This window comes from Staphylococcus sp. HMSC62D11 (genome assembly GCF_001839145.1).
Classification (GTDB): Bacteria; Bacillota; Bacilli; order Staphylococcales; family Staphylococcaceae; genus Staphylococcus; species Staphylococcus lugdunensis.
This window is the reverse complement of sequence record NZ_KV840181.1, coordinates 1-57671: the sequence shown is the minus strand read 5'-3', so window position 1 is coordinate 57671 and position 57671 is coordinate 1. Positions and strand designations below refer to the sequence as shown.

Genomic DNA, 57671 nt, shown 5'->3' with positions numbered 1-57671 from the left:
CTTTTAGGTCGACAAATTCAGCGAGAACAAATATTTAAATTAAATAAAAACAACAAAATTGGTCTTGAAATGATTGTTGGTGAACAGATGAGAGCTTTAGAATCAGACAACTTTTCTAAAGGGAATCATCAAATTGTTAAATATAAAGATATGGTGCGTATGTTGTTGTATAATAATGCTGCCTTTCTAACTACTGACAACACTATTAAAATATTTACAGATGGCAAAACAAAATTCGATTCGCTCATTGATGATATCAATCATGCGAAAGATTATATACATATTCAATATTACATTTTTAAAAGTGATGACTTGGGTCATAAGATATTGACAGCTCTCGAACATAAGTTGGATGAAGGATTAGAAATTAAAATGCTATACGATGATATGGGTTCACGTGGGCTTAGAAAGAAAGATTTAAAGCATTTTCGAAACAAAGGTGGCAAAGCTGAAGCCTTCTTCCCTTCTAAATTACCATTGATTAACTTGCGTATGAATAACCGTAACCACCGTAAAATTGTCGTTATAGATGGCAAAATTGGTTATGTTGGTGGTTTTAATGTTGGCGATGAATATATTGGAAAATATAAAAAATTCGGTTACTGGAGAGATACACATCTACGCTTAGAAGGAGATTCTGTAAACGCCTTACAATTAAGGTTTATACTTGATTGGAATTCTCAAGCTGCGCGTGACAATATTGAGTACAGTGATCGTTATTTCCCAGATGTAAATTCAGGAGGCCAAAAAGGTGTACAAATTGCTTCTAGTGGACCAGATGAAGATTGGGAACAAATTAAATATGGTTATTTAAAAATGATTTCATCTGCGAAAAAATCAATCTACATACAATCACCATATTTCATTCCTGACCAAGCCTTTTTAGACTCTATTAAAATCGCAGCACTGGGGGGTGTTGAAGTTAATATAATGATACCAAGTATGCCAGATCATCCATTCGTTTATTGGGCTACATTAAAAAATGTCGCCTCTCTATTAGAAGCTGGCGTAAACATTTATCAGTATGACAATGGTTTCTTACATTCCAAAACTGTTGTTATCGATGATGAAATTGCTAGTGTTGGAACAACAAATATGGATCATCGAAGCTTCACACTTAACTTTGAAGTAAATGCCTTTATTTACGATGTGGATGTTGCACATCAATTGAAAACAGCCTTTATAGAAGATATGAAAGTTTCTTATAAATTGACACAAGAACTTTATAATCAACGTGGCTTAATCATTAAATTTAAAGAGGGTATTTCTCAATTATTATCCCCAATATTATGACACAAGTCACATCATTTTAATGATAAGCTTGCCTGTTGAATGTAGCTTACATTTAGCTTTAATCAGTACTATATGAGCTAATATATTTAATTATATCTGAAGAGATTTGAAGGAGTATATAATGAATTTAAAAGCGCAACTTGATTTATGTAGACAATATATGTTGGATTTTCATGCTCATGATTATAGCGGCCATGATATTGCACATGTTGAAAGAGTAACTTCCTTAGCATTAAAAATCGCTAAAGCAGAGCAATGTCAACGTATAGATATTGTTGAAATAGCTAGTCTATTGCATGATACAGTTGATAGTAAACTAACGACTAGTGATGCTGCAACAATAAAACTAGAAAATTTTTTATACTCTATTGATCTCGATACATTAACAATTAATGAAATTATTTTTATTATTAAACATTTAAGCTATCGCAACGGAGAAAATAATCAAATTCCCCTTTCTTTAGAAGGACAAATTGTTAGAGATGCTGACAGACTTGATGCAATTGGTGCTATAGGTATCGCTAGAGCATTCCAATTCGCCGGGCACTTTAATGAACCGATGTGGACAGAGTTACCAACTTCATCAATACCTTCAGCAGATGAAATAACAACCTTTGAACCATCAGCGATACGTCATTTTTACGATAAATTGCTAAAATTAAAGGATTTAATGCATACTGAAACAGCACGTAATATTGCCATACAACGCCATGATTTCATGAAACAGTTCATCAACCAATTTTTTGATGATTGGTATCAATAATAATGCAGTCGAGATAAACGTATTTTGGGTTTGAGCAGAATAGACAACTTACACTATACACTACCAATGGAAACTTCAATTCTTATTCCTACAAATAATATTTCTCGATATGTATAAACAATCCCAGATAATGAGTTCAATCATCATCGTGGTGCAACATCATATCATCCAAAAATGATAACGAGCTGTACATTATCTAATACATAAGGGAAAAGACAATTTCTATCAAATAATTTTAATAGAAATTGTCTTTTTACATTGTTTAAGAACTTAATGTCCTAGCCCCCTAAGTAAACACACCGATAATACGTATTTTTGTAAATAAAGAAGCCAGTAAATGAATTTACAAAACTCATTTACTGACTTCTTTTTCTATGAATTCTTATTTTTTCTTTTTATTATTTTTTGAGACTACTTGTGTGTTTTTACCTTTTTTTGTTCCTTGATTTTTTTCTTTTTCATATTGTTTAATCATTGGTGCTACTTCTTCTTTAGCACGTTTTGAATAATACATGTTAGCGAAGTATGTTTGAACAATCAAGAAAGCGGCGCTGACTGACCAATATAAGCCAAGTGCTGCGGCTGATTGATATGAAATCCATATAATCATGATAGGTGACACAATCATCATCATATATGCCATTTGACGTTGCTCATCTGGCATCGTTTTCGTTGAAATGTAAGATTGAATAAAATATAGTACCCCGGCAATAGCTGTAATCCAAATATCTGGTTTAACTAAATTAAACCATAAAAAATGTGGGTGGTGTGTAATTCCACCGCCAATTTGATATCTAAGTACAAAATATAATCCCATGACGATTGGCATTTGAATTAAAACTGGTAAACAGCCTAACATACTTGCCATTGGATTGATATCATATTTTTTATAAACCTGCATCATTTCTTGATTAGCTGCCATTTTTTCTTCTTGAGTTCTTGCACGTTTAACTTTTTCTTGTACTTCACTTACTTCAGGTTTGGCCACTTTCATTTTTTCACGCATCATATGACTATTTTTATAGTTTGATAACATGAACGGTAATAAAACAATCCGAATAACTAAAACTAATACAATGATAGCTAAACCATAATCATTATTAAAAATGCCTGAACCTAACCAATGTAGTATCTTTTCCATTGGATCTACGAATGTATTATAGAAGAAACCCGTGCGATTTCCTTGCTTAGAGTAGTCACACCCTGCTAAAAAGACCATTATCCCTAGAAACAAAGGTAGTAGTGCTTTTTTCTTCATTTTTCCACCTCTATTATGTTATTTCACATAGATGTTATTTTATCATACTAATACTACAGTAGAAAACAATATGTGGAAAAATTTCTTTGTTAATTATAATAACTTAAGAATTTATTAACAGTGCTGTCAATATTTTGACTTCTAGCGATAGCTGATATAACTGAAATTCCATCCGCACCTGCATCAACTACTGCTTGTGCATTATTTTCGGTCACACCACCAATAGCCACGATTGGAAAGTCACCTATTTCTTTTCGTAACGTTAGAATCATTTCAGGACCTACTGGTGTACTAGCATCAGACTTTGATGGTGTCTGGTATATAGGGCCAACCCCAATATAGTCGACATGTGTTAAGTCAGAACGTTTCAGCTCATCTAGATTGCTCACGCTTAAACCAATAATTTTATCATGAAATTGTTCAAAAAAGTCTTCAACTTTGGCGTCATCTTGACCTACATGTATACCATCAGCTTGTACTTTTAAAGCAAGTGCAACATTGTCGTTAACAATAAATGGCACCTGATAGTTATGGCAAAGTTCCTTTAATTTTAATGCCAGTTGTTCTATCTCTTTGTCTTGAGATACTTTTGATCCTTTTTCTCTAAATTGAAACATTGTAACTCCAGACTCTAAAGCTTGTGTTACTACCTGTTCTAAACTTTTCCCTTCAGGTATATCTTGTGTGCCGCATATAAAATATACTTTTAAATCTGTACTTTTAAACATTTCTATACCTCTAATCTTCTAACATTTTGTTGATATAATTCATAGGTCATTTGGTACATATGATCTAATAATTCTGTTTGAAAACTTCCTGGTCCCTGACAATGTGGACTTTGTTCAGCAAGTTCAGCGGCGATATTATAGAAACTTATTGCCTCTTCAAGCTGTTGTAATGATGGGTGTATGTTGCCGAATAAAAAGCTGGCAATAATGCCTCCTAATAAACATCCTGCGCCAGTCACTTTGGCTAATAATGGTGAGCCATTAGATAATTGAACGATTTGATTATCTTGAACAATAATATCGTCTTTTCCGGTTATCACAATGGCAGTTTGATATTTTTGGTATGCTTTTTTAGCAATTGCTATGGTGTCAAGATTGCTTGCTCCATCTGTACCTTTCATTGTTGTATTCATATCAACAAGCGTCAACACTTCAGAAGCATTTCCCTTAATAACAGAAACTTCTACTTCAGCTAAAAAACGTTCACAAAAGGTTTTGCGATATGTTGATGCCCCTACAGCTACTGGATCAAAAACAATTGGCGTTCCTTGTTTATTGGCAATTTTCCCAATCTTAATAATATCCTCTTCATTCGCTTTTGTGAGTGTACCAATATTGATTAACAGTGCTTGAGCAACTCTATAAAACGCTTCTGCCTCTTCAGGTGCTTCACTCATTGCCGGACTTGCACCCATACTTAACAATCCATTAGCAGTGAAATTTTTCACAACATCATTCGTATAACAAACAATTAAAGGATTATCTTCACGTAATTTTTCTAAATTATTCATCATCTAGTCCTACTTTCTTTAAGTATGCAAAATGGTTTACTGGCCCTCTACCTTGACCTATTTCAGGTGTATATTCAATGCTTAAAGATATGAATTTCTTTGCCTTTTTCACAGCTTCATAAATTGAGCGACCTTTAGCTAATTCTGCAGCGATAACAGCAGAAAATGTACAGCCCGTACCATGCGTATGCGGAGTGTTAAAACGTTGATTTTCAAATGTATAAACATCATCTTTTGTAAACAAATAATCTTTAGCAATATTTGGGTCTTCGGAATGACCACCTTTAATTACAACACCTTTACTACCAATATCATTGATGAATATATTACCTGCCTTATAAATATTCGCTTCACTATCAATTTTAATACCTGTAATTTCTTCAGCTTCCGGAATATTCGGTGTAACAACATCAGCTAAGGGTAACAATGTTGACTGTAAATGTCTTTTAGTATCATCATCCATAAGTGAATCGCCACTTTTAGCTAACATCACTGGATCGATGACATATGGAATGTCTGCATATTTTGTAAGGTAGTCACGTACTAGTTCCATCGTGTCTTTAGTTGCAATCATGCCTGTTTTAATTGCTTGAGGTAACTCATCATCAAATACGCTATCCAATTGTTCTTTAACCCATGATGTTTCCAGATTATGAATGTGTTGAACACCTTTCGTATTTTGAGCAACGATGCTTGTAATGGCAGCCATACCATAAACACCACAAGAATGAAATGATTTTAAATCTGCCATAACGCCAGCACCACCTGAGGGATCAGTACCTGCAATTGTAAGCGCAATTTTCGGTTTATTCATGCTTTTAACCTCCAAAGTTCCATTGTTCATTCGTATATGCCATATTAAAGAAATGTCTCTCATGAATCGTACTTTGTAAAAAGCTTTCTTTAATTTGTTGTTTTTCTACGTCTGAGCTGTTTTCTGTTAATTGATCTAGCAGCTGATCAAAAACATTTATAAGTTCTCTCATTTCTGTGCTATAAAATTCAAACCATTTAGATAAATTTGTAGCTTTGTTTAATTCAGGGTCTTCTATTGCTCTTAATGCAATCACTTCATAAACATATGGACAAGGTGCCATAGCTGCAATTGCATAGGCCGCATTTTCATGCGTATAAGCATGATAATACATATGTTTAATATAATGATCTCCACTTGGCGGCCAAACCTTTTCTTTAATAATTTCTTCATACGGCTCGTTTATATAATCCGCCAATATTTCATGTGCTTCAACTTCCCCTTCAGTTAAAAACTCAATTTGTTCAACAAGAAATTTAATACTTTCAATATCAGTAACTTTAGGAATAAGTAATGCGTATATATTCATAAATTCTTTTAAATAGGATGCGTCAGCTCTTAAATACTGTCTGATTGCTTCTTTAGAAATTGTTCCCTTTAATAAGTCTTGTATGAAACCATCTTGATAAATTTCATCAATAATTGGTTGTGATGCTTGTTTAATTTCATCTGAAAATTTCACTTGTATTGCCTCCCAGTATAAGTCTTTAAAAAATAAAAACTACATTTCAACGTAGAAATGTAGTTCATCCCAAACAATATAATGGCAGATTATTGTTGCTACTTTCCTACGTTGGTTCTAACCAAATCAGGTTATAAGGGTCTGACTAATTTCGTCATCTCAGCCAATAAAGGCTCCCCTAGTAGTTTCCTATTACATTTAACATATCAAAGCCAAACTCATTAATCAAATGTAAAGCAACCATGTCATACCTCTAGATACATATCATCATATTCATTTTTAAATGTGTTAACTCCAAATACAAAATTCAATTATTGAAGACAGTCAAAATAATAGCTGATATATCTTTTTATATAAATAGAACCCACCTCATGATTATGAAGTGAGTTCAGAATTTAATTTAGGTTGGGCCCTAAGCTGTTGTCCAGTGGCCTGCACCTTCTGTATCATATAATTTTTGTGCTGCAGCATCTTGAACATGTTCTGGAGCATTAGCTGGTGACACACCTTTATATTCAGATGGCGCTACATGATCCCATGTTGACTGCATAAATTGATATTTACCTGCTGCACCAGATGATGGATTAACTGCATGAATATCTCCACCAGATTCACGTTGTGCTATTGCTTTCAAGTGACTGTTAACATTAACTGATGAATGACTTGAAGCTTGGCTTGCTGAACTTGACTGACTATGAGATGTTGCTTGTGTTTGTGGTTGTTGTGTTGATTCGCTTTGAGGTGCTTGCTCAGTTTGAGCTGGCTGAGCTGATGTTGATTGTTGAGTTGCAGCACCTTGAGATGATGACATTGTTCCTTGTTGAGCTTGTGAATTCATTGTTGTATCATCAGCTGCACCATTTGATGGATAGTATTGCCATTCAAAATAAGTACCATCAGAAGCAAAGTGATAAGTATTCCCTTCATAATTGAATGTAAAATCATACGCTCCTGATTGTACAGGCTTTTCATTTAATGATTGATCATTTGATTGTGCTAATTGTGCTAACTCAGCTTTAGTATTGACATTTAATTCACTCGCATCTGCATCATGACCTGCATTTCCTGCTACTAAACCTAAGCCTACTGCTAGAGATGATGCAATAATTGTTTTTTTCATAATTATATATCCTCCTAAATTTGAGTTCATTTCATATTTAAATTTACAATTCATAATGTAACATCCATAAAAAATAAGCAGGTTACAGTGAAATAAAAATAACTGGTAAAAATTTACAAAGACATTACAAAAACAAAGAAATAATTATACATACCAAATACGTAAAAAATACTTTGATGCAGGACTAAAAAATCTATAAATTCCAATTACCTGTGTAATATTTTGAAATTTGTCAGATTATTGTGTGAGTTTAACAGATATTCTCATATAGAATATGATTGTAATATATGTATATTATTTAATACTTCTTCAATAAACAGCTAGGAAAATATAGCAAAATTTAGCACAATTCACCATATTTCCCATCACTGTTAAGCATAATTGAAAGGATTTATATTAAAGAAGATTATTGGGAGTATGAATAACTAGTCGGATATAATTTATGGATAAAATTTGAGTTTTAATATTGAAAAAGCAATTATTCGATATTTAAGAGTTTCATTTCATCAACTGAAAAAGGTTGAATATTAGTAGTTGGATGTTCTTCGAGGATTTCGTGTGTTTTGCCTTTAGAGGACATGAATTTAATAGTTTCTACGTATAATTCTGTAACAAAATGTGTTTGTTGGTCTTTAGTATACTTTCTTGAGCGCATTTGACCTGTAATACCAACCAATGATCCCTGACTGGTATACTTTTCAATGTTGGTAGCAGTCCTACCATATGCTTTACATAGAATATAATCTACGATTTGCTCGTTGTTATCATCTTTATAATTTCTTTCCGTAGCCACACAAAATGTAGCAATTTTAACCTCCTCTTTCTCGTATATTTGGGCATCTTTAGTTAATCGTCCAACGATTACGATTTTATTTAACATGTGTCACCTCCTTTGATTAGTTATAGTTTATGTATTTCTAATGCTAAAGTCAAAACGGTATAATTTTAATTTTACTTACGTTTTACCGCTAAAATTTGTTATATTTAAAGAAAATAATGTATTTTAGAACACGTACAACTTAAAAATATTATTTTTTATAAAATTGAGAGCAAAAGGGATGATGGGATATGAAGACATTTAAAGCTGTGCGCTTTCAAATAGTAAATCAAAACGGCGGTATCACTGAGTATGAATTAGAAGATGGTGTAATCATTAATAAAGAAAATAGCGGTACTGGATGGTTGCTAGAAATCGTTATTTCAAATGATCATTATGAACAGATGAAGCAATATCAAGAAGAACAAACTTTATTAGACATTCGTGTAGTTATCACAAGACCGGCTAATGATCCAGCATTATTTGATGCTACAATTAAGCATATTGTTAACTTTGAAACAAAAATGTCAATTGTATTAGAGTGTCACATATACACTTTGAGACAAGTTTATGCAGAAAGTTTATTAGAACAATTAATAGATGATGGTTTATCAGGAGAAGAATTAAAAACAACATTCAAACGTATGATGCAATCTAAACCTAAACTAAAAGATGAAAAATTTGAACGTGATAATACATTATAAAAGACATTTTAATATAAATTCACATATATAAACTTCGACGAGACACTAGAGTAAATAGACAAGCTGAGGAGACCCCGACAGAGAGAATTTCGAAAAGAAATTCACCAAGCAAAGCAAGTTGGGGCGGGACCACAACAAAGAGAAATGCGCTTCGCATTTCAACAAACAAAGCAAGCTATAGTGACTGAAGCTGTCTCCTAAGCAAGCGAGCCAATTATATGAATTATTGTAAATAAAGAAAAAAACCTAAGACATAATCATTATGTCTTAGGAACTTAACTATATATTGGTAACTAGGATTAAAAATATACTTATTCTAAGCTTTTTCAACCCTAATCAACCTTGCCAGGACGATATTACGAATTCATAATGGATTCTGTCCTGACTCTTTTTATATTATTTTGCGTCTTGAATCGCAAATGTTAATTCACAGCTACATGCAAGTTGCCCATCAACAGTCGCTTTTGCTGTACCTTTACCAATAGGACCTTTTATTTTAGTAATTTCAACTTCTAACATTAAAGTATCCCCTGGTGTTACTTGCTTTTTAAAACGACATTTATCTATACCTGCAAACAATGCGATTTTGCCTTTGTTTGCTTCACTGTTTAACATAGCAACTGCACCTGTTTGAGCTAGTGCTTCAGTTATTAGAACACCCGGCATCACTGCATAATCAGGAAAATGACCTTGGAAAAAAGGTTCATTACCTGAAACTTGTTTTAATCCTACACATCTTTTGCCTTCCTCATATTCAACTACTCTATCAATTAATAAAAAGGGTTGTCTATGGGGAATAATTTTTTTAATGTCATTATAATCGAATATTGTTTCCATAATTGAGCATCCTCCTAATAACTTATAGCTCTATTATTAAGCATTTATACGTTGTATATCTGCTCCTAATTCTTTTAATTTACCATGGAAGTTCACATAACCACGGTCTAAATGTTTAAGTTCAGTAACTTGTGTTGTACCATCTGCTACTAAACCAGCTAAAATAAGTGCTGCTGCAGCTCTTAAATCAGTTGCTTTAACCTGTGCACCTTGTAATTCACTTTTGCCTTCAATTTTAGCGTTACGACCTTCTACAGTAATATTGGCATTCATTCTTCTAAATTCTGCAACATGCATAAAACGATTTTCAAATACCGTTTCTGTAATAACTTTATGGCCCTCAGCTGTCAACAATAAAGCCATCATTTGTGATTGCATATCTGTAGGAAAACCTGGATGAGGTAACGTTTTCACATCAACAGGCTGTAATGTATCTGGCGCTGTTACACGTACACCTTCTTCGTCAAAGGCTAGTTGTACACCCATTTCTTCAAGTTTGTACACTAAGCTTGTCATATGTTCTTTAATAGCACCTCTTACATAAACGTCTCCTCGCGTTATTGCACCTGCAATAATCATTGTTCCAGCTTCAATGCGGTCTGGAATAATAGAATGAACAACTCCGGTTAATTTATTCACACCGTGAATTGTAATCGTATCAGTACCTGCGCCAGTAATTCTACCGCCCATTTCATTTATATAATTCGCTAAATCAACAATTTCTGGTTCTTTAGCTGCATTTTCAATCACAGATTTGCCATTAGCTAAAGATGCAGCCATTATAATATTTTGTGTAGCTCCTACGCTTGGAAAATCTAAATGAATATTAGCTCCTTGCAAGCCATTTTTTGCATTGGCATAAATATTTCCATTTTCCAAATGAATATCGGCACCTAAGGCTTCAAACCCTTTAATATGTTGCTCAATCGGTCTACTTCCAATAGCACAACCACCTGGTAAAGCTACAATTGCATGACCTAAACGCGCTAGCAGAGGTCCTATAACTAAGATACTTGCACGCATTTTACTTACATATTCATAAGGCGCCTCTTCATTTAATGTCGCAGTTGCATCAACAGTCACAGCATTTCCTGCAATATCATATGAAACATCAGCATTCAGTGTTGATAACACATTATTTATTGTTTCAACATCACTCAATTTGGGAACATTAATCAGTTTGCTAGTACCTTCTGTTGCCAATAATGATGCTGTTAGCACTGGTAATACTGCATTCTTAGCACCTTCTACTTGAACTTCTCCTGATAGGCGATGCCCACCTTTTATAACTATTCTATCCATACATATCCTCCACTTAAGACTACAATATACTTACTTTCATTTCCCTATATTTTATTATTCATTCATTAATTATAGCTATTTTTTCAAAAAAAATACAATTATCTACAAGACAGTCATCATTACTTTAATGACAGAATTTATAATAAAGAATTATAAGAATACTTTATTTTAACAAATATTTTACCTGTGTTGAATATTGCATTAAATCAATAATAAAATTGCTAACACTTGTACCTAACAAAATAGCAAAAAATATCATACAAATTTGAATTTGTCTTATATGCCCTTTTTTAAATAATTGTTCAAGTCTTAAAGCATTAAGTGCCCAATAAGCCACACAAATGCAGATGACGTGTAAAACCAAATGTACAACTGCAAATTGTCCTAAATAATTCATAGTTAACCTCTCTAATAATTATTCTGTAGTACATTGTACCTGAATTTGTTTAATAATGATACTATTCATTATTAAACAAATTAAAACACAAATTAAAAAGGTTTGGAAATACAGTTACTCTGTACTTCCAAACCTTTTTATTTTAAGTTAGCTACTCGTAATCTATTTTCTGCTCTAGCAAGTGCGCGTTGTGCGCGATAAATATCACTATTATCTTCATCATTCAAGTGAGATTGGGCACGTTGCTTAGCCAATTTAGCTCTTTCTACGTCTATTTCTTCAGCTGTTTCAGCCGTTTGTACAATAACAGAAAGTTTATGTTGTCTAACTTCAACAAAGCCACCACTAACAGCTAAGTATTCAGAACCATTGTGAAATCTAACTTTGATATGGCCTGTTTTTAATGCGGCTACTGTCGGAATATGTCCACTCATGATACCCATTTCACCTGCTGTGGTTTGTAACACAACAAGTTCAACATCTTCTCTTTTGTAGACTGAACCATTAGGAGTGACAATATCTAGATTTAATGTATTCATTATCCATTCCTCCTAATTTGATTAGACTTCAACACCCATATCTTTAGCTTTTGCAAGTACATCTTCCATACTTCCAACTAAACGGAATGCATCTTCAGGAATATGATCATATTTACCATCAAGAATGCCTTTAAAATCCTGAACAGTTGTTTTAACTGGTACATAAGAGCCTTTTTGACCTGTAAATTGTTCAGCTACATGGAAGTTTTGAGATAAGAAGAACTGAATACGTCTTGCACGTTCAACCGTTTGTTTATCTTCTTCAGATAATTCATCCATACCTAAAATAGCAATAATATCTTGTAATTCTCTATATTTTTGTAACGTTGATTGCACTTGACGTGCTACATCATAGTGCTCTTGACCAACGATTGAAGGTTCTAATGCTCTTGATGTTGAAGCAAGTGGATCAACTGCTGGATAGATACCCATTTCGGTTAATTTACGTTCTAAGTTAGTCGTTGAGTCTAAGTGAGCAAATGCTGTCGCTGGCGCTGGGTCAGTATAGTCATCGGCTGGAACGAATACAGCTTGAATAGATGTTACAGAACCTTTATTTGTAGATGTAATTCTTTCTTGCAATTGTCCCATTTCTGTAGCCAATGTTGGTTGATAACCAACGGCAGATGGCATACGTCCAAGTAATGCAGATACTTCTGAACCTGCTTGTGTAAAACGGAATATATTATCGATAAACAGCAATACGTCTTGTCCTTGCTCGTCACGGAAATATTCAGCCATTGTTAAGGCAGATAACGCAACTCTCATACGTGCACCAGGTGGTTCATTCATTTGGCCAAATACCATCGCTGTTTTCTTAATTACGCCACTATCGCTCATTTCATAATATAAGTCATTACCTTCACGTGTACGTTCACCTACTCCGGCAAACACAGAAATACCACCATGTTCTTGAGCAATATTGTTGATTAATTCTTGAATTAATACCGTTTTACCTACTCCGGCACCACCAAACAATCCAACTTTACCACCTTTAATATATGGTGCTAATAAATCAACAACTTTAATACCAGTTTCAAGAATTTCTACTTCTGTAGATAATTCATCAAATTTAGGTGCTAGTCTATGAATTGGATCTCTACGCACAGAGTCATCTAGCTTTTCTTCTAAATCAATAGATTCTCCTAAAACGTTAAATACTCTTCCTAATGTTTCATCTCCAACAGGTACACTGATGTCTTTACCTGTGTTTTGAACTTCCATACCACGTTGAACACCATCAGTTGAATCCATTGCAATAGTACGTACAACATCGTCACCTAATTGCAAAGCAACTTCAAGTGTTAAACTGATTGTTGTATCACTTTTAGGAATTTCAACAATGAGCGCATTATTTATTTCAGGCACTTCATTATGTTCAAAACGGACATCAATTACAGGACCCATAACTTGAGTTACACGGCCAATTCCCATGTTGTTTCCTCCTTTAAATAATTATTCTAATGCAGCAGAACCACTTACGATTTCTGTAATTTGTTGCGTGATTTCAGCTTGTCTTGCTCTGTTATATTCTAATGATAAGTCGTCAATAAGTTCAGTAGCATTATCAGATGCATTTTTCATAGCAGTCATACGTGCCGCATGTTCACTTGCTTTGGCATCTAATATCGTGCCATATATTAAGCTTTCTACATATTGAGGTAAAATAACGCTTAATATTGCTTCTTTATCAGGTTCAAATTCGTATGATGACATTTGACCTTGGCCTTGACTAGAATCTTCTTGAGATAAAGGTAGAACTTGTTTAACCGTTGGCTTATTCTCAAGAACACTGACATAATGGCTATGATAAATTTTAAGTTCGTCGATATGTCCTTCCGTATACAAATCAATTGCATGTTTTGCAATGGATTGTATCGATTTAAAAGAAGGTTGGTCTGGAACATCTACAAGTGAATCTTCAATGTCATAATTCCGTGTTTTAAGAAAGTCTACACCTATTTGACCTAAAGCCACAATTGAATATTCACTGGCATCCGCGTGCTTGCTAGTAATATCGTTAACTAATTTTTTTAGTACGTTAGCACTATAGGCACCGGCTAAGCCTTTATCACTAGTTATAACTAGATAGCCTGTACGGTGTACTTCGCGAGGTCGCAACATAGGATGACTTGAATTTGAATTAGCACCTGCAATCGCAGTTATAGCATCTTGCATTTTTTCCATATAAGGTTGAAACTGTTTCGTATTCTTTTCCGCTCTACGCAATTTAGAACTTGAAACCATGTTCATTGCCTTAGTAATTTGTTTCATTTTCTTAGTCGATTTAATTCGACCATCAATTTCCTTTAGAGAAGCCATTATCTCACCACCTTTTCGAACTTAACTTTAATTATTCTGATTTACTGAAACTTTTCTTGAATTCATTAATCGCTTGTTCAAATTTTTCACCGTCAGGTAATGATTTTGTTTCTCTAATTTCACTTAACAATTCAGCCGCATTCGATTTAGCCCATTGATTTAATTCATCTTCAAAACGAATAATATCTTCAACAGGAATATCATCTAAATATCCTTTAGTAAGTGCATAAATAATCAAAACTTGATTCTCTACTGGAAGCGGCTTGTTTTGGTCTTGTTTTAATACTTCTACCGTACGTTTACCACGTTCTAATTTGCGTGCTGTAAATTCATCTAAGTCAGAACCAAATTGAGCAAATGATTCTAATTCTCTATATGAAGCTAAATCAAGACGTAACGTTCCGGCAACTTTCTTCATTGCTTTGATTTGAGCAGAACCACCTACACGAGATACGGATTGTCCTGCATTAATCGCTGGTCGCACACCTGAGAAGAATAAATCTGATTGTAAAAAGATTTGTCCATCTGTAATTGAAATTACGTTAGTTGGTACATATGCTGAAATATCCCCAGCTTGTGTTTCGATAATTGGTAAAGCCGTAATTGAACCGCCACCCAATGTATCATTTAATTTAGCTGCACGTTCTAATAATCTACTATGTAGATAGAAAACGTCACCTGGATAAGCTTCACGACCTGGCGGACGACGTAATAATAATGATAATTCACGATATGCAGCGGCTTGTTTTGTTAAATCATCATATACAATTAAGACGTCTTTACCATTAAACATAAACTCTTCACCCATGGCTACGCCAGAATAAGGTGCAATATATAATAATGGTGCTGGTTCAGCTGCAGAAGCTGAGACGATAATTGTATAATCTAAAGCACCAGCTTGTCTTAATTTTTCAACGTTCGCTCTCACTGTAGAATCTTTTTGACCAATAGCTACGTAAATACAAATAGTATCTTGGCCTTTTTGATTCAAGATTGTATCTATTGCAATTGTCGTTTTACCAGTTTGACGGTCACCAATGATTAATTCACGTTGACCTTTACCAATAGGAACTAGCGCATCAATCGCTTTAATTCCTGTTTGTAATGGTTCATCAACTGATTTACGGTCCATTACACCTGTTGCTTTTTGTTCTACTGGACGTGTTTTATCCGTATTTACTGGACCTTGCCCATCAATAGGTTGACCCAATGGATTTACGACACGACCAATTAATTCGTCACCAACTGGAACTTCCATGATACGTCCTGTACGTTTAACCTCATCACCTTCAGTGATATCAGTATATGGTCCTAAAATTACAACCCCTACATTTGATTCTTCAAGGTTTTGTGCTAAACCAAGTACGCCATTTTGGAATTCTACTAACTCACCAGCCATAACATCGTTTAGTCCGTGAATTAATGCAATACCGTCACCGATTTGAAGAACGGTACCAACATCAGTTACTGAGACTTCAGACTCATAATTTTCGATTTGTGAGCGAAGTAATGCACTGATTTCTTCAGCTTTAATGGCCATCTATGTCACTCCTCTTTTATTAATTCGATCTTTTAAATTTCGTTGTTAATTGTTGAAGGTCATTTTTAACACTGCCATCAATAACAGTTGTTCCAACCTTCACGCGTATACCACCAATTAATTCCGGATTAATTTTAGTAGTAAGTATAACGTGAGATAAATTCATTTGTTGTGTAATCACTTTCTCAATTTGAGCAAGTTCCTCTTCATCAAGTTCATATACTGATTCTACTTCTGCAAAATCTTGATTATATTTCTTGTTGTATAGTTTTTGAAATGAACTAAAAATATCATTTATTAAAGCTAAATGACGATTATTCGCTAACACAAACATCATATTTTTCAAATAGTCATTTACTTCACCAAAAACATTAACTGCAAACGTATGTCTGTCCCTTGCAGAGCGTGTAGGATTTTCATCGAAAGCTTTTAATTCATCAATTTGTGTGCTAGCCACATTACTGACAGTTTTAAATTCATTAAATATATCATCTAAGATATCTTGGTCAACTGATACATCAAATAGGGCTTTGGCGTATTTTTGTGCTACATTTGCCATTATTTATCGCCTGCCTCTTTTATATACTTATCAACTAACGCTTTTTGATCTTGTTCTGAGATTTCTTTTTGGAGTACTTTAGAAGCAATTAATACTGATAGTTCAGATACTTGATTGTTGATATCAGCTAATGCACGTTCTTTTTGACTGTTGATTTCGCTTTGTGCGGTTTCAATCATGCCATTCGCTCGTACGTTGGCTTCATGAATAATCTCTTCTTGTTGCTTACGCGCTTGAACTTTCGCGTCTTCAAGAATACGTTGTACTTCTTCTTGTGTCTCTTTTAATGTTTTTTGATTTTCTTCTTCAAGTTTTTGAGCATTTTCTTTTGCTTGTTCAGCGTCATCAATATCTTTATTAATGTCTCGCTCACGTTTATCCATTACTTCTTTTAATGGACCCCAAGCAAATTTTTTCAAAAGTGCTAATAAAATGGCGAAAGTAGCTAATGTTACAATAATTGTTCCCCATTCCACATCTTTGATTGCTGCACCAAAAACGAATGTGTGAGTTAAAGCAGTCACGGCATATGACACTCCTTTCGTTAATAATCATCACTTGGTCATCAAATAAAATGAATGGCGAAGGTCAAAGAGACTTCGCCTTTAGTGTTTCTTATCTAAGTAATGTCATGAATGCAATAACTACACCAATGATTGGCAAAGCTTCAACTAAGCCGATACCAATAAACATAATACTCATCAATTGGCCACGTGCTTCTGGTTGACGTGCTACACCTTCAACTGTTCTAGAAACGATAAGTCCGTTACCAATACCTGCACCTAGTGCTGATAGACCGATTGCAATTGCTGCTGCGATTAAACCCATATTAATAATTCCTCCTAAAATTTGTTAGTTATTAGTGTGCGTCCGATACTTTATGGGACATATAAACCATTGAAAGCATAATGAAAATATATGCTTGGATAGTTCCAACAAAGATTGAGAATCCTTGCCAGATGATTAAGCCAGGTAAGCTAATGATCCAACCCCAATATGGTTGTTGGAATACAAGCCCTGCTAATAATGATAACAGTAACTCCCCAGCAAAAATGTTACCGTACAAACGAAGACCAAGTGTTAACGTAGATGAAAACTCTTCAAAAACGTTTATAATTACAATTGGCCAGAACGGCTTAAAATAATTGCCAACATAAGCTTTACCACCGCGCATCTTAACACCATAGTAATGTGTGAGTAAAATCATCATGGTAGACAACGTCAGTGTTACAGTCGCGTCTGCTGTTGGTGATTTCCACCACAAGTAATGCTCATGTGTCACGATAGAGAATGGTAATCCTAACATGTTGGCAACAAAGATGAATAATATCAATGTGACTGCTAAGAAGTGGAATTGACCACCTTTTTTCCACGCTAAATTACTTTCTATAATACCTCTGACAAAATCAAAAACCCATTCAATAAAATTTTGTTTACCTGTAGGTCTCTTTTGTAGATTACGCGTACAGATGATAGCTATAAGGAACACAATTGCAGCGGTAATCACTAACATTAAAATGCTAGACAAGTTAAAAACAATATCGAAACCGAATACGTCCCAACTTACCTTTGGTGATTTATGATCCATAATCTCACCTCTTTCACTTTTAAATTTTACTCCCTTACAAGTAGAGGGCGAAGTATGATTAAAACATAAGAAATCATAAGACCTACTACAACACCAAGAATATTCATTTCATCCTTAAATAAATACCAGAAGGCACAAACGACAAGTGCAACTAAATAACGCCAAACGCTGCCCGTTGAAATATGTATTGTATCCGGTTGTTTCGCTCGCGCTAAGTAAATTTCAAAGATGAAGGTATTTATTAAAGAACCTATTAAACCAAGAATCATACCTAGAATATATGGTGAAGACCATATTAGATACAAAATATACAATATTATCAATGAATAAAGATAATATTGTATAAATTGTTTAAAAATGAAGCTAAAACGCAACATTAAAGTGTGCCTCCAAACAACTTATATCAACCATGTAAACCGTTCCACTCATACAATCTCAATAATAATATAGTAAACAATTGTGTGTCAATTCTATTCATAGAGATGTTACAAATGACATCGTTTACGACACAAAACCGACACATTTAATCATCTTTTTTAGCAAATTCTAAGGCTGTTTGGTCAATATTGCTAAAAGTCATGTGGCAACCCTTTTAGTTAACACTAGTTCACTTGCTAACGACACGTATTAACATCAGTCATAACTAACTACCAGTTACTATTTTGTACCAAACAATCTATCTCCAGCATCGCCTAAACCTGGTGTAATATAAGCTTTGTCATTTAGTTTTTCATCTAAAGCTGCAATGTAAATATCCACATCATCGTGTGCTTCTTTCATTTTTTCTACACCTTCTGGCGCAGCAATCAAGCACATAAATCTAATATTTTTGGCTCCGCGTTTTTTCAATGAAGTAATTGCTTCAATAGCAGATGCACCTGTAGCTAACATTGGATCTACAACGATTATTTGACGTTCATCGATATCTTGTGGCAGTTTAACAAAATATTCTACTGCTTTTAATGTTTGTGGATCTCTATATAGTCCAATATGTCCCACTCTTGCAGCTGGAACTAAAGATAAAACACCATCCGTCATACCTAGGCCTGCGCGCAAAATAGGTACAACAGCTAGCTTTTTCCCAGCTAAACGTTTAGCGGTCATTTTTGTAACTGGCGTTTCTATTTCTACATCTTGTAACTCTAAGTCTCTTGTTACTTCATACGCCATGAGCATACCTACTTCATCCACAAGCTCTCTAAATTCTTTTGTTCCGGTATTTACATCACGAATATAACTCAATTTATGTTGAATTAACGGATGATCAAATACGTGTACTTTACTCATTTACATTTCCTCCAGTTAAACTTATTCGTACAACGGGTGTTTAGCAGTTAATGCACTCACACGTTTTGTTGCTTCTTTTATTTTCTCTGCATCATTGGGATTTTTTAGTACAAGACTTATGATTAGTGCAACTTCCTTGATAGCGTCGGTATCAAATCCTCGAGTCGTCACTGCTGGTGTACCTAATCTGATTCCACTTGTTACAAATGCTTTCTCTTGATCAAATGGGATTGTGTTTTTATTACAAGTAATACCAACGGAATCGAGTAATGATTCGGCTTCCTTACCAGTAATGTTGACCGAGCCCTTAACATCTACTGCAACTAAATGATTATCCGTGCCTCCTGACACAATTCTAAAACCTTCTTGTTGTAATGTTTCTGCCAAAACACGCGCGTTATCAATCACTTGTTGTTGATATGCTTTAAAATTCTGATTCAATGCTTCACCAAACGCTACGGCTTTTGCCGCAATGACATGTTGTAATGGGCCACCTTGAATACCAGGAAAGATTACTTTGTCTATGTCTTTTTTATATTCTTCCTTACACAATATTAAGCCACCACGAGGTCCTCTTAATGTTTTATGAGTAGTTGTTGTTACAAAATCTGCATATGGTACAGGATTGGGATGCAAACCAACAGCTACCAGACCTGCAATATGTGCCATATCAACCATTAATTTTGCACCAACTTCATCAGCAATTTCTTTGAACTTTTTAAAATCAATTGTTCTTGAATAAGCTGATGTACCGGCAACGATTAATTTGGGTTGATGTTGCACTGCGAGTTGTCGAATCGCTTCATAATCAAGCAATTCTGTTTCCTCATTCACACCATATTCAACAAAATTGTAAAATTGACCACTAAAATTGACGGGAGACCCATGTGTTAAGTGACCACCGTGACTCAAATTCATTCCTAAAACTGTATCTCCCATGTTTAAAGCTACAAGATATACTGCCATATTGGCTTGTGAACCTGAATGCGGCTGTACATTAACATGTTCGGCTCCAAACAATGCTTTAGCACGTTCAATTGCTATCGTTTCAGTTACATCCACATATTCACAACCACCATAATAACGTCGCCCTGGATAACCTTCAGCATACTTGTTCGTCAACACTGAACCTTGAGCTTCCATAACAGCTTCTGAAACAAAATTTTCAGAGGCAATTAATTCAATGTTATTATTTTGACGATTATATTCACTTTGTATGGCATCAAAAATGGCTTTATCTTGCTTTTCGATATAAGACATAGCACTACCCTTCTTTCATCAACTATTCATATTTCGCTCTTTCTCCACCAATCTTTTTAGGACGTGAAGTTGCAATCGTTACAACTGCTTCACCAATTTTGTCAACAGTTGTACGCACTGGCACACACACATGTTTCAAATGCATACCAATAAGTGTTTGACCAATATCAATACCCTTAGGCACTGTAATGTGTTCAACAACGATAGGATCTTGCATGTGACGATAGGCATATGTTGCAAGGCTACCTCCAGCATGGACATCCGGCACCACTGTCACTTCTTCCATTGTAAGTGGATTGAAATTTTTGCGTTCAATGGTAATAGCTCTATTGATGTGTTCACAGCCTTGAAAGGCAAATGATACACCCGTTTCTTCTTGAACTTGCTGCAATTGAGTAAATATTTCTTGCGCTACTTCCATTGAGCCAACTGAACCTATTTTCTCACCTAACACTTCCGATGTTGAACAACCAATAACAACGATTTCCCCCTTTTTGAAAAAGGATTGGGATTTTAATTCGCTTAATAATGTTGTTAACTCTTGCATTTTAAAAACACCCACCTTTTGCATAAAATAAAAAGGAACATAGCAATTTGCTATACTCCTTTATTATAACTTATTTCTTTACCAACATATACTAATTGTAAAAGATTTTTACACAAGCTTATCCTTAACTATCTTGTTAATTTTACGCGCTAATTGTTGGTATGTTTCTTCATAAACATCTAACGATAAACCATATGGATCCTTGATATCTCCTGTTTCTTGTACAAAATGAGATAATGTATCCATTTGAGGATACGAGCCAAACGATTGGATTAATAATCCAAGATGTTCCTGTGTCATAGTTAATATAAGGTCTGCAGTTAAATCATCTTTAGTAAAAGGCTGCGCATTTGTAGGCAATTCCAAATGATGTTTTTCAAGTATTGTTTGGGCATGTTTAGAAATTGTTTGTTGTGGCACAGCAAACAAACCTCTAGATTCTATCTGATGCTCTGGTAAAAGATGCTTCGCTATGCTCTCCGCCATCGGACTTCGACATGTATTACCTGTACAGACAAAAATAATTCTCATTACTCTCACTCACCTATCATTCTATTCGCAGCGGCTTTTAGCATACGATTCATAATAGCTTGCGTGTCATCATTAATATCAAAACCATAAATATAGGCCTTGTGAACATGATCCATGTTATCTAAGTCATGTAAAATTTTATATAAATTATGATTAGCTGTTTTAATATCCTGGTCATCTTTGCACAAAGGTATAAATAGGCTTTCAGAAGGTATTTGTTGGCGATAGACTTCAGGAAAAATGAATGCAGCATGTTCCTTGTCCATGATTTCTGGTATATGTTTACCCTTCATTTTTACAATCGTCACTGGTGTGTCAGGTGCATAATGTTTATACTTCATGCCTGGTGCAATGGGCCGAACCATATCATTATAATTACTGTCAACAACTGCATCAGGCAAAATTGCGTTAATCATAGACTGCGTAATCGCCCCAGGTCTTGCTATTTTAAACGGATATGTAGTGCAGTCTAAAACTGTACTTTCTAATCCTTCTTCACTTTGATCGCCATTAATAATACCGTCGATTTTTCCATTTAAATCATGGTAAACATGGTCAAATGTTGTTGGAGATGGTTTCCCACTCGTATTCGCGCTCGGCGCAGCTATAGGTAAATCAACATATTTCAAAATAGCTCTCCCAATTGGATGACTTGGCATTCTAACTGCAATTGAATCTAAACCACCAGTGACTTTTTCACATAAATAGCCTCTTTTTAAAGGTAAAATAAATGAGATAGGACCAGGCCAAAAATAATTCATTAGTATTTGTACTTTATCGGTTATTGTTTCAATAAAAGGCGTTAATTGTTGCTGGTCATAGATATGAACAATTAATGGATTATCACTAGGTCTACCCTTTGCCTCATAAATCTTTGTTACTGCCTCTTGATCCTTTGCATTAGCACCTAACCCATAGACTGTCTCAGTTGGAAGCGCGATTAACCCACCTTGTTCATATACATGCTTGATTTCATCTAAGTATGGATAATCCTCGCTATGATGACTATATTGACGCATATCCCAAATTTGTGTCTTCATCGTTCTATCAAATCCTTTATCATTAATTATAATAAAAAGGTTTTAACTAAGTTTATCAAACATCCCTCGGTACTGTTAGTCTTTCACCTATATCCACTTAAATGAGACAATTCGATCTAAACCATTTATGTCTTTCGTTACCTTAACGTCTAACTTTGGATAACGTTGTAATACAAGCTGTTTTAATTGAAGACCTTGCTGATAACCAATTTCAAAGGTTACAAACGCATCTTCATTTAATACTTTTGGTAAGTCATCTAAAATCGCTTCGTAGATTGCAAAACCGTTATTTTCTGCAAATAGTGCATGATGCGGTTCGTATTTTAAAACTGTATTTGTCATTTGACATGTTTCTTTTTCACTAATGTATGGTGGATTAGAGATTAAGCCATCAACTTTTATATTCTTTTGAATCAGTGGCTTTAACACGTCACCTTGCATAAAGATAATATCAGCGTCTAAATAACTTGCATTTTCTTGTGCAATAGTCAAGGTCTCTTTATATAAATCAGTGGCAATGACTTTCAATTGCGGATTGAGCTTTTTGATCGTAATAGCGATTGCACCACTTCCAGTTCCCACATCAACTATGCTTCCTTGAGAATGACAACCATTAAGAAAATGGAGCATTACCTCCTCAGTCTCTGGTCTAGGAATCAAACAGTTTTCATTAACCTTAAACGAATAACCATAAAACGACTGAAAACCAACTATGTACTGTATTGGTTCACCTAATAGCATACGTTGCACAGCCAAATTGAATTTGGTTTCTTGTGCAATAGTCATTTCATCATACATATGCATTAAATAATCTGTTCTCGTCCAATGAAACAAATCTAGCATTAACCATTCTGCACGTGACTGTTCAAACCCTTTTTGTGAGGTTGATTGGATTGTTTCTGTTAACTTATCTTTAAAGTTCACCATTGTTAAGTTCTTTCAGCTTTTCAGTTTGTTCAGAAAGCGTTAAAGCATCTATAATTTCATCTAATTTACCTTCCATAATTTGATCTAGTTTTTGAAGTGTCAATCCAATTCTATGATCAGTGACCCTACTTTGTGGATAGTTGTAGGTTCTAACACGCTCTGAACGGTCTCCTGTTCCGACAGCTGATTTACGCTGTGCTGCATATTTTTGTTGCTCTTCTTGTAACTTCATATCATACAAACGAGCTTTTAATACTTTAAGTGCTTTTTCCCTATTTTGAATTTGAGATTTTTCTGATGATGTGGCAATGACACCTGTAGGAATATGTGTGATTCTTACTGCTGAATCTGTCGTATTAACGTGTTGCCCCCCTGCACCACTGGAACGATACGTATCAATTTTCAAATCTTCATTGCGAATTTCAATTTCTACATCTTCTACTTCAGGTAATACTGCAACTGTTGCTGTAGACGTATGAATTCTACCACCTGACTCTGTTTCAGGAACACGTTGAACACGATGTGCGCCATTTTCAAATTTAAGTTTGCTATATGCTCCGGCACCTGATACTTGGAAGCTGACCTCTTTGTAACCACCATGATCACTCTCTGTTGCTTCAACTACTTCTGTTCTAAATCCGTTTGCTTCTGCATATTTCGTATACATTCTCATTAAATCGCCAGCAAAAATTGCCGCTTCATCTCCACCGGCTGCCGCACGTATTTCAACGATTACATCTTTGTCATCATTTGGATCTTTAGGGATTAACAAGAATTTTAATTTTTCTTCAAGTAAAGGCAAGGCATCTTTCAAATTAGAGCTCTCTTCTTTTAACATTTCAATTTCTTCTTTATCATCCGTTTCAGATAACATATCTTCTATATCTGATAATTCTTCTTTTTTATTTTTGTATTCTCGATAAACATCAACTGTTTTTTGTAACTCGGCCTGCTCCTTAGAATACTTTCTTAATTTATCCGCGTTATTTACAACGTCTGGATCACTTAACATCTCATTTAATTGTTCATATCGTTCCTCAACAATATCTAGTTGATCAAACACTACAATTCCTCCTTCTCATCATCACTTGGTGCTATAATATGATGCGCTCTACATCTTGGTTCATAACTTTCATTAGCCCCAACGAGTATAATAGGGTCATCTATTTTAGCCGGTTGGCCATTTATCAATCGCTGAGTTCGGCTTGATGGCGAACCACAAACTGCGCAAACAGCTTGTAATTTCGTAACTTGCTCGCTGACCGCTAATAGTTTTGGCATTGGCTCAAATGGTTCACCTTTAAAATCCATGTCTAACCCTGCAACAATAACTCTATGTCCATTTTCAGCTAGTTGCTCAGCTATATCAACAATTTGATCATCAAAAAACTGTACTTCATCGATACCTATCACATCAACATTCATTAAATCTTGTGATAATATTTCTTTGGCAGCTACAATATTAATCGCTTCAATAGCATTACCATTATGTGATACCACTTTTTCTTTATGGTAGCGATTATCGATTGCTGGCTTGAACACAACTACTTTTTGTTTAGCATAAATTCCTCTACGAAGTCGACGAATCAGCTCTTCTGATTTACCGCTAAACATGCTACCAGTTATACACTCAATCCACCCAGAGTGATATGTCTCATACATGTTAGTTCCACCCTTTTTTAAAAACATAATCGCTTAATTATATCATATTTTACTACTACAAGTTATTCAGAATTTAATTAAATTTATTCAATTATATAAACTTTAGCACGATTACAATATCGTACTTAGATATGTAAAAATACAAAAAACTGTCTGCATCTCTTTATAGATAGATTACGCAGACAGTTGATATTCACTATTAGTTGTTGTTTGATTTGAGACCAAACTTTTTGTTGAATCGTTCCACACGACCATCCGCAGCAGCGAATTTTTGACGTCCTGTGTAGAAAGGATGTGAATCAGAAGAAATGTCTAAACGAATAACTGGGTATTCATTTCCATCTTCCCATTTCATTGTTTCTGATGAAGTCTTAGTAGAACCACTTAAAAATTTGAAGTCTGTAGTAGTATCTAAAAAGATAACTTTGTGATATTCAGGATGAATTCCTTGTTTCATTATTTTCAGCTCCTTTGCCCTGAACCATCTGGAACAGAGTTATTTGTGAGTTTTTACCCAATACTTGATAAGTATAATAGCTTTGATACTAAAACGCAACCCTTTAAAGCAGATTATTAAATAATTGGTTTTCCTGTTTTAGTACTTTCTTTTGCAGCTTGCTGTAATTGCTCAAAAAATTCTTTGTTTGATTTAGAACGTTTTAACTTACGAATAAATCGCTCAGTAAAATCAGTTGAATCTGTAAACATATTGCGCAATTGCCATAATGAATCCAACTCTGATTTACTAATAAGCAATTCTTCTTTACGTGTTGAGCTTCGTCCAATATCAATAGCAGGGAATACACGACGTTCTGCTAATTTTCTGTCTAAGTGAAGTTCCATATTACCAGTACCTTTAAACTCTTCGTAAATCATATCGTCCATTCGTGATCCCGTATCTACTAAAGCTGTCGCTAAAATGGTTAAACTGCCACCAGCTTCTATATTACGTGCAGCGCCAAAGAAAGCTTTTGGCTTATGCAACGAAGCTGGGTCTAATCCACCAGATAAAGTACGGCCACTAGGAGGTATAACTAAGTTGTATGCTCTTGCTAGACGTGTAATGGAATCCATGAGAATGATAACATCTTCCCCTATCTCAACTAAACGCTTAGCACGTTCTAATAAAAGTTCAGCAACTTTAGTATGGTGTTCTGGAGGTTCGTCAAACGTCGAGTTTACTACTTCAGCAGATTCCACTGATCGTTCAATGTCAGTGACTTCTTCAGGACGTTCACCTACAAGTAAAATAAATAATTTTGCTTCAGGTTTATTCACACTAATTGCATTAGCTATTTCTTTTAATAACGATGTTTTACCAGCTTTGGGTGGTGCAACAATAAGTCCACGTTGACCAAGGCCAATTGGTGTAACTAAATCCATAATTCTTGTTGAATAGTTGTGAGAATCAGTTTCTAAAATGATACGTTCTTCCGGATAAAGTGGAGTTAAAGCTTGGAAGTGAGGACGTTTTTTTACTTCTTCGGCGTTCTGATCATTGACGAAATCTACTTGTAATAGACCATAATACTTTTCATTATCTTTTGGCTTTCTAACTTTCCCAGTCACCTTGTCGCCACGTTTAATTTCAAAGCGACGAATTTGGCTCGCAGATATGTAAATATCTTTTTCCCCTTTTGAGTAGTTAACTGTTCTTAAAAAACCATAACCATCTGGCTGGATATCATCTAAAATACCCTCCATGTAATAATTCCCATCTTTTTCCATCTGGGCTTCCATAATGGCTAATACTAATTCTTTTTTATTTAATTTACTGTAATTAGATAACTTTAAATCTTTTGCTTTTTGCGTTAAATCTTTCGTTGTATAATTTTTATAGAGTTCATGAAATGACTCATATTGCGGTGATGTTCTTAATCTTTCAGGCATAGATTGCACCCATTTCATTATATTTTTATAAACGCCAAAAACAAAATGACGTTAAACACTAGATTAAATATAGCAAATTTTCATTTTAATTACAAAATGATTTTATTAACTATAGACAAAATAAAACAGCACAATGAACATTAAACGTTCATTGCACTGTTTCTTTTTATTTTTAAATTAAAATTTAAATTATTTATAATATCCAGCTATAGACTTGATTTCTAAGAATTCATCAATACCATAATCGCCCCATTCGCGTCCAATTCCTGATTGTTTATAACCGCCGAATGGTAAATCTGGTTTTCTGCCTGCTTCATTAATTTCTACCGTGCCAGCTTCAATGCTACGAGCTACTTTAATTAATGTGTCTTTATCTTGCCCAATCACATAACCAGCCAGACCGTATTTTGTATCATTTGCTATACGAATAGCTTCATCTAGATCATTATACGTGATCACAGAGGCAACCGGACCGAATATTTCTTCTTGTGCAATTGTCATTTGATTATCAACATTGACAAATACTGTTGGACGAACAAAATAGCCAACATCCAAGCCTTCAGGTTTGCCAGGACCTCCGTAAAACAATTCTGCACCTTCAGCAATGCCTTTATCAATATAGGATTGTACCGTATCAAATTGCTTTTTGCTTACTATTGGACCAACTTCAGTGTCCTCATTACGAGGATCTCCTACCACTACTTGACTGAACTCTTCTTTTAAAGCCGTTAAAAATTCTTCTTTAATACTATTAGGAACTAATATTCTTGTTCCAGCTGTACACACTTGTCCTGTATTATTAACAACTTTACCTTTTGTTGCTTTTGCAGCTTCTTTAATATCAACATCATCAAGGACGATATAAGGTGATTTACCTCCCAATTCAAGTGACACTTTTTTAAAATCATGCGCAGCTTTTTCCATTATTTTGGCACCTGTTGGACCAGAACCTGTGAAAGACATCATTCTTACTTTTGGATGTTCACTTAATGGTGTACCAACGCCTTCACCGTCGCCATTTACCAAGTTAAATACACCTTTAGGAACGCCTACTTTATCGAAAATTTCAGCTAAAATAATTGCTGCAAAAGGTGTCTCTTCAGACGGTTTTAACACGACAGGACTACCTGCTGCAAACGCTGCCGCTAATTTAAGTGATGTTTGATTTGTTGGGAAATTCCAAGGTGTGACTAAACCAGCAACACCAATTGCCTCTTTAACAACTAAATCATCACCACGTTGTTCTTCAAATTGGAAAGTATCTAAAGCATCTCGTGCAGCTTGGAAATGGTTAAGTCCCATTTGATAATGTACATTTTCTGATACTGTAATAGGTGAACCTAGTTCATCTGTAATGGCATCAACGATATCGTCTTTTCTATTCTTATATTCAGCAACAATTTTATCTAACAATGCTTTTCTTTCATCCACGCTACTATGTCTAAATGATAAATAAACATCATCTGCAGCTTGGACAGCTTTATTAACATCTTCATTATTTCCTTTTGCTATTTTACCGATTACTTCTTCAGTGGCTGGATTAATAACGTCTATTGTTTCATTGCTCGCACTTTCAACCCATTCACCGTTTATATATTGTTTAGTGAAATTTCTCATTGCATATTCACTCCTTAGTAATTTAAGTCATAGTACTTTAATAACCATTGTCCGCTAATTTCAAACATCTTATTGCTCATGCGAGAACGATTATATTAAATAGTTAATCGTTAAAAAGTGACAGCAACTCATAAATATTAATTAGCGCTCAATGACCTGCATTAACATAACCTGCTAAGATACAAAAAGTACTCCCTTCATAGCTATATGATTTATCATCTGCTTTGAAAGGAGCGCTGTATTTAAAATTAATTCTGTTGTGGTTCTTCTAATTCAATATATGATTGCGCCCATTTTTCTATAGGCACTAGTGCTTCCGCTAAAGCTTGACCTTTGTTGGTTAGTTCATAAATAATTGACACTGGGCTTGTTGAAATAATTTTCTTTTCAACGAGTCCCCATTCGGCTAAATCTGTAAGTTTAATACTTAATGCTCTTGGCGTTATCGTTTTTAAATCTCGTTTCATATCTGAAAAATGTGCAGAATGTTGTTCGCATCTCGATAAATAATTAATAATTAAACCGTTCCAACTTCTTCCTACAATTTTAAAGGTTTCTTCTAAATAAGGACAAATTTCCAATATGCTCACCTCAATTCTATCTGCTTCTATGTTGATACTTACTAAACTTGCATTTTTAATTTATTTCCCATACGTTTGCTCATTAATAATTATCCAATGAATTGTACAACTTCGATATAAATAGTATATCACTAATCAACTTTCTCCGTCCAAATATCTGCGCCTAGCTGTTCTAAATGCTCTACTATATCTGTGTATCCTCGGTAGATATGTTTAACATTATAAATGGTCGTTACCCCTTCAGCAATCAATCCTGCAATAATTAGACAAGCACCTGCGCGTAAATCACTTGCATAGACTTCTGTACCATGAAGTGTTGAAGGTTTAATTGTGGCAGTACCGGTTACTTCATCTGCTTCAATATTAGCCCCCATATGTTGTAATTCCTCTACATGTTTGAAACGAGCTGGATAGATTGTTTCTGTGACAAAAGAAGGCCCACTTGCTTTAAATAATAATGGTGTAATCGGTTGTTGAAGATCTGTAGCAAACCCTGGATAAACCAATGTTTTAATATCTACATTTTTATATTTTGCTTTACCTTTTATGATTGCATATTCATCTTCTACTGTAATATCAACACCTAATTCTTGTAGTTTAACCATTAAAGCTTCAACGTGTTTAGGTACAATGTTATTTATCTTTACTTCTTGTCCACAAGCAGCCGCCATACACATATAAGTTCCCGCTTCGATTCTATCGGGTATCACCTGATATTCAGAACCATGTAATGCATCAACGCCTTTAATTTTTAATGTACTTGTACCAGCACCTTTGATGTTAGCACCCATGCTCATTAAAAAATTAGCTACATCTACTACTTCTGGTTCCTTAGCTGCATTTTCAATAATCGTTTGGCCTTTAGCATGTACAGCAGCAAGCATAATATTGATTGTCGCACCAACACTTACCATATCTAAAAAGATAGTAGTTCCTATAAGTTCCTTTGCTTCTATTTTCATAGAAGTATCACTTGATTCATCAATTTCTGCGCCTAATGCTTTAAAACCTTTGATGTGTTGGTCAATCGGGCGAGGTCCAAGCGGACAGCCACCAGGCAAGCCAATCACACATTTTTTAAAGCGACCTAACATCGCCCCCATCATATAATAAGAAGCTCGCAATGATTCAACTTTATTATTTGGCAATGGTGCATTTTTAATTTCAGTAGTATCAACTTCTAAAACTGTGTCATTAAGTTGTGTTTTAATATTTAAATCCTCTAATAAGCTTACTAGCGTTTCTACATCAGAGATTTGTGGTAATCCGTCTAATTGCACTTTACCTTGTGCAAGTAAAGTAGCTGGTATGATAGCAACCGCACTATTTTTTGCACCACTAATATTGACTTCTCCTTTAAGCGTTTGACCACCACGAATTTTGATTACCTCTTGAGTCATATGATTAATCTCCTTTGTTTCTCTAGATATTTAATAAAATTGTACATAATCCATTCAACAAAATACAATATTTAACATTATAAATATTGTACTTCGCTGCTTTGTTTTTATTACATTTAGTAGTCCAGCTAATATATAATATCGCCAGCTCCCCCAATTTTTTATAATGTAATAAGTTTAATTATCGTTTAGTAAAATTCTTCATTTATTATAGCATAAAAAATAAGCCATTAAACCCGTAGGCTCAATGACTTTTTTATGTTGCACTTATTTCGCACGATTAGAAGTACCAAATTCTCTAATTTTACCTTTTACCGTTTCTTTAATTGCTTCACGCGCTGGTCCTAGATATTTACGTGGATCATAAACGTCTTGGTCTTTATTTAATACATCGCGTACCGCTTTTGCAGATGCAATTTGGTTTTCAGTATTAACATTAATTTTTGCTGTTCCATATGGAATTGCTTTTTGAATATCTTTAGTAGGGATACCAGTACCACCATGTAGTACTAATGGTAAACCAGTTGAAGCTCCAATTTCTTCCATTTCTTTAAATCCTAATTTAGGTTCGCCTTTATACGGTCCATGAACAGAACCTAAGGCAGGTGCTAAAGCATCTATTCCAGTTTTTTCAACAAGCTCTTGACATTCTTTAGGATCAGCATAGATTATGCCGCCAACAACATCATCTTCTTGACCACCAACCGTTCCTAATTCAGCTTCAACAGATACACCATGTTGATGCGCATATTCAACCACTTTTGATGTGATTTCAATATTTTCTTCAAACGGACTGTGTGAAGCATCAATCATCACTGAGGTGAAACCAGCATCAATCGCTTCTTTACACTTATCAAAGCTTGAACCATGGTCTAAATGTATTGCCACAGGAATCGTGATATTTAAATCATGTATTAAGCCCTCAACCATTTTTACTACAGTGTAAAAACCACTCATATAGCGTGCTGCACCTTCTGAAACTCCAAGAATAACTGGTGCTTTTTCTTCTTGAGATGCTTCTAAAATTGCTTGAGTAAATTCTAAATTATTTAAGTTGTACTGACCCACAGCGTAACCATTTTCTTTTGCATCGATTAACATTTCTTTCATTGAAACTAAAGGCATGAAAGTTCCTCCTTGTTGTGCATATGCACGATTTGTTTGTTTATTATACCAAATTTATATTAGTAATGCATTGGAATATACTTTGTTTTCTGAATATATGTTTTTATCATTTATCATAGCCTACAATGTCATTATTAAAGTATCTAACTTATTGAATATTATATTGCATCGTTTTACACTATTATCATAGAATGGAGGATTTAAATGTCTAAAATATTAAATACACAGCTAACTGGTATTTTTAATCGCATAGAAAAACAAGCTATGGAAATTCAAATGGCTGCTCAATGTATCGTACAAGCTATTGGTGGAGAAGGTTTTGTCTATATTAAAGGATATGAAGATTTGGCATTTTTTGAGCCCTTTATATTACAAAGCCAAGAACGTTTGCGATCGAGTCGTCAACTCTCAACATTAAACAGTTTTGATGATTTAGATACAACAGATAGAGTATTTTTATTTTCACCTTTTTATAATGAAGCTGTTGCTCAAGATATATCCGCTTTACTTCAGCGCGATATTGATATTGTACTCGTTAGTAATCGCCCTAAATCAGACGATTTCCCAGAACACTTACTACATTTTATTAACTTATCGACACCGAGACCTATCGTCTATACTGAAGATTACGATAAAATTGTCCAACCACACTCAATGGCATTTAATTATATTTATTATGATATTTACACTCAAATGGTGGAAATGACACGAGATTTAGAGTTATAGCAATAAAGCACATCTAACCTTATCACAGCTAGATGTGCTTTGTTACATTATTTATTTTGATATTTATAAGCTGCCTCAACAAACGCCTTAAATATAGGCTGAGGTCTATTCGGACGAGATAAAAATTCTGGATGGAACTGACAAGCAATAAAGAAATCATTTGCTGGAATTTCAACCATTTCAATTAAACGGCCATCAGGACTTGTACCAGAAAAGACCATTCCTTTATCTTCAATTTGTTGACGATAATCATTGTTAAATTCATAACGATGTCGATGTCTTTCTTCAACGTGATCTACACCATAAATATCGTATGCTAATGTATCTTTTTTAATTTTACTTGGATATAAGCCTAAGCGTAATGTACCGCCTAAATCTTCAATGTCTTTTTGTTCAGGCAATAAATCAATAATTGGATGTGGTGTATTTGGATCTAATTCTGCAGAATGTGCGCCTTCTAATCCTAGCACATTACGTGCAAATTCAACCGTAGCTAATTGCATACCTAAACATATTCCAAAATATGGTACGTTATTTTCTCGTGCATATTTAATTGCAGCGATTTTTCCTTCACTCGCTCGGAATCCGAAACCACCCGGGACTAGGATACCATCCACATCACTCAGATAACTCGCAACATTTTCATCTGTAACCACACTAGAATCAATCCATTTTACTACGACATCTTTTTTCAATGGATAACCTGCATGTTTTAAAGCTTCAACAACTGATAAATAGGCATCTTGTAAGCTAACATATTTTCCAACTAAGCCAATAGTGATCGTTCCATCTAAGTGATTAACAGTATCTAATAGATATTGCCATTCATCTAATTGCGTATCATATTTAGCATCTAAGCCCAAACGTCGAATAACGATATCATCCATATTCTGTGCGCTAAGTTGCAGTGGAATTTCATATAGCGATGACGCATCTCTACACTCAATAACACTCTCTTTATTGATATCACAGAACAATGCAATTTTATCTTTTAAGTCTTGAGTCATTTCATATTCAGAACGAACGACAATCAAATCAGGTTGTATACCTAATCCACGAAGTTCTTTAACACTGTGTTGTGTTGGTTTTGTTTTCATTTCGCCAGCTGCTTTAATAAATGGTAATAATGTACAGTGAACATACATCACATTATCTCTACCTAAATCACTGCGAATTTGACGTATAGCCTCAATAAACGGTAAAGACTCGATATCACCTGTTGTTCCGCCTATTTCTGTTATTACTACATCTGCATTAGTACTTTCACCAGCCAGTAATAAACGTTCTTTAATTTCATTTGTAATGTGTGGAATGACTTGAACTGTACCACCCAAGTAGTCACCACGACGTTCTTTTTTCAAAACATGTGAATATACTTTCCCAGCTGTTACATTAGAATACTTATTAAGATTAATATCAATAAAGCGTTCATAATGTCCTAAATCTAAATCGGTCTCTGCACCATCGTCCGTTACAAAAACTTCACCGTGTTGATAAGGACTCATCGTACCTGGGTCAACATTTAAGTATGGATCAAACTTTTGTATTGTAACTTTTAATCCTCTGTCTTTTAATAATCTTCCTAGAGAAGCAGCTGTAATACCTTTCCCTAGAGATGAAACTACGCCACCTGTTACAAAAATAAACTTTGTCATATTTTGACCTCCTGCATATATAAAGGGTTGCTTTCTTTATTTAACACTTTTTAACAAGTCTTGATTATTAAAATATTCCATTCAAAATGTATAGTTATAATTTAAACTTTTATTCATTTCCTTCTCTATACATTTAATGCTGAAATAATTTTTAAAATAAAAAAATCGCTCCCTCTCACATCCATTGTAAGGGGAGCGCATAACATTTATACACGTGTCCTAATTAAAGGAGCCCGAATAAAATTTTATCATTTTTTTAATAAAAGTCAATTGTCAATTTTATTAACTTAAGCAAAGCCTTACCGTTCAAGGCCTCACTAAATTAAAATTTTTCTTCGTCGTCAATTTCCTCTTCGTCGTCTAAATCTTCATCATCTTCATCTAAAACAATATCTGTTTCATTCATTTCATCTTCTACTGGTTCATTGTCATCATCATCTAATGTTTCTTGATCGTCAGTTTGAGCTGGAATATCATCGTCGTCATCCATTTCGTCTTCGCCCAATAATTTAAGATTTTTATCTTCTTCATCTTCATCATCTAAAATATCAAATTTTTGAATTGTTGGTGCAATTTTTTCTTCGATATCATCTACTGAGTACCAGTCACGTAATCCCCATTCATTTTCACCAACATTTAAAAAGCGTCCATCAGTATTTAAATCAGTATAGAATTGCACAACTCGATTTTCAATTTCCTCGTAATCATAACCACCTAAAGATCTAAATTCATCAATAATATCATATAAATTCATTGTTGCGCCTTTTTCATGTAATAACGTATAAGTCATATCAATGAATGATCTCTCATCGATCATTTCTTTTGTGTAATCTTGAATTTTCATTAAAAAATACTTCCTTTCACAGGATTTTTTGAAATTTATAAGTTATTTTGCATTTATTAATAGTAACAAAATTAAATTATAAATGACAACTCTTGATTTCGCAATGTCTACTAATAATTAATATACTTTTCAAAAATTGCGACATCTTCTGATTGTTCAATCTCAACAAATCCACTATTCTGACATAACGGTTTTAATTCATTATGTTCACCAAATAACATTATATTTAATGTTTGTATATTATTAAAATGTTTTCTAACATACGTTGGTAACTGACGCAATGCGCTTTCAGCAATGCCTGATTGTCTGTGTTCTTTATTAACTTCTATTGCAGCAATATTCATTCTTGTCGCATGCTGTTCTACAGCTATAAATCCTACTTTATCCCCGTCTTTCAATAAGTCTATGATTTGCACTGTTCCAATACTAGATTGACTATTGGCTTGTAACTTTAGTGAAGACACATGTTTCGTATCTAAATCTAGATAATATAATCTTTCCTTCCCTATTGGCCCTTCCTCTTTAGTTGCTGTATGAATAAAACCAGCACGCTCGTATACATTCCATGCACTTTGATTTTCAGTATCAACCACGAGGTACAAGTGATTAAAATCTGGAAATAATAGTTGAACATATTGTGGAATATGCATCATCATTGTAGTGCCATAGCCACGTCCTTGATATTTTTCATTTATTGATAACGATCTTACATAAACGACATTTTCTGGTGTATCGTATCCTTCATGTTGATAGTAACGATGTAGTATAAAGAATCCAACCACATCTCCTTGTTCATTTATAGCAATGTTAGCGACACGATTTTCATCTTCTAATGCTTCTTGAAGCACTGTTTTAGGTAATGATGAATAAACTTGTTGTCTTTCGCTTAATTCAAAATCTAAAACGTGTTGTCGATAACGTTCTTCAAATACCTGAATTGTTATATTATCATATTGCTGTTTTATAACCATAATCTATCCCCTTATTTCTAACATTGTTAGCCTTCTGACTACTTATTTAAATTTTATCATATCATGTTATACCCTAATTTTTTTAATTTCTACTTGTATTTCAGTGATTTTATTATACTATAAACATTGACCCTAATTAATTGCAGAGGTGAAAGAAATGAATATCGGTATCGATGCAGGTGGAACATTAATCAAAATTGTTCAAGAAACGCCTGATGAACGTATTTATAAAACAGAATTAACTACAAATATACAACAGGTAATTCATTGGTTGAAAAATGAATCATATGATTCTTTAAGTTTAACAGGTGGTAATGCCGGAGTCATTGCTGAACAACTTGATCACCCTGTGCAAACCTATGTTGAATTTGATGCTTCTTCTAAAGGTTTAAGCATGTTACTTAAAGAACAAGGCCACGATATTGACCAATATATTTTTACTAACGTAGGAACTGGGACGTCTATCCATTATTATGATGGGATATCTCAACAACGTGTTGGGGGTATTGGTACAGGTGGCGGTATGATACAAGGTTTAGGATACCTTTTAACTCAAATATCAGATTATGAGGCATTGACAACTTTAGCTCAACAAGGTGATCGAAATCATATTGATTTAAAGGTCAAACATATTTATAAAGATACCCCACCTCCTATACCAGGCGAATTAACTGCCGCAAATTTTGGTAATGTCCTGCATCATTTGGATGCAAATTTTACATCAGCAAATCAACTAGCATCGGTTGTCGGTGTTGTTGGCGAGGTAATCACAACGATGTCCATTACTGTAGCTCGTGAATATAAAACAAATAATGTCGTGTACATCGGGTCATCCTTCAACAATAATCCATTGTTAAGAGAAGTCATTGAAGATTATACTAAGTTAAGAGGTTGTCAACCATATTATATTGAACATGGTGCCTTTTCAGGAGCCATTGGTGCTATTCATTTATCATAATAGCAAACGCCCTTCAGCATTTGCATCGAAGGGCGTCATTCATCAATTTAAAATGTTGCTTCGTTTGACAAGTACTGTGCCGAGACAATAGTACCAACCACACCGGGTTTCAAGTCAATAGCTACAGCTTTATTATCATCTCTTAATTCATCTAACCACTCACCAAAAACGCTACTTTCTACTTCTATAAGTTCGCATTCTTCAAAATCTTGATCTCGTACTTTCAAAGCGCGCCCTTTCATACTCCAAACAGGCATAATATATGGTTTTTCTTTTTTATCATCCCCGATTAAAATAAAAGATTTTTGTCCTTTTCGAGTTAGTCCAAATACTTCATCATTTTTTGCTATATCTTTAACAAATTCTTTAGTGCGAATGCGATCTAATTCTGTCATGATTTCATCAGTTGTATCAACGACGTTAATCAACTGGCCAGGATGATTTTCTGAAGCATTAATAACCACTTTGTCTCCTTTATCAAATAAATCATCAAGCTCATATGTCGCAAAGGTATCAATGTCAATTTGAACTACTTTATCATAATCTACCTGATGATCTTCAAGGAATGTGCGCGCCATGTATTCATTCGTCCATGCTGCTGGATATAATTGACCTTGATAATAAATCCTTACTAATTTTTTAGATGTACTCGCAAAGAAAAATTCCTCATTGATTAATATATCCTTGAAAAATGTTTCATTTTTAAATGACATGTAACAACCCTCAATTCATTTTAATTTATTCCAAATTTTAAATGACTCGTTTTTGATAGTCAATAAAGCTTGGACATCATTATGTTTTAAGATACGAACTAAATATTGGCAATAGTTGACTGGACTGAACATACGCTTATACTAGGCCTTTTCCAATCCTGGTCAACCTTGCCGGTGCATGACTATGAATTCATAATGAATGCTGTCCCGCTCCCTAACTATTAAATTAAAACAAATGTCTGATTGTACAGTATTTATTATTTATAAATCTAACTCCTCATAAAATGCTTTAATATAATGATCTATTTCTGTTTTGCTATTCCCATGCCAAATACAGCCAAATCTAGAATTAACTTTATTTTTACCATACCAATCACCATCATAATAAGATAGTGGGTACAATACGCCTTTTTTTATAAATTTTAATATAGTATTAAAAAAGTGTTCATTATCACCTTTAGCTACATAGCTATAAAACTTTTGATAATTTGGATGTAGCTCATCTTCTAATAGCAACATACTCGTAGAACCATTTTGTCTAAAATTCAAATCAATCGCAAAGACATCTCCATGTTGATCTAATAATAAATCAAACCCTGCCACTCCAAAGAATCCTTGTTTTACACCTATTTCCATAATTTCGTAACCAGCGTTTATCAATTGCTGAGGTATATCATGGACATTCTCGTTACCAGCATAAAAGCCATATTTATTTGTAAGTTGCTGTGCGGTTCCTAAATACTGGATACCTAGCTCTGAAGAATAAGAGAACTGAACACAATAATTGTGAACCTCTTCGATTTTTTGTTCAATAATCAAATGTGATGTAGCTGCTTCTGCTTCAAAAATACGTGTCATTGCTTTTTGCAAATCATTTTGATGATAACAAATCATAACACCATATCCTCCTGCAGTGGGCAAATCATCTCCAGGTTTAATAACAAAAGGAAATGTCCAATCTTGAACTCGCGCTTTAAAATCTTTGATTGATACAATTTCTCTGTTAGGCAAGTAATGATGATTCGTCCATTCAGGAATGCGCGCTTTATTATTTAATGCGACAAATGTATCCTTATTTAAAGCGTAATAAGAAGATTCACATCTTCTCCATGTATATATTGAAAATAAATCTTTTTCCCTTCTTGATAAGCGAGATGTTGAATAAGCGATTCATAAGATTGCTGATCATGAAATTTATAAATTGAGGTCGGTATCGTTTTTCCTATAGTATTAAAAAGTACTTCCAATTTATCGGTAACACTGGCTTCGTGTACGATTACAGGTAATTTATTGGCTATCAATAACTCTCTACCGGTCAAAAAATTCGATTGATGTTCTTCTGGTTCTAACCATGGATTAGAAACATAAGAGGGTCTTGATGAGTAAACAACTTTGTCTGCGTATAAATCACTGAGTGTAAGTGGTTGATTTTGCTTATTTTTCACCATTATTTGTTATTCCCCTTTATATGAGAATGCTGTTCGACTATAGCCTCAAACAGCGGTTGATTTTCAATTAACTCTAGACCCATCAATGCAATAATTTTTGCACCTCGAACAACCGCTTGATCTCCATGTACACTTGCAGCAGCTTCTCTAAAACGATGTGTATGACCAACTAAGTTTCTTGAGCCTATTTTGATATGTGGATGTATCGTAGGAACGACATGACTCACATTGCCAGTATCCGTAGATCCATATCCAAAATCGTCATGGCTGACTGCTTCACCTATTTCAATGGCATACTTTTCAAATAATGCATCTAATCTAGGTGTTTTAATAAATTCATTTACGCCATTTTGAATAGGCCCAAATTCATAATCGCAACCCGTTTGAATTGAAGCACCACGTGCAATTTGTTTCACACGTTCTGTTAATACATCTAATTCTTTGCGTGTTGTTGCGCGTGTATAAAAACGTGCATGAGTAAAATCTGGAATGATATTTGCTGCTTTACCACCATCTAAAATCACACCATGTACTCTTTGATCTTTCTTAATATGTTGTCTGAGTTGTGCCACGCCATTAAAATAAGAAATCATAGCATCTAAAGCATTGAGCGCTTCATCTGCATTTTCAGAAGCATGTGCACTTTTTCCGTAAAATTTAATATCCAAAACATCTACTGCTAATGTATTGATGGTTGGATATGTTTCGTTGCCAGGGTGAATCATCAATGCTATATCAATATCATCAATCACGCCGGCTCTAACATATGATGCTTTTGCACTTCCATTCTCTCCACCTTCTTCTGCTGGACAGCCTAAAACGACTACTTTACCACCAATTGAATCAATCGTTTGCTTTAATGCCGATCCAGCCAATACACTTGCAGTACCTATAATATTGTGGCCGCATGCATGTCCTAACCCAGGTAAAGCATCATATTCGGCTAAATAACCAATCGTTGGACCTTCACGTTCTGAATCATAAGTGGCTATAAATCCTGTTGCATGACCTGCGATATCTGTCTCTATCTCAAATCCTTGTTCAGCTAGTTTCTCTATAAGTATTCGAGACGCAAAAATTTCTTCATTTCCTAACTCCGGACGTTCATGTATTCTATGACTGATTTCTATATAATCGTATTTATTATTTTCGATATAATCCAAAATTTTTTGTTTACTGTTCATTATTACAACTATCTCCCTTACGTAACCCAAATAATCGAACAACATCTTTTACCCAATATGTTTTTTAATTAATCATTACTTATTTTATCGGAATAATACTTGATTGTCATTATATTTACAAAATTTTCTAACAATAATGTTCTATACCCGCCTCAACGGCATATGATGCATTAGGTCAAAATTGTCATTATACAGTCGTCTTGTTACAATCAATATATTAGATAAGTTTTAAAAGTAATTTAGGAGGATGTCAAATGGCAAAAATGAATGTAGAAAGTTTTAACTTAGATCATACAAAAGTTGTCGCGCCTTTTGTGAGATTAGCAGGTACGATGGAAGGCTTAAACGGTGATGTAATCAAAAAATATGATATCCGCTTCAAACAACCAAATAAAGAACATATGGAAATGCCTGGTTTACACTCACTTGAACATTTAATGGCAGAAAACATTAGAAACCATACTGACAAAGTTGTAGACTTAAGTCCAATGGGTTGTCAAACCGGCTTCTATGTATCCTTTATTAATCATGACGATTATAATGATGTTTTAAATATTATTGAAAAAACATTAAATGACGTATTACAAGCTAACGAAGTTCCAGCTTGCAATGAAGTACAATGTGGATGGGCTGCAAGTCATTCATTAGAGGGTGCAAAAGAAATCGCTAAAGCGTTCTTAAACAAACGCAATCAATGGCATGATGTGTTCGGTGAAGCTAAATAATTAGTTACAATATCCTGGATGATAAATCTCAAAATTCGCTCTAGGGAGCGGGACAGAATTCAAAAATGATTTTTGTCCCGACCCCTAGAGTTTTTTATATCACGTATTAATATTTCTAAGTGCAGTACTCCATCTTATTCCAATGGATAGTAACCGATATTTTATTTTCGAATATTTCTTAATTGGATACTCGCGATTCAACTTATCCTAACCCTACTTAAAGTTTTGCTCTCAAAACGATGTATATGCATGTGAACTGGCATTTTATTAGCAGAAGAAAGTAACTCATAATGAATAGAAACATAACTAATCTCAGTATGTTTCATACAACAAAAAAGCTTCTCTATTTGAATTCGTTCATTCAAAAATAGAAAAGCTTTTACTTTTATTTTAAAATTTGATTCTTAAGGCTTTAAATGTTTCTTATGTGACGTTGTATCACAATGACAATTAGATTTGCAACTTCCGCATTGCCCTTCTTTACTACGTTTAAAAAATTTTACTAATGTTAAAACCGTATAAAAGATGATAACTACGATAATCAAGATGTTTATAAATATATACATAAAAATCGTCCTTATATAAAAAGATTACTAATTTGATAAAATGCCAATGTTAAAAGATATGCTGTAACTATTGGGTAAAATAATGCAATGAGTGTCCATTTCCATGAACATGTTTCTTTTCTTATTGTAGCTACTGTCGAAATACATGGAACATATAATAGTATAAATATCATAAAAGCATAGGCTGATAAGGATGTGAATTGATGTTGAATTACGTTAACAAGCCCATTCTCATTTGAGGAATAAAGTATCGCCATTGAACTGATTATGACTTCTTTCGCTAAAAATCCTGGTATCAAAGTGGCACCTGCTTGCCACGTACCAAATCCCAAAGGTGAAAGTATAGGAGCTATTGCTTCTCCTATTATATGCATAAAGCTTTGATTAATTTTTACATCAAATCCATTAGGTCCTGTATATGTTAATGCCCATATGATTACTGAGCCAGCAAATATAAATGTCCCTGCTTTTTTTACAAAGCCTTTTGCCTTTTCCCAAGTGCTACGCCATAAAGTTCTAATAGAAGGTACACGATAAGTTGGTAGCTCAACAATAAATACTGAACTATCGTTTTTCAAAATAAATCGATTCATAATAGTACTAACTATTAAAGCAACTAAAATCCCAAGCAAGTATAAACTTAAAACTATGAGAGATTGATAAGTTTTAAAGAATACTCCCACAAACAATGCATATATTGGCAAACGTGCTGAACAAGACATGAAGGGAGCTATTAAAATTGTTATCAGCCGTTCTTTTTCATTTTCAATACTACGTGCAGCCATAATGCTTGGTACATTACAGCCAAATCCAATAATCATAGGAATAAATGACTTACCACTTAGCCCTATTGATTCCATTGTCTTATCCATTAAAACAGCTATTCTTGCCATATAACCCGAATCTTCAAGCAAAGAAATAAAGAAGAATAATACCACGATCTGAGGAACAAACACAAGCACTGAGCCGACACCTGCAATAATACCGTCTGTGATTAAATCTTGTAGAAATGGCAACAAGTGTAAGTATTGCATCATCATCTTTACCCAGTCGGTAAATTGCCCACCAATGAAATCATCCATTTTGTCGGATAAAGGCGTACCTACCCAAGTAAATGTGATTTGAAAAATGAGCCATATAATGCCTAAAAATATGGGTATCCCTAAATACTTATTCATCAATATTTTATCTAACTTAGCAGTAAAAAATTGCTTTTCTTCTTTAGGATATTCGACAACATTTTTTAAGATATCATCTATAAATTTATCTCTAATCAATTCCATACGTTCACGTACACGCATATTCAAATTTTTTTCTAATTCTTTTTTTATTGGTTCTAAACAATTAATCATTTCAGAACCTATTTCCTGATAAATTTGATTATTATCAAGTAAATATTGTATCGCTATAAAACGTATTCGTTCTTTAGGATATTCTGTCTCTTTTAAGATAATTGAACTTATTTTTTCAATAGCATCTTCTATATCATGACCATAGTTAATTTTAAATTGTTGTCTTTTATCAGGTTTTAAAAATTTCAATTCATGTAAAAGTTCATTAGTCCCTTTAGCTTTTCTCGCTACAATCGGAAAAACAGGTACTTTTAATTTTTTCATTAAAGTATCATATCTGACTTTAAGACCATGTTGCACTGCTACGTCAATCATGTTTAAACCAATAATTAAAGGTGCATTAAGTTCTAACAATTGAATAGTAAGGTTCAAATTTCTTTTTATTTGGCTAGTATCAATGATATTAATCATACCTGTAAAAGAAGATTCCATTAAAAAATCTGTTACTACAGTCTCATCTTTAGAAACTGGAGATAAATCATAAATGCCAGGTAAATCAATAAGCTGTCCTATGTTTTCTTTTAATTTACCTACCTTTTTTTCAACAGTTACACCACTCCAGTTACCTACGTATTCATAAGACCCTGTTAATGCATTAAACAATGACGTCTTTCCTACATTTGGATTTCCTAAAATACAAAAACTTTCGCCCATATATATAACCTACTCCTCTAATGTAATGTTTCTGGCGTCAGATTGTCTAATGCACAAAAATTGACCATTTACTTCAATAATACTTGGTCCATTAAATAAGCATTTTCGTTTAATACATACTTCACTGCCTTTTTTTATACCTAATGCACTTAATCGATATAACATATTTTTATTACATATACTTATACTTTTAACTTTGTAATTTTTATTTTTTATCCCAGTCTTTAAATTCAACAAAATACTCACACTTTCTAAATATTAATTAATAATCATTATCATTAAGAAAATTATATGACTAATTTTTATTAAAAACAATATCTACAAAAAACTATTTGTGTCGATTTATAGAACTGCTATAAATTTTAAATTCTTCTTAATTACGATCATTTTCTATCAACGATATCGTTTAAACTTACAGTACAGATGAGAGAGGTTATATTATGAAGGAACAAGACTTAAGAGTAACAAAAACTAAAAAAGCGTTATCGATGCGTTTTATCAATTATTGGAGAAGCGACGATTTGAATCCATCCCTGTAAATGAACTCTTTGACAATGTAATGGTTCATCGTACAACTTTTATAAATACTTTATGATAAGTAGGATTTGTTAGTTTATCTATTCAAATTGCTAACTAAAGATTACTTTCAACAGATTTAAAAAAATGCTTGAATAATCCTTTTCAAATAAAGAAAAATTAGAGAAAATAGATAAAGCACAAAGATGATATACAATTTCAAATCATCTTTGTGCTATTATTTTGGAATTTATGTCACAGCCTGTGTTACTAGTGTCAGATAAATCTATATCTTAAATTCGTATTATAACTCTTTCTTATAACTTTTTAATTAATCCTATTAATACAAATTGTAAAGGTAATCTCAAGTATAGTGCCCACTTAGGCACTTCTTTATCGCCTAAAGGTAATTCTTTACGTGCCATATAAATATTTGCTGGTAATACTGCTAATAAAAATAAATTCATACCTTTTTTCAACCATTCTGCTGGTCTTTTAATTAATAGCATCATACCAAAAAAGATTTCAAAAACTCCTGTAACAAGTACAGCAGTTTTTCGTAATGGTAAGTAATGTGGCACAATATTTCTAAACTGACGTTCATTTGTAAAATGTAAGACTCCTGCTGTGCCAAATGCTAAACCAAGCAAATATCTAAATAATTTCATTAATGTTCCACTCCCATTTCTTTTAAATAGCTTTTACCGAATTTTGGTAGTTCTACGTTGAAATTATCTGCTATTGTAGCACCAATTGAACTAAATGTCTCGTCACTTGATAATTCATGACCATGATTGATTTTAGGACTATACATTAATACTGGAATATACTCTCGCGTATGATCTGTCCCAGGTGCAATCGGGTCATTACCATGGTCAGCAGTAATGATGACTAAATCATCTTCATCCAAGTTTGCAATCAATTCAGGTAAACGATTATCAAAATCTTTGATTGCTTGTGCATAACCTTCTTTATCACGTCGGTGACCATATAAAGCATCAAAATCAACTAAATTTAAAAAGCTCATGCCATTAAATTCTTTTTGCGTAACATTTATCAATTGATCCATTCCGTCCATATTACTTTTAGTGCGAATCGCCTCTGTAACACCTTCCCCATCAAAAATGTCATTAATCTTTCCAATAGCGATAACATCGTAACCATTGTCTTTTAATTCATTCATAACCGTGTGTCCAAAAGGTTTCAATGCATAATCATGACGATTTGATGTTCTTGTAAAGTTACCTGGTTCTCCTACATATGGTCGGGCAATAACACGTCCAATTAAATATTTTGGATCCTTTGTTATCTCTCGTACCTTTTCACAAATATCATATAATTCTTCAAGCGGTATAATATCTTCATGTGCTGCAATTTGTAATACTGGGTCAGCACTTGTATAAACGATTAAATCACCCGTCTTCATTTGATGTTCACCAAGTTCATCAATGATTGCCGTACCAGAAGCAGGTTTATTCGCTACCACTTTACGTCCTGTCATCTCTTCAATTTGTTTAATCAATTCTTCTGGAAAACCATTAGGATAAACTTTAAATGGTTGCATGATATTCAAGCCCATCATTTCCCAATGTCCTGTCATAGTATCTTTACCGACAGATGCTTCACTTAACTTCGTATAAAAAGCCTCAGGATGATCTACTTTATGCACTACAGGCAAGTCAGTAATATTACCTAAGCCAAGTCGTTCTAAATTAGGTAATGATTCCTTAAATCCCTCTAATGTATGTTTAAGCGTGTGTGCACCTTCATCATTAAAGGCTGCTGCATCTGGTGCTTCTCCAATGCCTACTGAATCCATTACAATAAGATGTATACGTTTAAAAGGCGTTATCATTTTAACACTCCTACTCAGTAATAATTTTATGAATTAATGTTGGTTTATGACCTGTATCTTGAATGGCTATACTATCATAAAGTTTAGCCTTTACATCAAATATATCTGGCTGATTACTATAAATCGTTAATAATGGTTCACCCTCTTTGACAGTGTCCCCAACTTTTTTGTTTAATACTATACCGACTCCTAAATCGATTGTATCTTCTTTCGTCTGACGACCAGCACCTAACATCATTGATGCAATACCAATATCATTGGCAATCATCTCAGTTATTGTTCCTGTTTTCTGTGCTGGCAATTCTATTTTATATTGCGCTTGTGGTAATAATTCCGGGTGATCTACGATATGTGGATCGCCACCTTGGTTAGCAATAAACTGCTTGAATTTCGCTAATGCTGTTCCATCTTGAATTGCTTGTTTTAATTTTCGTCGTGCTTCTTCTAATGTCTCAGCTTGCTGGCCTAAAACTACCATTTGAGAACCAAGTGTCAACACGAGTTCTGTTAAATCTTCAGGTCCGTGTCCATTCAATGTTTCAATAGCTTCTCTCAATTCTAAAGCATTACCAATTGCGTTGCCTAACGGTTGACTCATATCTGAAATGATAGCCATCGTCTTTCTGCCAACATGATTGCCGATGGATACCATGGCATGCGCAAGTTGTTCAGCATCTTCTAATGTTTTCATAAATGCACCGCTACCTGTTTTAACATCAAGCACAATTGCATCTGCACCTGCAGCAATTTTTTTACTCATTATCGAAGACGCGATTAATGGAATAGAGTTTACTGTCCCTGTCACATCTCTCAAAGCATATAGCTTTTTGTCTGCCGGTGTTAAGTTACCCGTTTGTCCAATTACAGCAACTCGATCTTCGTTGACCAATTTAATAAACTCATCTTCACTGATCTCAACATGAAACCCTTCAACTGATTCTAATTTATCAATTGTGCCGCCAGTATGACCTAAGCCACGCCCACTCATTTTTGCAACTGGCACACCAACTGCAGCCACAAGAGGTGCTAAAACAAGCGTTGTTGTATCGCCTACGCCACCTGTAGAATGTTTGTCAACTTTTACCCCATTAATTTGGGATAAATCAATCACATCACCAGAATGTACCATTGCTAGCGTTAACGCTGCACGTTCTTGTTCTGTCATATCTTGAAAAAAAATAGCCATTGCTAAACTTGCAGCTTGATAATCTGGAATATCTCCCTTTGTATAGCCCTCAATAAAAAAGTTAATCTCATCCGTTGTTAATTCTTTCCCATCGCGTTTCTTTTCTATAATATCGACCATTCTCATAGCCATATCCCCTTTCAATAAGCGACTAGTTTGCTTTTTTATGATAATGCGATTATGGCATTAGTAATCGGTGTTAGCCTCAAGACCTTCTATTATTTCAACACCCGCACTCGCTCCAATTCGAGTTGCACCAGCTTCAATCATTTTTTTGAAATCAGCTAAGTTTCGTACCCCACCTGAAGCTTTAACTTGTAACTCATTACCAACCGTTTGCTTCATCAATGCCACATCCTCTGCGGTGGCACCACCACCAGCAAAACCAGTAGATGTTTTAACAAAATCAGCACCAGCAGCTCGCGCAATCTCACAAGCTTTGACCTTTTCATCATCAGTTAATAATATTGTTTCAATAATAACTTTAACTAAAATCCCATTAGCTGCACCAACAACACCTTCAATATCTTTTTTCACATCATCATAACGCCCATCTTTTAATGCGCCAATATTGATAACCATGTCAATTTCAGAAGCACCATTTTTTATTGCATCTTCTGTTTCAAATGTTTTTGTTGCTGTAGTACTCGCACCTAATGGAAAGCCAACCACGGTACATACTAATACATCTGAATCTCGTAATTGTTCTGCCGCATACTTCACTTGAGTTGGATTTACACAAACTGATTTAAAGTGATATGTTTTAGCCTCTTTGATTAACTTATCAATTTGTGCCTTTGTTGATTCTGGTTTTAATAAGGTATGATCTATATATTTTGCATAATCCATTAAAACGCCCTCCTATAAATTGTTGTTTAATATTTGCGCCTACGATAAAGTTTTCGTAGCATGGTTTAAACTTTAAAAATAGGCATTTTGTCCTTCCCTTCTATAGTACAAAAATTCGCAAAAAAGTTAAACAAATGTTATCTTTATGTTAAGAATGAAAGTCGAGGAGAGATAACAAATGTCTAAAGGTACACCACATATTCAACCTAAAGAACATAAAATCGCCAAAACCGTACTTATGCCTGGCGATCCATTAAGAGCAAAATACATAGCCGAAAACTTCTTAGATAATGTAGTGCAATTTAATGAAGTAAGAAATATGTTTGGATATACAGGTACTTATAAAGGTAAAGAAATTTCTGTTATGGGATCTGGTATGGGGATTCCAAGTATAGGTATATATTCATATGAGTTGTACCATTTCTTCAATGTAGATACGATTATTCGTATTGGGTCTTGTGGCGCACTGCAAGAAAATGTCAATTTATATGACATTATCATTGCACAAGCCGCTTCAACAAATTCTAATTATGTAGACCAATATCAAATTCCTGGTCACTTCGCACCAATTGCTGATTTTGACTTAATCACTAAAGCTAAACAGAAAGCAGACGAACTTGGTGCAGTTTCGCACGTTGGTAATATCTTATCGTCTGATACATTTTACAACGCGAACCCACACTTCAATGATCAATGGAAAAGAATGGGTATTTTAGGTATCGAAATGGAGTCAGCAGCTTTATACCTTAATGCAACTTATGCTGGTAAAAAAGCTTTAGGTATTTTTACAGTAAGCGACCATATTATCAAACAAGAAGAAACAACTGCGGAAGAAAGACAAAATTCATTTACACAAATGATGGAAGTCGCATTAGAAATTGCAGAATAAAAAAAGCCTTGATATTGTAATTACACTAGTAAAATCACATGTGTAATACAATATCAAGGTTTATTATATGGTTAAATTTATTTACTTAAATAAGATTTAAACATCCAGTTATGTTTATCTACTGAAGTTTGCATGCCGATAAACATATCTTCTGATACGTCATCTTCAGCTTCTCCAGCCACTTGAATAGCTTGTTCAAGTTGTTGTGAAATATTTGTTAAATCTTTAGAAAATGCTTCGACCATTTCTTCTGCAGAATAATTTAAACCTGCTTCTTCAACAATCGACATATCTAAACATTCTTTTAACGTTCCTACAGGATGACCGCCTACCGCTAAAATACGTTCAGCTAAATCATCAACATATTGACTTGCTTCATTATATAATTCTTCAAATTTAACATGCAATGAAAAGAAATTTGGTCCTTTAACATACCAGTGGAAATTGTGTAATTTAGTATAAGCCACCGTCCAGTTTGCAACTTGTTGATTTAATTCTTTTACTACATCTTGTTGATTTGCCATATTATTCATCGCTCCTTTTAACTTATATCATCGTAATGATGTTATCATTATATTATAATAATTCTAATCTGTAAAGCAAAATAACACTCTTATTTATAATTATTATAAATAAATTGAAGATTTATTCATATACCTAACCTTTGAATAAGCTTATTTTCAGCTATATGTTATTCTTATTATCCCTTAATTGAAAATCATTTTCAATTAATCAACTTTACATGTTGATTATCATCTAGGAAAAACGACTTTTCATAAGATGTTGGTCGATGCCATTTTGTTTTCCACATTTTATCTCTATTATTCGCAAAAAGATGATAGCCACAATCTCTAAGTGGTTTTGGAACCAATTTTAGTAATATCCCTAACCATTTAAACGTTGTTAATGATGTAATTAACGTCGCTATTGCAGTCGAATGATACTCAAGATGATGGCCTTCTTGCAGAATAACACTATTTTGATGCTGTGCTTCTGGATGTTGTTTGAATAAATGTTGCCCTATCTCACCTTGAAGCGTAGCAAATTGATATTTTTTAGATAAACCATGTCGTATTAACCATATTGCGTAATTATAGCAATATACACAGTTTCCATCATAATAAATAATTGGCATAAATTCACATCCTTACTTTTATTATTACTATTTCCTCTTCGGTTGCAAGCTAAACAACTTAAAACACATTTAAGAAACAGGCAAAATCAATTATTGCAGTTTAAGAGCCACACTACTTTGTCATAGTGTGGCTCCATTTATTTCAATATTTTGTATTGTAAGGCTTATTCCATAAAGGAATAGCTTTATCTTATTTTTACTGTCACTACTTAAAATATTTTCAAAAGGTTATATCATGAACAAGACTACTTTATTTATCTTGTTTTACTTTAACAATGCGTGTATATTTTAAAAATTGAGCTGAATATTTCTCTTTAATTACATCAATATCATCATAAGTAATACCAATAATATGCCAATTAGGATTAAAATGATAAAATGAATCTTTCTGGCGTGACCATATAATCATTTGTCCATCTTTATTATATCGTGGCAATGTCACTTCATAGCCTTCCAACACATTGATATACGTTTGAAAAATATCTGGATCAACACGGTTAAAATTATCAATGACTAAATAACTTTTATCGTTTTTAGGCATTAAATGTGTAATAAATCCTTCACGATAATATAATGCACCTGCTTCATTTGGTAAGTATTTACCATACAACATTTCTTCAGAAAAATCAGGGTGTCCAGTTGTTATGACTGGATTAGCATTGGTCTTATCTAATAATTCATTTGCTGCTTTTAATCCTTCGTCATGTTGCCCTACAACAAGTAAGATAAATGGTTTAAGCGCTTCATCTTTAGTTTGTTCGCTATGTACAGGTTGATTAATCGTCTCAAATGGCTTATTTACACCATCATTTTTGCTCATATCAATAATGGCATCATATTGAGTTTGAGACATACTAGCAATTGCCTGTTTCGCATTTTCTTGTAAAAAGTATAAATTCTTTAACTTTGGATGTTTATTTAATTGGCTTAATGTCACTGGTGTTATATTTTTATCATAGCGCACTTCGATTGCGGTGCTATTCGTTCTACCAGGTATGGGTGGCTTTTCATGAATATGCTTAGTCACTTCTCCAATACCAATGACAGCTTGATTTTTATTTCTATTATAAAATACTAGGTTGTCACCAACCTCTAATTGATTATAAAAATGGTAACCATTTCGTTTAATACCATTATAGGTATGTGTATATATTGTATAAATTTCCCCAGGTTCAAACGCTTCTGACTCAGCTAAAAAGAAATAGCGTGGTAATTTTTCTTGGCCTTGTCCTAAGGCGACAATAAGATCAAATTCCTCTTTAGTTAGTTGATTAAATAAAGTTTCTTTCATATTATTCATTCTATAATCTAATGCTTCACTGCGTTTTAAAAAGTCAATCGTTAATGGTTTTAGTAGCTCATCAAATCGAAAAGTGACTCGAATTTTATTTTGAGCGCCTGTTTGAACGCTAGTGATTTCACCTAATCCTAATAAACCAGTATCTGTTTGAACTTGGTAAAATATCACTTTGTCGCCAATTTCTGCTTTTTTAAATGCTCTAAAACCTTGAGAAGGATTAAATTGAGCTCCTGATTCAAATAATGTCGTTTGTCCAATTAATGGTTCATTATGATTCCATCTTGTATAGCCACAATTTAGCCAAAAGTAATTTACTGCTTCAGTCATTATGAAACTCCTAACCCTAATTATTCATTGTGAGAAAAAATACTTTCTCTTATGATTTCTTTTCATTTTATCATACTTCACGTAAAAATCTTGTGTAATTTCATAAAAATTAGCAATTAGATATAACATAAAATTCAATACCATATTTTAAAAAAAGAGAAAATCACTAGCCTATATGCTTATGACTTTCTCTTATAATATTTTCTACTTAGATGTAGTATTCATCATCTAATTGCTATTTGGTTCCTATTATTGCTGAACACCCACAATACTTGCTAGAAGCGGCATTAAATTTATCATTACACCCCCTAATGATAACAATCCACTTGTTTTATGATCTTTTAATGTTAATATTGCACTGATGACACCCATCAACGCAATAAATTGAGGAATAAGTCGCGTAGGATAATGTGGCACATTAAAAAAGATACCTGCACCAGCAATAACACCACAAACTAATGAAATGTATAAAAATTGCTTCAAATTTATACCTCCCAATATTCAAGAAACAGACTAATTTCTTTATAGATAGCTAATAATCAATGTGAAATCCCCTTCAAATACACTATCTAAATCTTCTGAAGTCAATATAAAATGGCTTCCTTTTTGAATTCTATAAATTTCTCCATCAGTAATCATCTGGCCCTCACCGTCAAGTACCGATACTAGACAAAATTCTCTCGGCTTCATGTAGTTTAAAGTACCTGAAATTTCCCATTTTACCATTGTAAAGAAATCACTGGATACAATATGTGAACATTTATGATTCTCTATAATTTCACTTTCAGGCACTAATTTCGGTACTTCAATTCCGTATTCTATAACATCCAAGGCCCTATTTATATTAAGAAAAGGCGTTGTTTGATTAGGACGATGACGTTTAAAATCATATATTCTATACGATATATCTGAATTTTGCATCGTTTCATAGGCTAACACGCCAGCGCTAATTGAGTGTAATGTACCTGCAGGAATAAAATAGAATTCACCAGCTTGCACAGGAACACGTTTTAATATGCTTTCCACTTGTTGTTCTTCTATAGCCTGTGCCATTTCTGCTCGTGATTGTGCCGTCGTACCTAAGACAATCTCAGCCTGTTCAGCTGCTTCTATAATATATAAACATTCAGATTTACCATATTGTCCATTTTCATGTTCATATGCATATGAATCTCCCGGGTGCACATGAATAGATAACGGGGCCGTTGCATCAACTATTTTACATAATAATGGGAATTCTTTACTGGGAAAATCACCAAATAATTCTCGATGCTCTGTCCATACTTGGTCTAATGTTTGACCAGCATATTGTCCATTTAAGATTTTACTTTTACCATTTGAGTGAGCTGAGATACACCAACATTCACCTATTGGTTTGTCTGGTAGGTGATAACCGAATGATTCGAGTTTATCACCACCCCAAATCTTTTCGTGAAATATTGGCTCTAAAAATAGTGGCATCATAGCCCCCCTCTTCAAAATTTATGTCTATTATAAAAGCTAATTTAGCCATTTAAAGTTCAAATTTATTATCGTTACTTAAGTTTATAATAACATAGCTAACTTAACACTAGTGATTGTATCACATTTGACAGTAATTGCGTTATTTACAATATTGCAAGCGCTTTACTTTTTCATGCAAAATACAATATAAATGCAAAATGTAATCATGCTTTTATAAAAAAAGAAGCTGGTATCATGAGTGAATATATGACCAGCTTCTTATTATTTGATTTAACTTGTTAATTATTTCTGTCTATAGCTAGCTAACGCTTCGGTAATCGATTTATCACCTGCAATAATTTGAAATTCTTGATTCATATATTGATTACTTGTCGATACTTCGTTAAGCACGCGCGCAACATCTTCTCTAGGAATAGCATTTTTACCTTCAAAATATAAACCTGCATCAATCTGTCCTGTGCCAGCATCATTGGTCAACACACCAGGATGGACGATTGTATAGTTTAGACCTGATGCTCTTAAGTAATGATCTGCATAATGCTTAGCTATGGTATATGGCTTTAAATCACCCGAAGCATCGAATGCTTGACGACGTGAATCATATGTTGAGACCATTACATAATGATTTATTTTTGCTTCTTTACTAGCAATCATTGTTTTTATTGCACCGTCTAAGTCGACAATAATGGTTTTATCTGCTCCTGTACTACCACCACTACCTACTGAGAAAATGATAGTATCAAATTGTTTAAACGTTTGTATTAACGTATCAATATCATCTTTTTCAACATCAATTTGTATTGCTTGAATTCCTTCATCTTGTAATTTAGAAACTTGTTCTTCTTTTCGAACACCGGCTGTAAAATCTTCATTTTGTGCTTTAAATTGTTTAACTAGTTGACTACCAACGCCACCGTTTGCACCAATTAATAAAATAGCCATAATAACGTCCTCCTTTTGAAATGCTAATTTGTATTTTACCACTTACATTTAACTGGCAAACATTAACTTTCTTGAATGAGTTGACCAAACAATGAGAAAAAGTTATATTAATATATGAACATATATTCATAAATACAGAAAGGATATGACTCATATGCCATCACATCGTTCTGATTTCGATACGCTTACTCGTGTAACCCAAATTTTTAAAGCATTAAGTGATATAAATCGTATTCGAATTATGGAATTACTTCAAGAAGGTGAAGCAAGTGTTGGCCATATTTCACATACGCTAAATATGAGCCAATCTAATGTTTCTCATCAATTAAAATTGTTGAAGCAAACTCATCTTGTTAAGGCCAAGCGAGCTGGTCAATCTATGATTTATTCTCTTGATGACCAACATGTCGCTACGTTGTTAAAACAAGCCATTCATCATGCAAATCATCCAAAAGAAGGTGGATCTTATCATGACTAATCACACACATCAACATCATCATGACCATGTCCACGGTCATGTACACACAAATAACAAAAAAGTATTACTTATTTCGTTTTTAATCATTGGCTCATTTATGTTGATTGAAATTATCGGAGGTTATCTCGCTAATAGCTTAGCTTTGCTCTCAGATGGAATCCATATGTTCAGTGATACCGTCTCACTAGGCATAGCACTTATTGCTTTTATCTATGCAGAAAAAAATGCTACAACATCAAAAACCTTTGGCTATAAACGTTTTGAAGTGTTAGCGGCATTATTTAATGGTGTAACTCTATTTATTATAAGTGCACTCATTATTATAGAAGCAATTAAACGTTTCTTCGCACCACCAGAAGTACAGTCAACTGAAATGTTTGTTATCAGTGTAATGGGATTACTTGTTAATATCATTGTCGCAGCAATTATGTTTAAAAGTGGTGATACGCATCATAATTTAAATATGCGTGGTGCCTTTATTCATGTGCTTGGAGATTTACTGGGCTCATTAGGTGCTATCGTTGCTGCTATCCTAATATGGTTATTTGATTTTACACTGGCTGATCCTATAGCAAGTATTATTGTTTCACTATTAATTTTAAAAAGTGCTTTCGGCATTACCAAATCATCGCTTAATATCTTGATGGAAGGAACACCAACAGATGTTGATTTAGAAGCAATAATTCAAACTATTACACAACATGGTCAAGTTCAAAATGTTCACGATTATCATGTTTGGACGATTTCAAATGATATGAATGCATTGAGCTGCCATGCCGTAGTAAGTGAAGCCCTTACTGTAGAGCAATGTGAATTACTACTCGAACGTATCGAACATGACTTATCACATTTAAATGTTCATCACATGACCATACAGTTAGAAACACCTAAACATAAACATGACACGTCCACATTATGTACAGGACTTCATCATTCACATGCTCACGTACACCAGCATTAAATTGAAAAGCTATCGTATCCTTTCTTTACTAGGAACTACGATAGCTTTATTTTTTAAAGAAATTTATCAAATATTAATTGTTTTGCTGGAACATGCTTTTCACTAAATCCTAAAAGAAATTCTTCATTATCATAAGGTAATTTGATTCTTTCCACCGAGAATTCACTATCAGTAATTGTCAGAATGCCATATACGGCATAAGCACCATTATTAAGACCAACAGAGCCTGGATTAAAGTACAGTTTCTTCTTATCATCAAATAAATGTAACGTATGATTATGTCCAAAAACAATTACATCAGCATCTTTATCTTGGAAAAGCGTTGACATATTTTGTGCACTTGGTTCAACTATAGGACTAAAAGGTTGTCCATCGATTGTAGTATTTAATTTACTATTATCAATTTCATAATGAATAAATAGCATTTTTTTACCACAGATGGTTTGTTCAATAAATCGTGGAAGCTGATTTAATACCTCATGATATTCTTCGTCAAGATGACTTTCAATCCACTGATGATGTTCATAAAATTTATCTTTTAAGTCTTCCGGATAAGGTGTGCCATTAACTATTGACATCACCGCTTCATCATGATTGCCTGCAATCATCTCCATGTCTTCACGTTCAAAGATGCTGTCTAATACTTTGTTTGTCTCGTGACCAATTCCAATATTGTCACCTAAGTTTATAATTTTATCAACATCTTCTCTACGATCAATATCATCCAAAACAGTTTCTAGCGCATCATAATTTCCATGCACATCGGTTATAATTGCAATTTTCATGATGATATCTCCTTTCATTAGTTCATTTATTAGCATATTCTAACACTTAATGTCATAATATGTTAGATATTCATTTAAAATTTTTTCGAATTTTGATATTGTATTTATATTAACGTAAAGGAGTGCTTCATTTTGTTTAAATTTCATAAATTAGCAATCAAAAATACAAAGTCACATTGGTTGTTAACATTTGTTTTTGCAATGATCAATGTGTTAATTCTCTTTGTGCTTTGTCAATTTCTTCCAAAACTATATCTAAGTAAAGTTAGTAATGACATGCAAGAGACTTTGATACAAAAAGGTAATGTTGATCCTCAACAATTACAGGAGCAATTACAGACGATTAATATCATTGTTTTGGTTGTTATAGCGATTATATTCCTTCTTGTTGGATATCAACTACTAGCTGGTTCTATTAATGTCATATCAAAATCTATTAAAAAGCAAAAATTTGGCTTTTCAGATTTACTTGTTTCATTTAAAGGTGGCAAATACATTTCTAGTATTTTACTCGGTATCATCAGTTTAATACTATATATCGCTTTAACTTGGATACATGCATTTCTTTTAAAATATCTCTTCAAAATTGTTGGAGAATTAATTAAACCTTTAGAAATTCAGAGTCAAAATACGTTATTGATTATTCAAATTGTAACATTTGTTTTTGTTTCATTTATTATTTCAATTCTATTGTGGATTGTATTAATACCTATGATAAACAGTACTGTACAATTTACTCAAGACCGTAATAAAACAGCTATTGCCTCATTAGAAGACGGTTTTAAAGGAATTGCGAATGGACAAAAAACGTGGTTTAAATTTTTTGTAGGTGTGTTATTGATTAACTTAATCGCACTCATCATATCACTTATATCATCGTTGGATATCTATTTATTACAAAATATGTCACAAACACTGGCTTATAACATTCATATTGCTATAATCATACTAGTGGCAATTATCACTATTATAATACATTACTTAAATACTTTAGGTGTTGTTCAATACTTTATTCGCAACGGAGAACCAGTCAATGTGTCTCAAGTTAAAAAGGATAAAAAAAGTAGCAAAAAGAACAAATCCGAATCATTAAATTCACAAGATGATAATGATTTAGCTTCTAATAATACAACATCTACAGAAACACACACGACTAAACCAACTGACGAACAAATACACACATCGATTGATGAACGTCAAAAATAAAATACAGGCTGGGACATAAAGCCCTAAAAAAACAGCAGTAAGATTATTTTCAATTAGAAAA

General features: G+C 33.8%; 62 protein-coding genes, 1 pseudogene and 1 riboswitch (1 of these 64 running past the window's edge). Of the genes and pseudogenes, 10 read left to right on the top strand and 53 right to left on the bottom strand.

Going from position 1 to position 57671, the window contains the following annotated elements; translation table 11 throughout:
* Together cls and HMPREF3267_RS02800 are read left to right on the top strand one after the other, a co-directional pair.
* A protein-coding gene (gene cls / locus HMPREF3267_RS02805; protein WP_002478972.1) for a cardiolipin synthase crosses the window boundary here: on the top strand, positions 1-1293 show its 3' portion. Its footprint begins 192 nt before the window's first position; only the last 1293 of its 1485 coding nucleotides appear in the window; its start codon lies beyond the left edge, outside the window; it ends in the stop codon at positions 1291-1293.
* A 121-nt stretch (positions 1294-1414) separates the two neighbouring features.
* Positions 1415-2056: an HD domain-containing protein gene (locus HMPREF3267_RS02800; RefSeq protein WP_002492092.1), complete on the top strand. Its 642-nt coding sequence runs from the start codon at positions 1415-1417 to the stop codon at positions 2054-2056.
* A gap of 382 nt (positions 2057-2438) precedes the next feature.
* On the opposite strand, the gene yidC is transcribed toward HMPREF3267_RS02800, so the two are convergent.
* The 7 genes from yidC to HMPREF3267_RS02765 form a co-directional block, all read right to left on the bottom strand.
* Positions 2439-3314, bottom strand: a complete 876-nt coding sequence (gene yidC, locus HMPREF3267_RS02795) for a membrane protein insertase YidC (protein ID WP_002461212.1) — start codon at positions 3312-3314, stop codon at positions 2439-2441.
* 89 nt (positions 3315-3403) lie between these two features.
* The gene (thiE, locus tag HMPREF3267_RS02790; RefSeq protein WP_002461213.1) at positions 3404-4042 is read right to left on the bottom strand and encodes a thiamine phosphate synthase; all 639 of its coding nucleotides are present in this window, start codon (positions 4040-4042) and stop codon (positions 3404-3406) included.
* A gap of 2 nt (positions 4043-4044) precedes the next feature.
* On the bottom strand, positions 4045-4833 hold the full coding sequence (gene thiM, locus HMPREF3267_RS02785) for a hydroxyethylthiazole kinase (RefSeq protein ID WP_037544998.1): 789 nt from the start codon (positions 4831-4833) through the stop codon (positions 4045-4047).
* Complete coding sequence (thiD, locus tag HMPREF3267_RS02780; RefSeq protein ID WP_037543574.1) at positions 4826-5647, bottom strand: bifunctional hydroxymethylpyrimidine kinase/phosphomethylpyrimidine kinase; 822 nt, start codon at positions 5645-5647, stop codon at positions 4826-4828. Before thiD ends, thiM begins: the two co-directional genes overlap by 8 nt.
* Positions 5648-5651: 4 nt before the next feature.
* Positions 5652-6329: a thiaminase II gene (gene tenA, locus HMPREF3267_RS02775; RefSeq protein ID WP_002461217.1), complete on the bottom strand. Its 678-nt coding sequence runs from the start codon at positions 6327-6329 to the stop codon at positions 5652-5654.
* An 86-nt stretch (positions 6330-6415) separates the two neighbouring features.
* A riboswitch (TPP riboswitch) is annotated at positions 6416-6519 on the bottom strand.
* A 222-nt stretch (positions 6520-6741) separates the two neighbouring features.
* The gene (locus HMPREF3267_RS02770; RefSeq protein WP_062077890.1) at positions 6742-7449 is read right to left on the bottom strand and encodes a transglycosylase family protein; all 708 of its coding nucleotides are present in this window, start codon (positions 7447-7449) and stop codon (positions 6742-6744) included.
* Between the two features lie 478 nt (positions 7450-7927).
* Entirely contained in the window at positions 7928-8329 is a 402-nt protein-coding gene (locus tag HMPREF3267_RS02765) for a single-stranded DNA-binding protein (RefSeq protein ID WP_002461219.1), read from the bottom strand.
* 188 nt (positions 8330-8517) lie between these two features.
* Between HMPREF3267_RS02765 and HMPREF3267_RS02760 the strand changes: the two genes are divergently transcribed.
* Entirely contained in the window at positions 8518-8970 is a 453-nt protein-coding gene (locus tag HMPREF3267_RS02760; RefSeq protein WP_002478966.1) for a YwpF-like family protein, read from the top strand.
* Between the two features lie 396 nt (positions 8971-9366).
* On the opposite strand, the gene fabZ is transcribed toward HMPREF3267_RS02760, so the two are convergent.
* From fabZ to fdaB, 26 genes are all read right to left on the bottom strand, one after another.
* Positions 9367-9807 carry a 3-hydroxyacyl-ACP dehydratase FabZ gene (gene fabZ / locus HMPREF3267_RS02755; RefSeq protein ID WP_002461222.1) on the bottom strand — a complete coding sequence of 147 codons (441 nt, stop codon included), beginning with the start codon at positions 9805-9807 and terminating at the stop codon, positions 9367-9369.
* Between the two features lie 36 nt (positions 9808-9843).
* A complete protein-coding gene (murA, locus tag HMPREF3267_RS02750) occupies positions 9844-11109 on the bottom strand; it encodes a UDP-N-acetylglucosamine 1-carboxyvinyltransferase (RefSeq protein WP_070823805.1) in 1266 nt (421 codons plus the stop codon).
* 163 nt (positions 11110-11272) lie between these two features.
* The gene (locus HMPREF3267_RS02745; protein WP_002478965.1) at positions 11273-11506 is read right to left on the bottom strand and encodes a DUF1146 family protein; all 234 of its coding nucleotides are present in this window, start codon (positions 11504-11506) and stop codon (positions 11273-11275) included.
* A 137-nt stretch (positions 11507-11643) separates the two neighbouring features.
* Complete coding sequence (locus HMPREF3267_RS02740) at positions 11644-12045, bottom strand: F0F1 ATP synthase subunit epsilon (protein WP_002461226.1); 402 nt, start codon at positions 12043-12045, stop codon at positions 11644-11646.
* 21 nt (positions 12046-12066) lie between these two features.
* Positions 12067-13479 carry a F0F1 ATP synthase subunit beta gene (atpD, locus tag HMPREF3267_RS02735; RefSeq protein WP_002461227.1) on the bottom strand — a complete coding sequence of 471 codons (1413 nt, stop codon included), beginning with the start codon at positions 13477-13479 and terminating at the stop codon, positions 12067-12069.
* Positions 13480-13500: 21 nt separating this feature from the next.
* Positions 13501-14367, bottom strand: coding sequence for an ATP synthase F1 subunit gamma (gene atpG, locus HMPREF3267_RS02730; RefSeq protein WP_002461229.1), 867 nt, complete (start codon positions 14365-14367; stop codon positions 13501-13503).
* Positions 14368-14398: 31 nt separating this feature from the next.
* Positions 14399-15907 (bottom strand): F0F1 ATP synthase subunit alpha, encoded by a 1509-nt coding sequence (gene atpA / locus HMPREF3267_RS02725; protein WP_002461230.1) that lies wholly within the window; start codon positions 15905-15907, stop codon positions 14399-14401.
* A gap of 19 nt (positions 15908-15926) precedes the next feature.
* Positions 15927-16466: a F0F1 ATP synthase subunit delta gene (locus HMPREF3267_RS02720; RefSeq protein WP_002478964.1), complete on the bottom strand. Its 540-nt coding sequence runs from the start codon at positions 16464-16466 to the stop codon at positions 15927-15929.
* Positions 16466-16990, bottom strand: coding sequence for a F0F1 ATP synthase subunit B (locus HMPREF3267_RS02715; protein ID WP_002461233.1), 525 nt, complete (start codon positions 16988-16990; stop codon positions 16466-16468). Before HMPREF3267_RS02715 ends, HMPREF3267_RS02720 begins: the two co-directional genes overlap by 1 nt.
* Before the next feature lie 91 nt (positions 16991-17081).
* Positions 17082-17294: a F0F1 ATP synthase subunit C gene (gene atpE / locus HMPREF3267_RS02710; RefSeq protein ID WP_002461234.1), complete on the bottom strand. Its 213-nt coding sequence runs from the start codon at positions 17292-17294 to the stop codon at positions 17082-17084.
* Positions 17295-17325: 31 nt separating this feature from the next.
* Positions 17326-18054 (bottom strand): F0F1 ATP synthase subunit A, encoded by a 729-nt coding sequence (atpB, locus tag HMPREF3267_RS02705; protein ID WP_002461235.1) that lies wholly within the window; start codon positions 18052-18054, stop codon positions 17326-17328.
* Between the two features lie 26 nt (positions 18055-18080).
* On the bottom strand, positions 18081-18431 hold the full coding sequence (locus HMPREF3267_RS02700; RefSeq protein ID WP_002478961.1) for an ATP synthase subunit I: 351 nt from the start codon (positions 18429-18431) through the stop codon (positions 18081-18083).
* A gap of 280 nt (positions 18432-18711) precedes the next feature.
* The gene (gene upp, locus HMPREF3267_RS02695) at positions 18712-19341 is read right to left on the bottom strand and encodes a uracil phosphoribosyltransferase (RefSeq protein WP_002461237.1); all 630 of its coding nucleotides are present in this window, start codon (positions 19339-19341) and stop codon (positions 18712-18714) included.
* 21 nt (positions 19342-19362) lie between these two features.
* Positions 19363-20601: a serine hydroxymethyltransferase gene (gene glyA / locus HMPREF3267_RS02690; RefSeq protein ID WP_002492366.1), complete on the bottom strand. Its 1239-nt coding sequence runs from the start codon at positions 20599-20601 to the stop codon at positions 19363-19365.
* A gap of 22 nt (positions 20602-20623) precedes the next feature.
* Positions 20624-21148 carry a TIGR01440 family protein gene (locus HMPREF3267_RS02685; protein WP_070647985.1) on the bottom strand — a complete coding sequence of 175 codons (525 nt, stop codon included), beginning with the start codon at positions 21146-21148 and terminating at the stop codon, positions 20624-20626.
* Positions 21149-21256: 108 nt separating this feature from the next.
* Positions 21257-21679: a low molecular weight protein arginine phosphatase gene (locus HMPREF3267_RS02680; RefSeq protein ID WP_002478958.1), complete on the bottom strand. Its 423-nt coding sequence runs from the start codon at positions 21677-21679 to the stop codon at positions 21257-21259.
* Between the two features lie 5 nt (positions 21680-21684).
* Positions 21685-22719, bottom strand: coding sequence for an L-threonylcarbamoyladenylate synthase (locus HMPREF3267_RS02675; RefSeq protein ID WP_002461242.1), 1035 nt, complete (start codon positions 22717-22719; stop codon positions 21685-21687).
* Positions 22720-22806: 87 nt separating this feature from the next.
* A complete protein-coding gene (prmC, locus tag HMPREF3267_RS02670) occupies positions 22807-23646 on the bottom strand; it encodes a peptide chain release factor N(5)-glutamine methyltransferase (protein ID WP_062077897.1) in 840 nt (279 codons plus the stop codon).
* Complete coding sequence (prfA, locus tag HMPREF3267_RS02665) at positions 23633-24709, bottom strand: peptide chain release factor 1 (RefSeq protein ID WP_002461245.1); 1077 nt, start codon at positions 24707-24709, stop codon at positions 23633-23635. Before prfA ends, prmC begins: the two co-directional genes overlap by 14 nt.
* Positions 24709-25308 carry a thymidine kinase gene (locus HMPREF3267_RS02660; protein ID WP_062077899.1) on the bottom strand — a complete coding sequence of 200 codons (600 nt, stop codon included), beginning with the start codon at positions 25306-25308 and terminating at the stop codon, positions 24709-24711. The genes prfA and HMPREF3267_RS02660 overlap by 1 nt, the downstream gene beginning before the upstream one ends.
* 199 nt (positions 25309-25507) lie before the next feature.
* Positions 25508-25765: a type B 50S ribosomal protein L31 gene (locus tag HMPREF3267_RS02655; RefSeq protein ID WP_002461247.1), complete on the bottom strand. Its 258-nt coding sequence runs from the start codon at positions 25763-25765 to the stop codon at positions 25508-25510.
* A 116-nt stretch (positions 25766-25881) separates the two neighbouring features.
* Positions 25882-27198: a transcription termination factor Rho gene (rho, locus tag HMPREF3267_RS02650; RefSeq protein ID WP_002478954.1), complete on the bottom strand. Its 1317-nt coding sequence runs from the start codon at positions 27196-27198 to the stop codon at positions 25882-25884.
* 189 nt (positions 27199-27387) lie between these two features.
* A complete protein-coding gene (locus HMPREF3267_RS02645; RefSeq protein ID WP_002492362.1) occupies positions 27388-28815 on the bottom strand; it encodes an aldehyde dehydrogenase family protein in 1428 nt (475 codons plus the stop codon).
* Positions 28816-29063: 248 nt separating this feature from the next.
* Entirely contained in the window at positions 29064-29396 is a 333-nt protein-coding gene (locus HMPREF3267_RS02640; protein ID WP_002478952.1) for a winged helix-turn-helix transcriptional regulator, read from the bottom strand.
* A gap of 131 nt (positions 29397-29527) precedes the next feature.
* Complete coding sequence (locus tag HMPREF3267_RS02635) at positions 29528-30796, bottom strand: UDP-N-acetylglucosamine 1-carboxyvinyltransferase (RefSeq protein ID WP_002461253.1); 1269 nt, start codon at positions 30794-30796, stop codon at positions 29528-29530.
* 267 nt (positions 30797-31063) lie between these two features.
* The gene (fdaB, locus tag HMPREF3267_RS02630) at positions 31064-31921 is read right to left on the bottom strand and encodes a class IIb fructose-bisphosphate aldolase FdaB (RefSeq protein ID WP_002461254.1); all 858 of its coding nucleotides are present in this window, start codon (positions 31919-31921) and stop codon (positions 31064-31066) included.
* 204 nt (positions 31922-32125) lie between these two features.
* Between fdaB and HMPREF3267_RS02625 the strand changes: the two genes are divergently transcribed.
* Positions 32126-32647, top strand: a complete 522-nt coding sequence (locus HMPREF3267_RS02625) for a DUF2529 family protein (protein ID WP_002461255.1) — start codon at positions 32126-32128, stop codon at positions 32645-32647.
* A 47-nt stretch (positions 32648-32694) separates the two neighbouring features.
* Here HMPREF3267_RS02625 and HMPREF3267_RS02620 read toward each other — a convergent pair whose 3' ends face one another.
* The 3 genes from HMPREF3267_RS02620 to HMPREF3267_RS02610 all read right to left on the bottom strand — a co-directional run bounded on the left by HMPREF3267_RS02620 (position 32695) and on the right by HMPREF3267_RS02610 (position 36117).
* Positions 32695-34302, bottom strand: coding sequence for a CTP synthase (locus HMPREF3267_RS02620; protein WP_002478950.1), 1608 nt, complete (start codon positions 34300-34302; stop codon positions 32695-32697).
* A 322-nt stretch (positions 34303-34624) separates the two neighbouring features.
* Positions 34625-35146 (bottom strand): DNA-directed RNA polymerase subunit delta, encoded by a 522-nt coding sequence (gene rpoE, locus HMPREF3267_RS02615; protein WP_002478949.1) that lies wholly within the window; start codon positions 35144-35146, stop codon positions 34625-34627.
* Between the two features lie 110 nt (positions 35147-35256).
* Positions 35257-36117 (bottom strand): GNAT family N-acetyltransferase, encoded by an 861-nt coding sequence (locus HMPREF3267_RS02610; RefSeq protein ID WP_002461258.1) that lies wholly within the window; start codon positions 36115-36117, stop codon positions 35257-35259.
* Between the two features lie 157 nt (positions 36118-36274).
* On the opposite strand from HMPREF3267_RS02610, the gene coaW reads away from it, so the two are divergent.
* The gene (coaW, locus tag HMPREF3267_RS02605; RefSeq protein WP_002492349.1) at positions 36275-37075 is read left to right on the top strand and encodes a type II pantothenate kinase; all 801 of its coding nucleotides are present in this window, start codon (positions 36275-36277) and stop codon (positions 37073-37075) included.
* A 47-nt stretch (positions 37076-37122) separates the two neighbouring features.
* Here coaW and HMPREF3267_RS02600 read toward each other — a convergent pair whose 3' ends face one another.
* The 3 genes and pseudogenes from HMPREF3267_RS02600 to HMPREF3267_RS02590 form a co-directional block, all read right to left on the bottom strand.
* Positions 37123-37788, bottom strand: coding sequence for a DUF2750 domain-containing protein (locus HMPREF3267_RS02600; RefSeq protein ID WP_002461261.1), 666 nt, complete (start codon positions 37786-37788; stop codon positions 37123-37125).
* Positions 37789-38049: 261 nt separating this feature from the next.
* Positions 38050-39233 (bottom strand): annotated as a pseudogene (locus tag HMPREF3267_RS02595) (ATP-grasp domain-containing protein).
* Between the two features lie 2 nt (positions 39234-39235).
* The gene (locus tag HMPREF3267_RS02590) at positions 39236-40420 is read right to left on the bottom strand and encodes a M20 family metallopeptidase (protein WP_062077904.1); all 1185 of its coding nucleotides are present in this window, start codon (positions 40418-40420) and stop codon (positions 39236-39238) included.
* 254 nt (positions 40421-40674) lie between these two features.
* On the opposite strand from HMPREF3267_RS02590, the gene HMPREF3267_RS02585 reads away from it, so the two are divergent.
* Positions 40675-41145, top strand: a complete 471-nt coding sequence (locus HMPREF3267_RS02585) for an S-ribosylhomocysteine lyase (RefSeq protein WP_002461265.1) — start codon at positions 40675-40677, stop codon at positions 41143-41145.
* 404 nt (positions 41146-41549) lie between these two features.
* Here the strand turns inward: HMPREF3267_RS02585 and HMPREF3267_RS12245 are convergent, their stop codons facing one another.
* The 7 genes from HMPREF3267_RS12245 to deoC form a co-directional block, all read right to left on the bottom strand.
* A complete protein-coding gene (locus HMPREF3267_RS12245; protein ID WP_002478945.1) occupies positions 41550-41711 on the bottom strand; it encodes a FeoB-associated Cys-rich membrane protein in 162 nt (53 codons plus the stop codon).
* Positions 41712-41722: 11 nt separating this feature from the next.
* The gene (gene feoB, locus HMPREF3267_RS02580) at positions 41723-43717 is read right to left on the bottom strand and encodes a ferrous iron transport protein B (protein WP_002478944.1); all 1995 of its coding nucleotides are present in this window, start codon (positions 43715-43717) and stop codon (positions 41723-41725) included.
* Between the two features lie 9 nt (positions 43718-43726).
* Complete coding sequence (locus HMPREF3267_RS02575) at positions 43727-43954, bottom strand: FeoA family protein (protein WP_037540521.1); 228 nt, start codon at positions 43952-43954, stop codon at positions 43727-43729.
* 596 nt (positions 43955-44550) lie between these two features.
* Positions 44551-44901 carry a DoxX family protein gene (locus HMPREF3267_RS02570; RefSeq protein WP_002461269.1) on the bottom strand — a complete coding sequence of 117 codons (351 nt, stop codon included), beginning with the start codon at positions 44899-44901 and terminating at the stop codon, positions 44551-44553.
* Positions 44901-46088: a phosphopentomutase gene (deoB, locus tag HMPREF3267_RS02565; RefSeq protein WP_062077906.1), complete on the bottom strand. Its 1188-nt coding sequence runs from the start codon at positions 46086-46088 to the stop codon at positions 44901-44903. The genes HMPREF3267_RS02570 and deoB overlap by 1 nt, the downstream gene beginning before the upstream one ends.
* Positions 46089-46098: 10 nt before the next feature.
* Positions 46099-47400: a pyrimidine-nucleoside phosphorylase gene (locus tag HMPREF3267_RS02560; RefSeq protein WP_062077907.1), complete on the bottom strand. Its 1302-nt coding sequence runs from the start codon at positions 47398-47400 to the stop codon at positions 46099-46101.
* A gap of 60 nt (positions 47401-47460) precedes the next feature.
* Positions 47461-48123: a deoxyribose-phosphate aldolase gene (gene deoC / locus HMPREF3267_RS02555; RefSeq protein ID WP_062077910.1), complete on the bottom strand. Its 663-nt coding sequence runs from the start codon at positions 48121-48123 to the stop codon at positions 47461-47463.
* A gap of 178 nt (positions 48124-48301) precedes the next feature.
* Between deoC and deoD the strand changes: the two genes are divergently transcribed.
* The gene (gene deoD / locus HMPREF3267_RS02550; RefSeq protein ID WP_002461274.1) at positions 48302-49012 is read left to right on the top strand and encodes a purine-nucleoside phosphorylase; all 711 of its coding nucleotides are present in this window, start codon (positions 48302-48304) and stop codon (positions 49010-49012) included.
* A 77-nt stretch (positions 49013-49089) separates the two neighbouring features.
* Here the strand turns inward: deoD and HMPREF3267_RS02545 are convergent, their stop codons facing one another.
* The 6 genes from HMPREF3267_RS02545 to HMPREF3267_RS02520 form a co-directional block, all read right to left on the bottom strand.
* Entirely contained in the window at positions 49090-49536 is a 447-nt protein-coding gene (locus HMPREF3267_RS02545) for a Dps family protein (RefSeq protein ID WP_002478940.1), read from the bottom strand.
* Positions 49537-49736: 200 nt separating this feature from the next.
* Positions 49737-50147 carry a thiol-disulfide oxidoreductase DCC family protein gene (locus HMPREF3267_RS02540; RefSeq protein WP_002492364.1) on the bottom strand — a complete coding sequence of 137 codons (411 nt, stop codon included), beginning with the start codon at positions 50145-50147 and terminating at the stop codon, positions 49737-49739.
* 250 nt (positions 50148-50397) lie between these two features.
* Positions 50398-51774, bottom strand: coding sequence for an EVE domain-containing protein (locus tag HMPREF3267_RS02535; RefSeq protein WP_062077912.1), 1377 nt, complete (start codon positions 51772-51774; stop codon positions 50398-50400).
* Between the two features lie 249 nt (positions 51775-52023).
* Positions 52024-52257: a hypothetical protein gene (locus HMPREF3267_RS02530; RefSeq protein WP_002492351.1), complete on the bottom strand. Its 234-nt coding sequence runs from the start codon at positions 52255-52257 to the stop codon at positions 52024-52026.
* Positions 52258-52296: 39 nt separating this feature from the next.
* Positions 52297-53235: a type I phosphomannose isomerase catalytic subunit gene (locus HMPREF3267_RS02525; protein ID WP_002478936.1), complete on the bottom strand. Its 939-nt coding sequence runs from the start codon at positions 53233-53235 to the stop codon at positions 52297-52299.
* A gap of 285 nt (positions 53236-53520) precedes the next feature.
* Complete coding sequence (locus tag HMPREF3267_RS02520; RefSeq protein WP_002492363.1) at positions 53521-54180, bottom strand: SDR family oxidoreductase; 660 nt, start codon at positions 54178-54180, stop codon at positions 53521-53523.
* A 154-nt stretch (positions 54181-54334) separates the two neighbouring features.
* Between HMPREF3267_RS02520 and HMPREF3267_RS02515 the strand changes: the two genes are divergently transcribed.
* Together HMPREF3267_RS02515 and czrB are read left to right on the top strand one after the other, a co-directional pair.
* Positions 54335-54658 carry an ArsR/SmtB family transcription factor gene (locus tag HMPREF3267_RS02515; protein WP_002461285.1) on the top strand — a complete coding sequence of 108 codons (324 nt, stop codon included), beginning with the start codon at positions 54335-54337 and terminating at the stop codon, positions 54656-54658.
* A complete protein-coding gene (czrB, locus tag HMPREF3267_RS02510; RefSeq protein WP_002461286.1) occupies positions 54651-55619 on the top strand; it encodes a CDF family zinc efflux transporter CzrB in 969 nt (322 codons plus the stop codon). The genes HMPREF3267_RS02515 and czrB overlap by 8 nt, the downstream gene beginning before the upstream one ends.
* A gap of 53 nt (positions 55620-55672) precedes the next feature.
* Here the strand turns inward: czrB and HMPREF3267_RS02505 are convergent, their stop codons facing one another.
* A complete protein-coding gene (locus HMPREF3267_RS02505) occupies positions 55673-56404 on the bottom strand; it encodes a metallophosphoesterase family protein (protein WP_002478934.1) in 732 nt (243 codons plus the stop codon).
* Between the two features lie 132 nt (positions 56405-56536).
* On the opposite strand from HMPREF3267_RS02505, the gene HMPREF3267_RS02500 reads away from it, so the two are divergent.
* A complete protein-coding gene (locus HMPREF3267_RS02500; protein ID WP_002461288.1) occupies positions 56537-57610 on the top strand; it encodes a hypothetical protein in 1074 nt (357 codons plus the stop codon).
* The last annotated feature ends 61 nt before the right edge of the window (positions 57611-57671 follow it).

What these genes read in the sequence shown, in the direction of transcription:
- HMPREF3267_RS02745 (WP_002478965.1), bottom strand. Translation starts at nt 11,506, where the DNA reads ATGAATTATTTAGGACAATTTGCAGTTGTACATTTGGTTTTACACGTC.
- HMPREF3267_RS02655 (WP_002461247.1), bottom strand. Translation starts at nt 25,765, where the DNA reads ATGAAACAAGGAATTCATCCTGAATATCACAAAGTTATCTTTTTAGAT.
- HMPREF3267_RS02770 (WP_062077890.1), bottom strand. Translation starts at nt 7,449, where the DNA reads ATGAAAAAAACAATTATTGCATCATCTCTAGCAGTAGGCTTAGGTTTA.
- HMPREF3267_RS02800 (WP_002492092.1), top strand. Translation starts at nt 1,415, where the DNA reads ATGAATTTAAAAGCGCAACTTGATTTATGTAGACAATATATGTTGGAT.
- deoB (WP_062077906.1), bottom strand. Translation starts at nt 46,088, where the DNA reads ATGATAACGCCTTTTAAACGTATACATCTTATTGTAATGGATTCAGTA.
- atpD (WP_002461227.1), bottom strand. Translation starts at nt 13,479, where the DNA reads ATGGGAATTGGCCGTGTAACTCAAGTTATGGGTCCTGTAATTGATGTC.
- upp (WP_002461237.1), bottom strand. Translation starts at nt 19,341, where the DNA reads ATGAGTAAAGTACACGTATTTGATCATCCGTTAATTCAACATAAATTG.
- HMPREF3267_RS02700 (WP_002478961.1), bottom strand. Translation starts at nt 18,431, where the DNA reads ATGTTGCGTTTTAGCTTCATTTTTAAACAATTTATACAATATTATCTT.
- atpG (WP_002461229.1), bottom strand. Translation starts at nt 14,367, where the DNA reads ATGGCTTCTCTAAAGGAAATTGATGGTCGAATTAAATCGACTAAGAAA.
- HMPREF3267_RS02760 (WP_002478966.1), top strand. Translation starts at nt 8,518, where the DNA reads ATGAAGACATTTAAAGCTGTGCGCTTTCAAATAGTAAATCAAAACGGC.
- czrB (WP_002461286.1), top strand. Translation starts at nt 54,651, where the DNA reads ATGACTAATCACACACATCAACATCATCATGACCATGTCCACGGTCAT.
- murA (WP_070823805.1), bottom strand. Translation starts at nt 11,109, where the DNA reads ATGGATAGAATAGTTATAAAAGGTGGGCATCGCCTATCAGGAGAAGTT.
- atpB (WP_002461235.1), bottom strand. Translation starts at nt 18,054, where the DNA reads ATGGATCATAAATCACCAAAGGTAAGTTGGGACGTATTCGGTTTCGAT.
- coaW (WP_002492349.1), top strand. Translation starts at nt 36,275, where the DNA reads ATGAATATCGGTATCGATGCAGGTGGAACATTAATCAAAATTGTTCAA.
- thiM (WP_037544998.1), bottom strand. Translation starts at nt 4,833, where the DNA reads ATGAATAATTTAGAAAAATTACGTGAAGATAATCCTTTAATTGTTTGT.
- HMPREF3267_RS02545 (WP_002478940.1), bottom strand. Translation starts at nt 49,536, where the DNA reads ATGGCAAATCAACAAGATGTAGTAAAAGAATTAAATCAACAAGTTGCA.
- HMPREF3267_RS02590 (WP_062077904.1), bottom strand. Translation starts at nt 40,420, where the DNA reads ATGAACAGTAAACAAAAAATTTTGGATTATATCGAAAATAATAAATAC.
- HMPREF3267_RS02570 (WP_002461269.1), bottom strand. Translation starts at nt 44,901, where the DNA reads ATGAAATTATTTAGATATTTGCTTGGTTTAGCATTTGGCACAGCAGGA.
- HMPREF3267_RS02600 (WP_002461261.1), bottom strand. Translation starts at nt 37,788, where the DNA reads ATGTCATTTAAAAATGAAACATTTTTCAAGGATATATTAATCAATGAG.
- rpoE (WP_002478949.1), bottom strand. Translation starts at nt 35,146, where the DNA reads ATGAAAATTCAAGATTACACAAAAGAAATGATCGATGAGAGATCATTC.
- deoD (WP_002461274.1), top strand. Translation starts at nt 48,302, where the DNA reads ATGTCTAAAGGTACACCACATATTCAACCTAAAGAACATAAAATCGCC.
- HMPREF3267_RS02515 (WP_002461285.1), top strand. Translation starts at nt 54,335, where the DNA reads ATGCCATCACATCGTTCTGATTTCGATACGCTTACTCGTGTAACCCAA.
- HMPREF3267_RS02520 (WP_002492363.1), bottom strand. Translation starts at nt 54,180, where the DNA reads ATGGCTATTTTATTAATTGGTGCAAACGGTGGCGTTGGTAGTCAACTA.
- thiD (WP_037543574.1), bottom strand. Translation starts at nt 5,647, where the DNA reads ATGAATAAACCGAAAATTGCGCTTACAATTGCAGGTACTGATCCCTCA.
- glyA (WP_002492366.1), bottom strand. Translation starts at nt 20,601, where the DNA reads ATGTCTTATATCGAAAAGCAAGATAAAGCCATTTTTGATGCCATACAA.
- HMPREF3267_RS02675 (WP_002461242.1), bottom strand. Translation starts at nt 22,719, where the DNA reads ATGAAGACACAAATTTGGGATATGCGTCAATATAGTCATCATAGCGAG.
- HMPREF3267_RS02505 (WP_002478934.1), bottom strand. Translation starts at nt 56,404, where the DNA reads ATGAAAATTGCAATTATAACCGATGTGCATGGAAATTATGATGCGCTA.
- fdaB (WP_002461254.1), bottom strand. Translation starts at nt 31,921, where the DNA reads ATGCCTTTAGTTTCAATGAAAGAAATGTTAATCGATGCAAAAGAAAAT.
- HMPREF3267_RS02610 (WP_002461258.1), bottom strand. Translation starts at nt 36,117, where the DNA reads ATGGTTATAAAACAGCAATATGATAATATAACAATTCAGGTATTTGAA.
- HMPREF3267_RS02625 (WP_002461255.1), top strand. Translation starts at nt 32,126, where the DNA reads ATGTCTAAAATATTAAATACACAGCTAACTGGTATTTTTAATCGCATA.
- HMPREF3267_RS02765 (WP_002461219.1), bottom strand. Translation starts at nt 8,329, where the DNA reads ATGTTAAATAAAATCGTAATCGTTGGACGATTAACTAAAGATGCCCAA.
- yidC (WP_002461212.1), bottom strand. Translation starts at nt 3,314, where the DNA reads ATGAAGAAAAAAGCACTACTACCTTTGTTTCTAGGGATAATGGTCTTT.
- fabZ (WP_002461222.1), bottom strand. Translation starts at nt 9,807, where the DNA reads ATGGAAACAATATTCGATTATAATGACATTAAAAAAATTATTCCCCAT.
- atpA (WP_002461230.1), bottom strand. Translation starts at nt 15,907, where the DNA reads ATGGCCATTAAAGCTGAAGAAATCAGTGCATTACTTCGCTCACAAATC.
- thiE (WP_002461213.1), bottom strand. Translation starts at nt 4,042, where the DNA reads ATGTTTAAAAGTACAGATTTAAAAGTATATTTTATATGCGGCACACAA.
- HMPREF3267_RS02560 (WP_062077907.1), bottom strand. Translation starts at nt 47,400, where the DNA reads ATGAGAATGGTCGATATTATAGAAAAGAAACGCGATGGGAAAGAATTA.
- HMPREF3267_RS12245 (WP_002478945.1), bottom strand. Translation starts at nt 41,711, where the DNA reads ATGTATATATTTATAAACATCTTGATTATCGTAGTTATCATCTTTTAT.
- feoB (WP_002478944.1), bottom strand. Translation starts at nt 43,717, where the DNA reads ATGGGCGAAAGTTTTTGTATTTTAGGAAATCCAAATGTAGGAAAGACG.
- atpE (WP_002461234.1), bottom strand. Translation starts at nt 17,294, where the DNA reads ATGGGTTTAATCGCAGCAGCAATTGCAATCGGTCTATCAGCACTAGGT.
- HMPREF3267_RS02660 (WP_062077899.1), bottom strand. Translation starts at nt 25,308, where the DNA reads ATGTATGAGACATATCACTCTGGGTGGATTGAGTGTATAACTGGTAGC.
- HMPREF3267_RS02585 (WP_002461265.1), top strand. Translation starts at nt 40,675, where the DNA reads ATGGCAAAAATGAATGTAGAAAGTTTTAACTTAGATCATACAAAAGTT.
- HMPREF3267_RS02740 (WP_002461226.1), bottom strand. Translation starts at nt 12,045, where the DNA reads ATGAATACATTAAATCTAGATATTGTCACTCCTAATGGTTCAGTCTAC.
- HMPREF3267_RS02645 (WP_002492362.1), bottom strand. Translation starts at nt 28,815, where the DNA reads ATGAGAAATTTCACTAAACAATATATAAACGGTGAATGGGTTGAAAGT.
- HMPREF3267_RS02525 (WP_002478936.1), bottom strand. Translation starts at nt 53,235, where the DNA reads ATGCCACTATTTTTAGAGCCAATATTTCACGAAAAGATTTGGGGTGGT.
- rho (WP_002478954.1), bottom strand. Translation starts at nt 27,198, where the DNA reads ATGCCTGAAAGATTAAGAACATCACCGCAATATGAGTCATTTCATGAA.
- HMPREF3267_RS02535 (WP_062077912.1), bottom strand. Translation starts at nt 51,774, where the DNA reads ATGACTGAAGCAGTAAATTACTTTTGGCTAAATTGTGGCTATACAAGA.
- HMPREF3267_RS02720 (WP_002478964.1), bottom strand. Translation starts at nt 16,466, where the DNA reads ATGGCAAATGTAGCACAAAAATACGCCAAAGCCCTATTTGATGTATCA.
- HMPREF3267_RS02620 (WP_002478950.1), bottom strand. Translation starts at nt 34,302, where the DNA reads ATGACAAAGTTTATTTTTGTAACAGGTGGCGTAGTTTCATCTCTAGGG.
- prmC (WP_062077897.1), bottom strand. Translation starts at nt 23,646, where the DNA reads ATGGTGAACTTTAAAGATAAGTTAACAGAAACAATCCAATCAACCTCA.
- HMPREF3267_RS02685 (WP_070647985.1), bottom strand. Translation starts at nt 21,148, where the DNA reads ATGCAAGAGTTAACAACATTATTAAGCGAATTAAAATCCCAATCCTTT.
- HMPREF3267_RS02540 (WP_002492364.1), bottom strand. Translation starts at nt 50,147, where the DNA reads ATGCCAATTATTTATTATGATGGAAACTGTGTATATTGCTATAATTAC.
- HMPREF3267_RS02680 (WP_002478958.1), bottom strand. Translation starts at nt 21,679, where the DNA reads ATGAGAATTATTTTTGTCTGTACAGGTAATACATGTCGAAGTCCGATG.
- HMPREF3267_RS02635 (WP_002461253.1), bottom strand. Translation starts at nt 30,796, where the DNA reads ATGACTCAAGAGGTAATCAAAATTCGTGGTGGTCAAACGCTTAAAGGA.
- deoC (WP_062077910.1), bottom strand. Translation starts at nt 48,123, where the DNA reads ATGGATTATGCAAAATATATAGATCATACCTTATTAAAACCAGAATCA.